The 54,628-nt window shown below is 68.3% G+C and carries 54 protein-coding genes and 2 tRNA genes (2 of these 56 cut by a window edge); 23 read left to right on the top strand and 33 right to left on the bottom strand.

The window, feature by feature from the left end:
* On the top strand, positions 1-799 hold the 3' portion of the coding sequence (locus ACNKFW_RS09820; RefSeq protein ID WP_024842990.1) for a carbohydrate ABC transporter permease. The gene continues 41 nt to the left of window position 1, outside the view; the window shows 799 of its 840 coding nt (coding positions 42-840); its start codon lies beyond the left edge, outside the window; the stop codon is at positions 797-799.
* 25 nt (positions 800-824) lie between these two features.
* Positions 825-1,817 (top strand): ABC transporter ATP-binding protein, encoded by a 993-nt coding sequence (locus tag ACNKFW_RS09815; protein ID WP_418024201.1) that lies wholly within the window; start codon positions 825-827, stop codon positions 1,815-1,817.
* On the opposite strand, the gene ACNKFW_RS09810 is transcribed toward ACNKFW_RS09815, so the two are convergent.
* The 7 genes from ACNKFW_RS09810 to ACNKFW_RS09780 all read right to left on the bottom strand — a co-directional run bounded on the left by ACNKFW_RS09810 (position 1,814) and on the right by ACNKFW_RS09780 (position 12,029).
* The gene (locus ACNKFW_RS09810; RefSeq protein WP_024842988.1) at positions 1,814-2,701 is read right to left on the bottom strand and encodes a cation diffusion facilitator family transporter; all 888 of its coding nucleotides are present in this window, start codon (positions 2,699-2,701) and stop codon (positions 1,814-1,816) included. The two genes, ACNKFW_RS09815 and ACNKFW_RS09810, sit on opposite strands and share 4 nt — an antisense overlap.
* A gap of 116 nt (positions 2,702-2,817) precedes the next feature.
* Positions 2,818-3,075 (bottom strand): hypothetical protein, encoded by a 258-nt coding sequence (locus tag ACNKFW_RS09805; RefSeq protein WP_028709896.1) that lies wholly within the window; start codon positions 3,073-3,075, stop codon positions 2,818-2,820.
* 175 nt (positions 3,076-3,250) lie between these two features.
* The gene (gltB, locus tag ACNKFW_RS09800; protein WP_036747162.1) at positions 3,251-7,783 is read right to left on the bottom strand and encodes a glutamate synthase large subunit; all 4,533 of its coding nucleotides are present in this window, start codon (positions 7,781-7,783) and stop codon (positions 3,251-3,253) included.
* 14 nt (positions 7,784-7,797) lie between these two features.
* Positions 7,798-8,580, bottom strand: a complete 783-nt coding sequence (locus ACNKFW_RS09795) for a hypothetical protein (protein WP_051419469.1) — start codon at positions 8,578-8,580, stop codon at positions 7,798-7,800.
* Between the two features lie 9 nt (positions 8,581-8,589).
* Positions 8,590-10,083 (bottom strand): NAD(P)-dependent oxidoreductase, encoded by a 1,494-nt coding sequence (locus ACNKFW_RS09790; RefSeq protein ID WP_024842984.1) that lies wholly within the window; start codon positions 10,081-10,083, stop codon positions 8,590-8,592.
* Between the two features lie 150 nt (positions 10,084-10,233).
* A complete protein-coding gene (locus ACNKFW_RS09785) occupies positions 10,234-11,040 on the bottom strand; it encodes an undecaprenyl-diphosphate phosphatase (protein WP_024842983.1) in 807 nt (268 codons plus the stop codon).
* Positions 11,037-12,029 carry a complex I NDUFA9 subunit family protein gene (locus tag ACNKFW_RS09780; protein ID WP_418024198.1) on the bottom strand — a complete coding sequence of 331 codons (993 nt, stop codon included), beginning with the start codon at positions 12,027-12,029 and terminating at the stop codon, positions 11,037-11,039. Before ACNKFW_RS09780 ends, ACNKFW_RS09785 begins: the two co-directional genes overlap by 4 nt.
* 574 nt (positions 12,030-12,603) lie before the next feature.
* Here ACNKFW_RS09780 and ACNKFW_RS09775 point away from each other — a divergent pair.
* Positions 12,604-12,688: transfer RNA gene (locus tag ACNKFW_RS09775), tRNA-Leu, on the top strand.
* Positions 12,689-12,895: 207 nt separating this feature from the next.
* Positions 12,896-13,336, top strand: coding sequence for an NUDIX domain-containing protein (locus ACNKFW_RS09770; protein WP_024842981.1), 441 nt, complete (start codon positions 12,896-12,898; stop codon positions 13,334-13,336).
* 8 nt (positions 13,337-13,344) lie between these two features.
* On the opposite strand, the gene ACNKFW_RS09765 is transcribed toward ACNKFW_RS09770, so the two are convergent.
* The gene (locus ACNKFW_RS09765; protein WP_418024196.1) at positions 13,345-14,616 is read right to left on the bottom strand and encodes a PP2C family protein-serine/threonine phosphatase; all 1,272 of its coding nucleotides are present in this window, start codon (positions 14,614-14,616) and stop codon (positions 13,345-13,347) included.
* A 119-nt stretch (positions 14,617-14,735) separates the two neighbouring features.
* On the opposite strand from ACNKFW_RS09765, the gene ACNKFW_RS09760 reads away from it, so the two are divergent.
* Entirely contained in the window at positions 14,736-15,086 is a 351-nt protein-coding gene (locus ACNKFW_RS09760) for an Hpt domain-containing protein (protein ID WP_024842979.1), read from the top strand.
* A 7-nt stretch (positions 15,087-15,093) separates the two neighbouring features.
* Here ACNKFW_RS09760 and ilvA read toward each other — a convergent pair whose 3' ends face one another.
* The 4 genes from ilvA to ACNKFW_RS09740 all read right to left on the bottom strand — a co-directional run bounded on the left by ilvA (position 15,094) and on the right by ACNKFW_RS09740 (position 18,300).
* Positions 15,094-16,332, bottom strand: a complete 1,239-nt coding sequence (gene ilvA, locus ACNKFW_RS09755; protein WP_418024194.1) for a threonine ammonia-lyase IlvA — start codon at positions 16,330-16,332, stop codon at positions 15,094-15,096.
* Between the two features lie 81 nt (positions 16,333-16,413).
* Positions 16,414-16,728 (bottom strand): hypothetical protein, encoded by a 315-nt coding sequence (locus tag ACNKFW_RS09750; RefSeq protein ID WP_418024192.1) that lies wholly within the window; start codon positions 16,726-16,728, stop codon positions 16,414-16,416.
* Between the two features lie 197 nt (positions 16,729-16,925).
* Positions 16,926-17,882, bottom strand: a complete 957-nt coding sequence (locus ACNKFW_RS09745; RefSeq protein WP_147427392.1) for an IS5 family transposase — start codon at positions 17,880-17,882, stop codon at positions 16,926-16,928.
* A gap of 61 nt (positions 17,883-17,943) precedes the next feature.
* The gene (locus ACNKFW_RS09740) at positions 17,944-18,300 is read right to left on the bottom strand and encodes a hypothetical protein (RefSeq protein WP_418024190.1); all 357 of its coding nucleotides are present in this window, start codon (positions 18,298-18,300) and stop codon (positions 17,944-17,946) included.
* Between the two features lie 182 nt (positions 18,301-18,482).
* On the opposite strand from ACNKFW_RS09740, the gene ACNKFW_RS09735 reads away from it, so the two are divergent.
* Positions 18,483-19,709, top strand: a complete 1,227-nt coding sequence (locus ACNKFW_RS09735) for an argininosuccinate synthase (RefSeq protein WP_024842976.1) — start codon at positions 18,483-18,485, stop codon at positions 19,707-19,709.
* Between the two features lie 48 nt (positions 19,710-19,757).
* On the top strand, positions 19,758-20,291 hold the full coding sequence (gene mog / locus ACNKFW_RS09730) for a molybdopterin adenylyltransferase (RefSeq protein WP_418024188.1): 534 nt from the start codon (positions 19,758-19,760) through the stop codon (positions 20,289-20,291).
* Here the strand turns inward: mog and ACNKFW_RS09725 are convergent.
* From ACNKFW_RS09725 to ACNKFW_RS09710, 4 genes are all read right to left on the bottom strand, one after another.
* Entirely contained in the window at positions 20,266-20,880 is a 615-nt protein-coding gene (locus ACNKFW_RS09725) for a nucleoside triphosphate hydrolase (RefSeq protein WP_024842974.1), read from the bottom strand. The genes mog and ACNKFW_RS09725 overlap by 26 nt on opposite strands.
* Positions 20,881-20,941: 61 nt before the next feature.
* On the bottom strand, positions 20,942-21,736 hold the full coding sequence (locus ACNKFW_RS09720; RefSeq protein ID WP_028709901.1) for an ATP-binding cassette domain-containing protein: 795 nt from the start codon (positions 21,734-21,736) through the stop codon (positions 20,942-20,944).
* Positions 21,733-22,806, bottom strand: a complete 1,074-nt coding sequence (locus ACNKFW_RS09715; RefSeq protein WP_024842972.1) for an ABC transporter permease — start codon at positions 22,804-22,806, stop codon at positions 21,733-21,735. Before ACNKFW_RS09715 ends, ACNKFW_RS09720 begins: the two co-directional genes overlap by 4 nt.
* An 88-nt stretch (positions 22,807-22,894) precedes the next feature.
* Entirely contained in the window at positions 22,895-23,914 is a 1,020-nt protein-coding gene (locus ACNKFW_RS09710) for a sugar ABC transporter substrate-binding protein (RefSeq protein ID WP_024842971.1), read from the bottom strand.
* Between the two features lie 121 nt (positions 23,915-24,035).
* Between ACNKFW_RS09710 and ACNKFW_RS09705 the strand changes: the two genes are divergently transcribed.
* From ACNKFW_RS09705 to ACNKFW_RS09695, 3 genes are read left to right on the top strand one after another with little or no spacing between them, the layout of a single operon-like run.
* Entirely contained in the window at positions 24,036-25,217 is a 1,182-nt protein-coding gene (locus ACNKFW_RS09705; protein ID WP_418024185.1) for an ROK family transcriptional regulator, read from the top strand.
* A gap of 28 nt (positions 25,218-25,245) precedes the next feature.
* Complete coding sequence (locus ACNKFW_RS09700) at positions 25,246-26,154, top strand: DnaJ C-terminal domain-containing protein (protein ID WP_418024183.1); 909 nt, start codon at positions 25,246-25,248, stop codon at positions 26,152-26,154.
* A complete protein-coding gene (locus tag ACNKFW_RS09695; RefSeq protein ID WP_024842969.1) occupies positions 26,151-26,498 on the top strand; it encodes a hypothetical protein in 348 nt (115 codons plus the stop codon). The genes ACNKFW_RS09700 and ACNKFW_RS09695 overlap by 4 nt, the downstream gene beginning before the upstream one ends.
* Here ACNKFW_RS09695 and ACNKFW_RS09690 read toward each other — a convergent pair.
* The 3 genes from ACNKFW_RS09690 to ccmI are packed head-to-tail and all read right to left on the bottom strand — an operon-like array spanning position 26,495 to position 28,379.
* Positions 26,495-26,662, bottom strand: a complete 168-nt coding sequence (locus ACNKFW_RS09690) for a DUF1289 domain-containing protein (protein ID WP_024842968.1) — start codon at positions 26,660-26,662, stop codon at positions 26,495-26,497. The two genes, ACNKFW_RS09695 and ACNKFW_RS09690, sit on opposite strands and share 4 nt — an antisense overlap.
* The gene (gene ruvX / locus ACNKFW_RS09685) at positions 26,659-27,135 is read right to left on the bottom strand and encodes a Holliday junction resolvase RuvX (protein WP_418024181.1); all 477 of its coding nucleotides are present in this window, start codon (positions 27,133-27,135) and stop codon (positions 26,659-26,661) included. The genes ACNKFW_RS09690 and ruvX overlap by 4 nt, the downstream gene beginning before the upstream one ends.
* On the bottom strand, positions 27,132-28,379 hold the full coding sequence (gene ccmI, locus ACNKFW_RS09680) for a c-type cytochrome biogenesis protein CcmI (protein WP_418024179.1): 1,248 nt from the start codon (positions 28,377-28,379) through the stop codon (positions 27,132-27,134). Before ccmI ends, ruvX begins: the two co-directional genes overlap by 4 nt.
* A 202-nt stretch (positions 28,380-28,581) precedes the next feature.
* Here ccmI and ACNKFW_RS09675 point away from each other — a divergent pair, with 202 nt between their 5' ends.
* From ACNKFW_RS09675 to ACNKFW_RS09640, 8 genes are all read left to right on the top strand, one after another.
* A complete protein-coding gene (locus ACNKFW_RS09675) occupies positions 28,582-29,853 on the top strand; it encodes a sarcosine oxidase subunit beta family protein (protein ID WP_418024177.1) in 1,272 nt (423 codons plus the stop codon).
* A gap of 157 nt (positions 29,854-30,010) precedes the next feature.
* The gene (locus tag ACNKFW_RS09670) at positions 30,011-30,265 is read left to right on the top strand and encodes a hypothetical protein (RefSeq protein ID WP_024842964.1); all 255 of its coding nucleotides are present in this window, start codon (positions 30,011-30,013) and stop codon (positions 30,263-30,265) included.
* Positions 30,266-30,563: 298 nt separating this feature from the next.
* Positions 30,564-30,941 carry a sarcosine oxidase subunit delta gene (locus ACNKFW_RS09665; RefSeq protein WP_024842963.1) on the top strand — a complete coding sequence of 126 codons (378 nt, stop codon included), beginning with the start codon at positions 30,564-30,566 and terminating at the stop codon, positions 30,939-30,941.
* Positions 30,938-33,868 carry a sarcosine oxidase subunit alpha family protein gene (locus tag ACNKFW_RS09660; protein ID WP_418024175.1) on the top strand — a complete coding sequence of 977 codons (2,931 nt, stop codon included), beginning with the start codon at positions 30,938-30,940 and terminating at the stop codon, positions 33,866-33,868. Before ACNKFW_RS09665 ends, ACNKFW_RS09660 begins: the two co-directional genes overlap by 4 nt.
* A complete protein-coding gene (locus ACNKFW_RS09655) occupies positions 33,861-34,379 on the top strand; it encodes a sarcosine oxidase subunit gamma (RefSeq protein ID WP_418024173.1) in 519 nt (172 codons plus the stop codon). The genes ACNKFW_RS09660 and ACNKFW_RS09655 overlap by 8 nt, the downstream gene beginning before the upstream one ends.
* A gap of 60 nt (positions 34,380-34,439) precedes the next feature.
* Positions 34,440-34,892, top strand: coding sequence for a hypothetical protein (locus ACNKFW_RS09650; protein WP_418024171.1), 453 nt, complete (start codon positions 34,440-34,442; stop codon positions 34,890-34,892).
* A 107-nt stretch (positions 34,893-34,999) separates the two neighbouring features.
* Positions 35,000-35,599 carry a superoxide dismutase gene (locus tag ACNKFW_RS09645; RefSeq protein ID WP_024842959.1) on the top strand — a complete coding sequence of 200 codons (600 nt, stop codon included), beginning with the start codon at positions 35,000-35,002 and terminating at the stop codon, positions 35,597-35,599.
* A 121-nt stretch (positions 35,600-35,720) separates the two neighbouring features.
* Positions 35,721-36,161: a copper chaperone PCu(A)C gene (locus ACNKFW_RS09640; protein ID WP_418024169.1), complete on the top strand. Its 441-nt coding sequence runs from the start codon at positions 35,721-35,723 to the stop codon at positions 36,159-36,161.
* On the opposite strand, the gene ACNKFW_RS09635 is transcribed toward ACNKFW_RS09640, so the two are convergent.
* Entirely contained in the window at positions 36,158-36,799 is a 642-nt protein-coding gene (locus ACNKFW_RS09635) for an arylesterase (protein WP_024842957.1), read from the bottom strand. The two genes, ACNKFW_RS09640 and ACNKFW_RS09635, sit on opposite strands and share 4 nt — an antisense overlap.
* Entirely contained in the window at positions 36,796-39,219 is a 2,424-nt protein-coding gene (locus ACNKFW_RS09630; protein ID WP_024842956.1) for a heavy metal translocating P-type ATPase, read from the bottom strand. The genes ACNKFW_RS09635 and ACNKFW_RS09630 overlap by 4 nt, the downstream gene beginning before the upstream one ends.
* A gap of 428 nt (positions 39,220-39,647) precedes the next feature.
* Between ACNKFW_RS09630 and ACNKFW_RS09625 the strand changes: the two genes are divergently transcribed.
* Together ACNKFW_RS09625 and mnmH are read left to right on the top strand one after the other, a co-directional pair.
* Entirely contained in the window at positions 39,648-40,226 is a 579-nt protein-coding gene (locus ACNKFW_RS09625; protein WP_024842955.1) for a L,D-transpeptidase, read from the top strand.
* Positions 40,227-41,324, top strand: a complete 1,098-nt coding sequence (gene mnmH, locus ACNKFW_RS09620) for a tRNA 2-selenouridine(34) synthase MnmH (protein WP_024842954.1) — start codon at positions 40,227-40,229, stop codon at positions 41,322-41,324.
* 18 nt (positions 41,325-41,342) lie between these two features.
* Here the strand turns inward: mnmH and ACNKFW_RS09615 are convergent, their stop codons facing one another.
* The 9 genes from ACNKFW_RS09615 to ACNKFW_RS09575 all read right to left on the bottom strand — a co-directional run bounded on the left by ACNKFW_RS09615 (position 41,343) and on the right by ACNKFW_RS09575 (position 49,204).
* Positions 41,343-42,146, bottom strand: a complete 804-nt coding sequence (locus ACNKFW_RS09615) for a purine-nucleoside phosphorylase (RefSeq protein ID WP_024842953.1) — start codon at positions 42,144-42,146, stop codon at positions 41,343-41,345.
* Positions 42,130-43,095 carry an ABC transporter permease gene (locus tag ACNKFW_RS09610; protein WP_418024166.1) on the bottom strand — a complete coding sequence of 322 codons (966 nt, stop codon included), beginning with the start codon at positions 43,093-43,095 and terminating at the stop codon, positions 42,130-42,132. The genes ACNKFW_RS09615 and ACNKFW_RS09610 overlap by 17 nt, the downstream gene beginning before the upstream one ends.
* A complete protein-coding gene (locus ACNKFW_RS09605) occupies positions 43,095-44,189 on the bottom strand; it encodes an ABC transporter permease (RefSeq protein WP_418024164.1) in 1,095 nt (364 codons plus the stop codon). Before ACNKFW_RS09605 ends, ACNKFW_RS09610 begins: the two co-directional genes overlap by 1 nt.
* Before the next feature lie 61 nt (positions 44,190-44,250).
* Entirely contained in the window at positions 44,251-45,864 is a 1,614-nt protein-coding gene (locus tag ACNKFW_RS09600) for an ABC transporter ATP-binding protein (RefSeq protein WP_418024162.1), read from the bottom strand.
* The gene (locus ACNKFW_RS09595; protein ID WP_024842949.1) at positions 45,865-46,851 is read right to left on the bottom strand and encodes a BMP family lipoprotein; all 987 of its coding nucleotides are present in this window, start codon (positions 46,849-46,851) and stop codon (positions 45,865-45,867) included.
* Positions 46,852-46,942: 91 nt separating this feature from the next.
* Positions 46,943-47,344 (bottom strand): GNAT family N-acetyltransferase, encoded by a 402-nt coding sequence (locus tag ACNKFW_RS09590; protein ID WP_024842948.1) that lies wholly within the window; start codon positions 47,342-47,344, stop codon positions 46,943-46,945.
* The gene (tsaB, locus tag ACNKFW_RS09585) at positions 47,341-47,934 is read right to left on the bottom strand and encodes a tRNA (adenosine(37)-N6)-threonylcarbamoyltransferase complex dimerization subunit type 1 TsaB (protein ID WP_418024160.1); all 594 of its coding nucleotides are present in this window, start codon (positions 47,932-47,934) and stop codon (positions 47,341-47,343) included. The genes ACNKFW_RS09590 and tsaB overlap by 4 nt, the downstream gene beginning before the upstream one ends.
* Positions 47,927-48,481, bottom strand: coding sequence for a NifU family protein (locus ACNKFW_RS09580; protein ID WP_024842946.1), 555 nt, complete (start codon positions 48,479-48,481; stop codon positions 47,927-47,929). Before ACNKFW_RS09580 ends, tsaB begins: the two co-directional genes overlap by 8 nt.
* Before the next feature lie 267 nt (positions 48,482-48,748).
* Complete coding sequence (locus ACNKFW_RS09575) at positions 48,749-49,204, bottom strand: universal stress protein (protein WP_024842945.1); 456 nt, start codon at positions 49,202-49,204, stop codon at positions 48,749-48,751.
* Positions 49,205-49,343: 139 nt separating this feature from the next.
* Between ACNKFW_RS09575 and ACNKFW_RS09570 the strand changes: the two genes are divergently transcribed.
* Both ACNKFW_RS09570 and ACNKFW_RS09565 read left to right on the top strand, forming a co-directional pair.
* On the top strand, positions 49,344-50,108 hold the full coding sequence (locus ACNKFW_RS09570) for a sugar transferase (RefSeq protein WP_407672825.1): 765 nt from the start codon (positions 49,344-49,346) through the stop codon (positions 50,106-50,108).
* Positions 50,109-50,230: 122 nt separating this feature from the next.
* Positions 50,231-51,169 carry an NAD-dependent epimerase/dehydratase family protein gene (locus ACNKFW_RS09565; RefSeq protein ID WP_024842943.1) on the top strand — a complete coding sequence of 313 codons (939 nt, stop codon included), beginning with the start codon at positions 50,231-50,233 and terminating at the stop codon, positions 51,167-51,169.
* Here the strand turns inward: ACNKFW_RS09565 and truA are convergent.
* The 3 genes from truA to ACNKFW_RS09550 all read right to left on the bottom strand — a co-directional run bounded on the left by truA (position 51,166) and on the right by ACNKFW_RS09550 (position 53,315).
* Complete coding sequence (truA, locus tag ACNKFW_RS09560; protein ID WP_024842942.1) at positions 51,166-51,957, bottom strand: tRNA pseudouridine(38-40) synthase TruA; 792 nt, start codon at positions 51,955-51,957, stop codon at positions 51,166-51,168. The genes ACNKFW_RS09565 and truA overlap by 4 nt on opposite strands.
* Positions 51,958-51,959: 2 nt before the next feature.
* Positions 51,960-52,934, bottom strand: coding sequence for a 5-bromo-4-chloroindolyl phosphate hydrolysis family protein (locus ACNKFW_RS09555; RefSeq protein ID WP_418024157.1), 975 nt, complete (start codon positions 52,932-52,934; stop codon positions 51,960-51,962).
* A gap of 307 nt (positions 52,935-53,241) precedes the next feature.
* Positions 53,242-53,315 (bottom strand) — tRNA-Gly (locus tag ACNKFW_RS09550).
* A gap of 85 nt (positions 53,316-53,400) precedes the next feature.
* On the opposite strand from ACNKFW_RS09550, the gene ACNKFW_RS09545 reads away from it, so the two are divergent.
* Positions 53,401-54,628 carry the 5' portion of a TrkH family potassium uptake protein gene (locus ACNKFW_RS09545; protein ID WP_418024155.1) on the top strand. 221 nt of this gene lie beyond the right edge of the window, so 1,228 of the gene's 1,449 nt are visible here — the first part of the coding sequence; its start codon is at positions 53,401-53,403; the stop codon falls past the right edge of the window.

Genomic DNA, 54,628 nt, shown 5'->3' with positions numbered 1-54,628 from the left:
CCATGCCGTGCTGATCCTTTACACGGTGATCGCGCTGTTCCCGGTCTTCGTCGTGGTCATCAACAGCTTCAAGACCCGCCGGGCGATATTCGCCGATCCGCTGGCCGTGCCGGGGCCGGAAAGCTTCGACCTGGTCGGCTATCGCACGGTGCTGGCGCAGGGGGATTTCGTCCTCTACTTCCAGAACTCGCTGATCGTGACCGTGGCCAGCCTGTTCTTCGTGCTGCTGTTCGGCGCCATGGCAGCCTTTGCCCTGTCGGAATACCGCTTTCGCGGCAATATGCTGATGGGGCTGTATCTGGCGCTGGGGATCATGATCCCGATCCGGCTGGGCACCGTCGCCATATTGCAGATGATGGTGGCCTCGGGGCTGGTCAACACGCTGACGGCGTTGGTGCTGGTCTATACCGCGCAGGGGCTGCCGCTGGCGGTGTTCATCCTGTCCGAGTTCATGCGCGGCGTCTCGGACGATCTGAAGAATGCCGGGCGCATCGACGGGCTGTCGGAATACACCATCTTCTTCCGGCTGGTGCTGCCGCTGGTGCGGCCGGCCATGGCCACCGTCGCCGTCTTCACCATGATCCCGATCTGGAACGACCTGTGGTTCCCGCTGATTCTGGCGCCGAGCGAGGCGACCAAGACCGTCACCCTGGGCAGCCAGGTCTTCATCGGCCAGTTCGTCACCAACTGGAACGCCGTGCTGGCGGCGCTGAGCCTCGCCATCCTGCCGGTGCTGGTGCTTTACCTGATCTTCTCGCGCCAGCTGATCCGCGGCATCACCGCCGGCGCCGTCAAATGATCCGTCTTGCAGCAAGGAGATCCCGATGGGAGCCCTGACCCTTACCCAAGTCACCAAGTCCTTCGGCGCCACCCAGGTCATCAAGGGCGTGGACCTGAATGTCGAGGATGGCGAGTTCTGCGTCTTCGTCGGCCCCTCGGGCTGCGGCAAGTCCACGCTGCTGCGCATGATCGCCGGGCTCGAGGACGTGACCTCGGGCGACGTGGTGATCGACGGCGCGCGCGTCAACGACCTGGCCCCGGCCCGGCGCGAGATCGCCATGGTGTTCCAGAGCTATGCGCTTTACCCGCACCTGACCGTGCGCGACAATATGGGGCTGGCGCTGAAACAGGCCGGCACGCCCCGCGCGCAGATCGAGGCGGCGACCGAGAAGGCGGCCGAGATGCTGGCCCTGACGCCCCTGCTGGAGCGGCGCCCGGCCGAGCTGTCGGGCGGGCAGCGCCAGCGCGTCGCCATTGGCCGCGCCATCGTGCGGCGGCCGAAGCTGTTTTTGTTCGACGAGCCGCTGTCGAACCTCGACGCCGCGCTGCGCGTGCAGACCCGGATCGAGATCGCCCGGCTGCATCGCGAGCTGGGCGCGACGATGATCTATGTCACCCATGACCAGGTCGAGGCGATGACGCTGGCCGACAAGATCGTCGTGCTGCGCGGCGGCGTGGTCGAGCAGGTGGGCCGGCCGATGGACCTTTACAATGATCCCGACAACACCTTCGTCGCCGGCTTCATCGGCAGCCCGCAGATGAATTTCCTGGATGCCGGCAAGCTGGGCCTGCGCTCGCATCGGCTGGGCATCCGTCCCGAGCATCTGACGCCCGGCGGCGGGCAGATCAGCGGCCGCGTCAGCCATGTCGAGAAGCTGGGCGGTGAGACGCTGGTCTATTTTTCCTCGGAGGACCACGGCCTCTTGACCGTGCGGCTGTTCGGCGAGCAGGACTATGCCGTGGACGAGGTGGTGGGCCTGGGCTTCGAGCCGAACCGCGCCTTTCACTTCGATGCCGAGGGAAGGCGGCTGCGCTAGATCACCACGACGCCCGAATGCTTGGCCTTGTGCTCGGGCTCGACATGGATGGTGATCAGCGCGCCGGGCAGCTTGCGCCGGAGCGCCTGTTCGATGCGGTCGCAGATGTCGTGGGCGGCATCGACCGTGGTCTGGCCGTCCACCACCAGGTGGAAGTCGATGAAGGTGCGCGGCCCGGCGTGGCGGGTGCGCAGGTCATGCGCCTCGATGGCGCCGGCTGCGGCGCCCGAGATGGTGGCGCGGATCTCGGCCAGCGTGTCCTCGGACACCGCCTCGTCCATCAGCCCCGAGAGCGAGCTGGCCATGACCTTCCAGCCCGACCACAGGATGTTCAGCGCGACCAGTGCCGCCAGCGCCGGGTCCAGCACCGCCCAGCCGGTGGCGACCGCCAGCGCCACGCCGGCCACCACGCCCACGGACGAGACCACGTCCGACAGCAGGTGCCGCCCGTCCGCGACCAGCGCCGGCGATTTCAACCGCCGGCCGCGGCTGATCAGCAGCCAGCACCACAGCCCGTTGATGAGGCTGGCCAGGCCGTTGACCAGCAACCCCTCGACCGGGGCGTCCAGCATGCGCGGATTCTGGAAACCGTGCCAGGCCTCGCGCAGGATCAGCAACGCGGCAACGATGATCATCACCCCCTCCAGCACGGCGCTGAAGAACTCGGCCTTGTGATGGCCATAGGGATGGCCGCGGTCGGCGGGCTTGGCCGCGACCCGGATCGCGATTAGCGCGGCGACGGCGGTGGCCACGTTCACCGTGCTTTCCAGCGCATCCGACAGCAGCGCGACCGAGCCGGTCAGCCACCAGGCCAGGGCCTTGAGCGCCAGAACGACCAGCCCGACGAGGATGCTGCCAAGGGCGATCTTTTCGGTCGCGGACATGGGCGCTTCCTTTTCCGAATCCGTCGCGCCGGGGTTTTAGCCGGGATGGCGTCCATGGCCAACCGGCCTTGCGGGAAAGTTGCGTGTCGCGGGAAAGGGGTAAGCGAGGGCCCCGGTCAGGCCCGGAAGGATCGCGCGGCGGGATTTCCCGGACGCGGAGAGACCGTCCCGGCATAGAGATCGGAGGATTTTTCCAGCTGGCCGCGCTGGATCTCGTGCGGTTCGGCCGGGATCTTTCTGGCCGCCCATGCCTCGGCGGCGAAAAGGGCGCAGACGCCCGCGCCAAGGAAGCCGAGGGCCGAGACCCACCAGGGCAGGCCCAGGATCACCGTCAGGATTGCGGCACCCAGGCTGGCCGGCACGCTTATGAACATGATCCCCGCCGGCTCCGACAACTGAACAGTGCAGTTCACATACCATGACCGAAGCGCGATTCAACGAAAGTGTTTTCGGCGCATGCGCATTTTGTCGGGGTTGTCGGCGTGCCGGTGGCTGGTCTGGTCCTTGGCGCGGCAAATGAAAAGGGGGCCCGCAGGCCCCCGATCCGTCCTATTCCGCCGGCACCGCCGCCAGATCCTCGACCGGGGCGATGGGATGCTTCAGATGCGGCAGCATCTCCCTGGGGCAGACTTGCAGGAAGTTGGCCTTCTCGTCCTCCCAGTTCTGCAGGATCTCCTCGGCCCGGCGCGAGCGGGTTTCCTGGTAGTGCCGCTCGATCAGGCCCTTGAGCTCCCCTTCCCAATGCGCCTGCGTCACCGGGCACAGGACCAGCGTTTCGGCGTTGATGTAATCGCGCGCCAGGCCCTCGGGGTCGTAGAGATAAGCCATGCCCCCGGTCATGCCGGCGCCGAAGTTCGCGCCGATCCGGCCCAGGATCACGGCGACGCCGCCGGTCATGTATTCGCAGCCGTTGCTGCCGCAGCCCTCGATCACCACCTTGGCGCCCGAATTGCGGACCGCGAAGCGTTCGCCCGCCCGGCCGGCGGCGAACAGATAGCCGTCGGTGGCGCCGTAAAGCACGGTATTGCCGATGATGGTGTTCTCGGCCGCCTTCAGCGGGCTGCCCATGGGCGGGCGCACGACGATGGTGCCGCCCGACAGCCCCTTGCCGACATAGTCGTTGGCATCGCCCGAGACCTCGATCTTCAGCCCCGGCGCCGCAAAGGCGCCCAGAGACTGCCCGGCGCTGCCGGTCAGCCGCACGGTCAGGTGGTCCGGTTGCAGCTTGTTGCGCATGCCGAAGGTCTGCACGATCATCGAGGACGTGCGCGTGCCCACCGTCCGCTGGGTGTTCCTGACCGCATAGGACAGCTGCATCTTCTCGCCATCCGAGAAGAAGCGGCCGGCATCGCGGATGATCTCGGCGTCCAGCGTGTCGGGCACCGCGTTGCGCGGCTTCGAGCGGTCGTAGACGATTTTCTCCGAGCCATCGACGGTGATCAGCAGCGGGTTCAGGTCCAGGTCGTCCAGCGACTTGTCGCCCCGGCTGACCTGGGTCAGCAGGTCGGCGCGGCCGATCACCTCGTCAAGGCTGCGCGCGCCGATGCTGGCCAGGATCTCGCGCACCTCGGTGGCGTAGAAGGTGATCAGGTTCACCACCTTGTCGGCCGAGCCGTTGAACATGGCCCGCAGCTTTTCGTCCTGGGTGCAGACGCCCACCGGACAGGTGTTCGACTGGCACTGGCGCACCATGATGCAGCCCATGGCGATCAGGGCGGCGGTGCCGATGCCGTATTCCTCGGCCCCCATCATCGCCGCCATGACGATGTCGCGCCCGGTGCGCAGCCCGCCGTCGGTGCGCAGCGTCACCCGGTCGCGCAGGCGGTTCATTGCCAGCACCTGATGCGCCTCGGTCAGGCCCATTTCCCAGGGCAGGCCGGCGAACTTGATGGACGTGGCCGGCGAGGCCCCGGTGCCGCCATTGTGCCCCGAGATCAGGATCACGTCGGCCTTGGCCTTGGCCACGCCCGCCGCGATGGTGCCGACGCCCGAGCTTGCCACCAGCTTCACCGTGATCTTGGCGCGCGGGTTGATCTGTTTCAGGTCATAGATCAGCTGCGCCAGATCCTCGATCGAATAGATGTCGTGATGCGGCGGCGGCGAGATCAGCGTCACGCCCTTGGTCGAATGCCGCAGCCGGGCGATCAGGTCCGTCACCTTCATGCCGGGCAGCTGGCCGCCCTCACCGGGCTTGGCGCCCTGGGCGACCTTGATCTCCAGTTCCTCGCAGGCGTTCAGGTATTCCGCGGTGACGCCGAACCGCCCCGAGGCGACCTGCTTGATCTTGGCGCAGGGGTTGTCGCCATTGGGCAGCGGGTGGCTATGCGCCGGATCCTCGCCGCCCTCGCCGCTGTCGGATTTCGCACCGATGCGGTTCATGGCGATGTTCAGCGTCATATGCGCCTCGGGCGACAGCGCGCCCAAGCTCATGCCCGGCGTCACGAAACGCTTGCGGATCGAGGTGATCGATTCCACCTCTTCCAGCGGCACCGGCTTGCCCAGGGGCTTGATGTCCAGCAGGTCGCGGATATGGATCGGCGGGTTCGCCCGCATGGTGGCGGTGAACTGCTTCCACACATCATAGGACGCCTTTTCGCAGGCCAGCTGCAACAGCCGCATGGTATTGGCTTCCCAGGCGTGCTTTTCGCCCGAGCGACGCGCCTTGTAGAAGCCGCCCACCGGCAGCAGGTCGACCAGCGGCGCGCGGAAGCCCTTGGCATGGGCTTCCTCCAGCTTGGCCTGCAGCCCGTGCAGCCCGATGCCCGAGATGCGCGACTGCATGCCGGGGAAGTATTCCGCCACCATGGCGCGGGAAAGCCCCACCGCCTCGAAGTTCAGCCCGCCGCGATAGGAGGACAGGACCGAGATCCCCATCTTGGCCATGATCTTCAGCAGCCCGGCGTCGATGGCCTCGCGATAGCGGGTCATGATGTCGATCAGGTTGCCGTCCAGCAGCCCGCGCTCGATGCGCTCGGCCAGGGTGTCCTGCGCCAGATAGGGGTTCACCGTGGTCGCGCCGCAGCCGATCAGCACCGCGAAATCATGCGGGTCCACGCATTCCGAGGCGCGCACGTTCAGCGAGCAGAAGGTCCGCAGCCCCTTGCGCGTCAGCCAGCTATGCACCGCGCTGGTCGCCAGGATCATCGGCACGCCGACGCGGTTGGCCGAGATGCCCTCGTCGGTCAGGATGATATGGCCGTTGCCGGACCGCACGGCATCCTCGGCCTCGGCGCGGATGCGCGCCAGGGCCTCGGCCAGGGCGTCCGGGCCGCCATTGGCCGGGAAGGTGCAGTCGATCTGCGTCGCCTGGCCCTGGAACATGCGGGTCAGTTCCTCGAACTCGCCATTGGCGAGGAAGGGGCTTTCCAGCATGGTGATCTCGGCATGGGTCGAGCTTTCCTCAAGCACGTTCTTGAGGTTGCCGAAGCGGGTGCGCAGGCTCATCACCCGGCTTTCGCGCAAGCTGTCGATGGGCGGGTTCGTCACCTGGCTGAAGTTCTGCCGGAAGTAATGCGACAGCGGCCGGAACTGGCGCGACAGCACCGCGGGCGGCGTGTCGTCGCCCATCGAGGCCAGCGCCTCCTTGGCGTCCTCGGCCATCGGCACCAGCATCTGCTCGACCAGCTCGACGGTATAGCCGACCGCGATCTGGCGGCGGTGCAGCTCCTCGCCGCTGTGCAGCGCGGTCTCGGGCAGCTTGGCCATCAGTTCCGAGGGCTGCACCACCTTTTCCACCCAATCGCCGAAGGGCTGGCTGGCGGCCAGATGGTCCTTGATCTCGCGGTCGTGGTAAAGCTTGCCCTCGGCCATGTCGACGGCGATCATCTGGCCCGGCCCCAGCGCGCCCTTTTCGCGCACGGCGGTTTCGTTGACCGGGACCATGCCGGCCTCGGACCCGGCGATCAGCAGGTTGTCGCCGGTCACGACATAGCGCAGCGGCCGCAAGCCGTTGCGGTCCAGCCCGCCGCAGACCCAGCGCCCGTCGGTCATGGCCAGCGCGGCGGGACCGTCCCAGGGCTCCATGATCGAGTTGCAATAGGCATACATGTCCGCCCAGGCCTTGGGCATGTCGGTGGTGGCCTTGGACCAGGCTTCCGGCACCAGGATGGTCTTGGTCATCGGCGCATTGCGGCCGGACCGTACCAGCACCTCGAACACCGCGTCCAGCGCCGCCGAGTCGGACGAGCCGCCGGGGATGATCGGCTTGATGTCCTCGGCCATCTCGCCGAAGGTCCGCGAGGCCATGCGGATCTCGTGGCTCTTCATCCAGTTCGAGTTGCCCTTGAGCGTGTTGATCTCGCCGTTATGGGCCAGCATGCGGAAGGGCTGCGCCAGCCACCATTGCGGGAAGGTGTTGGTGGAATAACGCTGGTGATAGATGGCGAAGGCGCTCTCGAAACGCTCGTCCTTGAGGTCGGGATAGAACTCGGCCACCTGTTCGGCCAGCATCATGCCCTTGTAGATGATGCTGCGGCAGGACAGCGTGCAGATATACATGCCGGCGATCTGCGCCGCCACTGCCGCCTTCTCGATGCGGCGGCGGATGATGTAAAGCTCGCGCTCGAACTGCTCGTCGTCGATGTCCTTGTCGCAGCGGATCAGGATCTGCTCGATCTCGGGGCGGGTGGCATTGGCCTTTTCGCCCAGGACCGCGGTGTTCACCGGCACGTGCCGCCAGCCATAGATGTAATGGCCCATGCGCAGCACTTCGGATTCCACGATGGTCCGGCAGCGTTCCTGCGCGGCGAAATCGGTGCGCGGCAGGAAGACCTGGCCCACGGCGATCAGCTTGTCGTGGTCGGGCTCGTGCCCGGTGCGGCGCACCTGGTCGTAGAAGAAGGGCACCGGGATCTGCACATGGATGCCGGCGCCGTCGCCGGTCTTGCCGTCGGCGTCCACGGCGCCACGATGCCAGATCGCCTTCAGCGCGGTGATGCCGCTTTCCACCACCTTGCGGCTGGCCTTGCCGTCGATGCTGACGACCAGGCCGACGCCGCAGGACGAATGCTCGTCCTCGGCACGGTAGAGCGAATGTTCCGCCATCCAGTCGCGGCGGGCCTGTTCCTGCTGTTCCCAGCTCATCTGTTCACAGTCCTTCACGTCCGTGCCTCCTTCACAAGCTGCCACAGGATGTCGGCGCCCTGGCCGCCCACCATCTGCAGGTCGCAATCATATTCCGGCTTGGTCGAGCCGAAGCCGGGCTGCCCCGGAAACGAGAACGTCACCGGGCTGTCGTTGGTCTGGCGCACGGCGCCGGTCCAGTCCTCGGAGGTCTCGACGCCGCCATAGAACCGCCCCTGCGCGCGGCTGATGAATTGCTGGCCATGGCGCCGGATCAGCACCTGGCCGGATTCGCCATAGGTGGTCAGTTCGAACCGGGTGAGTTCCAGCGTCACGCCGTCGATCTGCACCGTTTCGCCGGTCAATTCGTCATGGCCGACATGGCGCAGCCGCTCGCCGTCGTTCGAGCGGGTCCAGAAATCGAAATCGTCCCGCCCTGTCTCCAGCAGGGTCGAGAACGAGGCGTGGTCCTGCGCCTCCTCCTCCAGCACATCGGTCAGGCCGCTGCGCAGGTCGGTGCTTTCCATCCAGCGCGTCTCGCGGTCGATGCGCGACTGGAAGGTCGGGCCTTCGGGGGTGAAATAGGTCACGCGCTGGTCGCCGGGCGCATCCGAGCCGCAGCGGTAATGCTGCGAGACGCTGCAACCGCGGTTCTGCACGGTGATTTCCAGCTTGCAGCCGGAAGGCGGGGTGAAATTGGCCGCCGCGGCGGGCAGGGCAGGAAGCGTCAGCATGGCTGCCGCTCCTGCCGCCAGCACCATGCCGCGCGCCGTCGGCGTGGCGCCGGCTGCGGGGCTGGGGCGTGGTTGTCGTGCCATTGCCGCCCCCTATTCGGCCGCGACGCGGGCGGCGCCGGAAAGATAGCCGGCGATGCTGTCCGCGGCCTCGCGGCCGTCGCGGATCGCCCAGACCACCAGGCTGGCGCCGCGCACGATGTCGCCCACGGCAAAGACGCCGGGCAGACTGGTCTGGTGCGTCTGGTAATCGGCCTTGATCGTGCCCCAGCGCGTCACCTCCAGCCCGTCCACGCCCCAAAGCCGCGGCAGTTCCTCGGGTTCGAAACCCAGCGCCTTGATGACCAGTTCCGCCGGCTCGTCGTAATCGGCGCCTTCGATCAGCTCGGGCGACTGCCGGCCCGAGACATCGGGCTGGCCCAGCCGCATCTTCTGCACGCGCACGGCGCTGATGGTCGGGATTTCGCCCGTATCATCCACGTCGCGTTCCTGCGCGACCATGGCCTCGCCGGTGACATGGCCGGTAAAGGCGCCAGGGGCGGACAACCAGACGAACTCGACGCCCTCCTCCTCGGCGTTCTGCACCTCGCGCTGGCTGCCGGGCATGTTGGCGCGGTCGCGGCGATACAGGCATTTCACCGATTGCGCGCCCTGGCGGATGGCGGTGCGCACGCAATCCATGGCGGTGTCGCCGCCGCCGATGACCACGACGCGCTTGCCCTTGGCGTTCAGCTCGCCATCCTCGTAATCGGGGATCTCGTCGCCCAGATCGACCCGGTTCGAGGCGGTCAGGTAGTCCAGCGCCCGTACCACGCCCTTGGCGGCGGCATTGTCGATGTCCAGGTCGCGGGTCTTGTAGACGCCGGTGGCGATCAGCACCGCGTCATGCTTGCCGCGGATGGCGTCGAAGCTGATGTCCTCGCCGACATTGACGTTCAGCACGAAGTCCACGCCGCCCTGGGCCAGCTGCTCGGTGCGCCGCTCGACCACCTGCTTTTCCAGCTTGAAGCCGGGGATGCCATAGATCATCAGCCCGCCGGCGCGGTCGTGGCGGTCATAGACCGTGACCTGGAAGCCCATGCGGCGCAGCCGGTCGGCGGCGGCCAGCCCGCCCGGCCCCGCGCCGATGATGCCGATGGATTCCGGCCGTTCCTGCATCGGCACGATCGGCGTGATCCAGCCCTGCTCCCAGGCGGTGTCGGTGATGTATTTCTCGATGGCGCCGATGGTGACGGTGCCGTGGCCGGACTGTTCGATGACGCAATTGCCCTCGCACAGCCGGTCCTGCGGGCAGATGCGGCCGCAGATCTCGGGGAAGGTGTTGGTCTCCTGGCTGCGCAGATAGGCTTCCTGCGTGCGCCCCTCGGCGGTCAGGCGCAGCCAGTCGGGGATGTTGTTGTGCAGCGGGCAATGGCTCTGGCAATAGGGCACGCCGCATTGGCTGCAGCGGCTGGCCTGTTCCTTGGCCTTGGCCTCGGCGAACTCGCGATAGATCTCGTGGAAATCTTCCGAGCGGGATGCCGCGTCACGTTTCTCGGGCATCTCGCGCCCGATGGTGACGAATTTGAGCATCTTTTGCGTGGCCATGGCTGCGCGTCCTTCGATGACGAGGGTGGTCCCAGCCTGATAAGTCAGGCCGCCGTCAAAGAAAAGTCAGCAGAGTTGACCTAATTAACGATTCTTCCGTCCGAACCCCTCTTTTTTACGCTGCGGGCGCGAAAAATAGGTCAGCACAGTTTACCATCCTGCCTGCAAAGCCAGCAAAACCACGACCCCGACTGCGATTCGCCACCAGGCGAAGAAGCCATAGCCATAGGTCGAGACATAGTTCAGCAGCCCACGCACCACGACCACGGCAGCCAGGAAGGCGCAGACAAAACCCAATACGATGTTCCCGGTCGCCGCTGCGTCCAGGATGTCGCGGTTCTTGTGGAGATCATAGACGAAAGCGCCCAGCATCGTCGGCATGGACAGGAAAAAGCTGAATTCCGCGGCAGAACGCTTGTCGGCGCCCAGAAGCAGGGCACCGACGATGGTCGCCCCCGAGCGCGAGACGCCGGGAATCATCGCCAGGCACTGGATGAAGCCGATCTTCAGCGCCATGGGCAGCGGGAAATCCTCGGCCGAGAAATGCCGCGGCCGGTTCGCCATCCGGTCCACGAACAGCAGCACCACGCCGCCGATGATCAGCATGGCGGCGATCAGGGCCGGGGTCTCGAACAGCACTTCCTTGATGATGCGATGCGCCAGCACGCCGATCACCACCGCGGGCAGGAAGGCCAGGGCCACCGCCAGGATGAAGCGCCTGGCGCGCGGATCATGCGGTGCGCCGGAAAAGATCCGCCACAGCCGCCCGGCATAGACGCCCAGGATGGCCATGATCGCGCCCAGCTGGATCAGCACCTCGAAGGCGCGGCCGGGGGAATCGAAGCCCAGGAAATGCCCGGCCAGCAGCACATGGCCGGTCGAGGACACGGGAATGAACTCGGTCAGCCCCTCCAGCAGACCAAGGGCGGCGGCAACGAGGGTGTTGTGGTCCATCAGCCGTTGCGCAGGTTCTTCGCCGAGGCGGTGATCGCTTCATATTGCCCCGAGGGCCGGAAGCGCCACAGGTATTGCGCGATGATGGCGGGGGCGGCGGTCGGTTCGATGCCCAGGTCGGCAAAGGTCTTGACCTGTCCCGAGACCCGGTTCGGCCGGCGCAGCAGCCGGGCCTGGTCGCGGGTCATGATGCGGTTGGTCAGCAGCCCGCCGCTGACGGTCTGCACCGTGTCCAGCACCGATCCCATCACCCGGCCCAGCCAATTCGGCAGGCCGATGATGGCGCGGCGCCGGTCGGTGGCAACCAGAACCTGCTGCGCCACCTCGCGCATGGTCAGGACGTCCGGCCCGCCAAGCTCGTAGATGCCCGGCTCGGCCTGTCCCGCGGCGGCCATGGCGGCGGCGCGGGCCACGTCCTCGACATAGACCGGCTGCATCTGGGTGTTCGCGCCCGGCACCAGCAGGATCGGCCCCAGCCGCGTCATCGAGGCGATGCGGTTGTAGAAATGGTCGTCCGGCCCGAACATGACCGAAGGCCGCAGGATCACCGCATCGGGGCGATGCGCCAGCACCGCCGCCTCGCCCCGGCCCTTGGTGGCGGCATAGCGGCTGTCCGAATCCGGATCCGCGCCGATGGCCGAGACATGCACGAAATGCCGGACCCCGGTTTCGGCGGCGATGAGGGCGACGCGGCCCGCGGCCTCCTCGTGGATGGCGTCGAAGGTGTTCCTGCCCTCGCGCACCATGATGCCGACGCAGTTGATGACCGCATCCGCATCGGCCATGCAGGCGGTCACGGAAAGGTCGTCGCGCACGTTGCAGGGCACCGGCTCGACCTGGCCGGGGGCGCCATAGGTGCGCACCACCCCGGCCTCGTTCGGGCGGCGGACGGCGACGCGGATGCGCCAGCCCTGGGCGGCCATGACCCGTGCGATCTGCCGGCCGAGGAATCCAGACCCGCCATAAATGGTGACAAGCTTGGCTGCGGACATGCGGCGCTCCCTTCGTGCGTGCTTGATCGTTCAATACCCAAGCCTTCCGCCAGCGGCAAGCCGTGGCCGCCGGCCTGCGACGATCGGGTCCGCCTTGCCGGCCCGTCCCGGCGTTGGCCGCGCCCTTTCAAGGCCGGGCAACGGCGGCAAATGGGCGAGGGATGAAAAGATCGTCCAGGCCGAGCCCCGGGGGGAGGCGCGGCACCGCCGCCGCGGCCGTTGGTGCCAGGCGTGCGGGGATCGCGGCCACCGGCTTGCGGCCTGCTCGCGGCCGCCTGGGGCGGCGGCATGCGGACGATCTCATGGAGCGCGGCAGGATCAGGCGGGTCCGTGCCGTGCGAAGGGGGCATGCCGGGCCGCGCCGATCCGGCCGAAGGGGCAGGGCTCTACCCGGCCGGGGCGCGGTTTTCCGGCGGCGCCGGCCGATGAAGCACGGCCCGGACACGGCCGGGCCGGCGGCTTCGAAGGCGGCGTGAACGGGGGCGCGAAAAAGATTTGCGGCCGGCGAAGATTTTTGTCGATCCCCCGTTGACACCCCCTGCGGCTGGGCTTAATCACCCGGCTCACGCGACCTGCCCAGGTGGCGGAATTGGTAGACGCGCACGGTTCAGGTCCGTGTGCCGCAAGGCGTGGAGGTTCGAGTCCTCTCCTGGGCACCATGAACAAAAGCCGCGCAAGCCCTTGGGTTTGCGCGGCTTTTGCTTTGCGCGGCAGGGTGCTTTCGGGCAAGGCTTGCCGCCGGTGGCACGGTCGCTTGGGTATTTGGGAAACGGTGAAGCCATGCAGGCGCGGGCGGGGCGCAGCCATGGCCTTCCCGGCCGGGATGGGCACAGGCAGGGCGCCGTGGGGGGAAAGGAAGTGGCCGCATGATACCGCGTTTCGGAACGCCGCCGGGGCGCCGCGCCCATCGCCTGCGTCCGGGGGCCTATGGGCTGCTGATCCGCGACGGCGCGGCGCTGCTGACCTTCCAGCAGGCGCCGGCGCCCGAGTTCCAATTGCCCGGCGGCGGCATCGACCCCGGCGAATCGCCGTTGGCCGCCCTGCATCGCGAGGTGCGCGAGGAGACCGGCTGGAGCATCGGCAATCCGCGCCGCCTCGGCGCCTATCGGCGTTTTTGCCATATGCCGGATTACGGGTTCTGGGCGGAGAAGCTCTGCACCCTCTGGCTGGCCCGCCCGGTGGTGCGGCTGGGCGCTCCTTCCGAGCCGGGGCATGAAGCGCATTGGGTGCCCCTGCGGCAGGTCGCGGAACTGTTGCCCGATCCGGGCTCGCGCGCCCTGGTGCGGGCGGCGTTGCGCCGGATCTGAGCCGGGTCTCAGCCCCAGGGGCCGCCACCGTTCTTCTGCCGCTCGACCAGCACGGCCGAGATGTCGTCGCCGCGCCGGCCGCCGGCGTAATGCGCTGCCGACCAGCAGATCGATTCCAGCAGTGCATCGCCGCGCAGCGTGGCATTGGTGCGCAGGATGGCATTCAGCCCTTCTTCGCCCAGGGGTTCGCCGCGCGCATTCTCGCTTTCCGTGAGGCCGTCCGAGCTGATGAACAGCCGGTCGCCGGGTCCAAGCGCCAATTGCACCTCGTCATACGCGGCATCGGGAAACACCCCCACGGGCAGGCCGCCGCCGCCGATGCGCTCGATGCGGCCGTCGGCGCGTTGCAGCACCGGATGGGGGTGGCCCGCCTGCACCAGGCGCAGCTGGCCGGTCAGGAAATCCAGATCGGCATAGACCATGGTGAAATAGGATTCGGTACGCAATTCCTCGATCATCAGCGTGTTCAGGTGGCGCAGCACCTCGGTCGGCGGGCGGGCGTCGTAAAGGCCCAGGTCGGTGATGCGCAGCGCGATGTTCTGGTCCGTCCCACCGGAAAGCAGCGCCGCCAGCCGCGCGCAAAGCAGTGCCGAGGCGACGCCATGGCCCGCCACGTCCAGCGCGAACAGCCCGACGCGGCGGGCGTTGATCGGAAAGAAGCCGACCAGGTCGCCGCCGATATGGCCGGCCGGGCGCATCAGCAGCGAAAGGTCGAAATCGCCGTAGCGGCCATGGCGTTCCCGCACCAGCCCCTGCTGGAGGCGCTGCGCCTCGCGCAGGTCGCGGTCGATCGCGGCCTGGGTCTCGCGCAGCTGGGCCAGGGTGGCGCTGAGCTGGGTATTGGCGCTGCGCAGGCTTTCCTCCATGCGCAGGATGCGTTCGCTGGCGGAAAGCCGCGCCAGCAGTTCGGCGCCCGAGACCGGCTTGGTCAGGAATTCGTCGGCGCCGGCGCGCAGCCCCTGGGCGATGTCCTTCTTGTCGTTGCGCGAGGTCAGCAGGATGAAATAGCCATAGCGGTCCGACTGCATCTCGCGAAAGCGGCGGCAAAATTCCAGCCCGCTTTGGCCCGGCATCATCCAGTCCGAGATGACGATGTCGGGCCGCCGCTCCAGGCAGATGCGCATCGCCTCGTCGCCGCTGGCCGCCTCGACCACCTGGTAGCCGGCGCGGAGCAGCTGCACCGCCAGGGTCCGCCTTTGTGCCCGGCTGTCGTCGACAAGCAGCACCAGCCGCATGCTGTGCGGTATCGTCGTCGTGGCCTGGGGGTCGAGGATCATCATGCGCCAGGGTCTAGACCACGGGGTCTGAATGTTCCGTTAATCCAGACAATTTTCGCGATTAACACGTTATAGATGAAATTGCTGTTATGAAGGGTGGGTGATTCTTCCGAGGGTTGTCCATGCTGGATTGGAACCGTATCAACGAACTGCGCGGGGAGGTCGGCGATGACGAATTCCAGCTGATCCTGGAACTGTTTCTGGACGAGGTCGAAGGTGTCATCATGCGCCTGTCGCGCCGGGACGTGCTGCAGCTGGAAACCGACCTGCATTTCCTGAAAGGATGCGCCTGGAACCTGGGCTTTGTCGATTTCGGCAATCTTTGCGATGCAGGCGAACGCAAGGCGGCCGGGGGCCGGGCGGCCGAGGTCGATGCCGAATCGCTGCTGGCCAGTTATTCCGCGTCGAAACAGGCGCTGATGCGCCAGCTGGACGCGGCGCTGCGCCCCGACAAGCGGATGCGCCTTGCCTGAGCGCCGGTCAGATCAGGAATTCCGCCAGCACCGGATCGCGGGTGATGTCGCGATAGCCGATCCCCGCCGCTTCCAGCCTGTCGCACAGCCGGGCAAGGTTTTCCGGGGCGGTGGTCTCGATGCCGATCAGGACCGAGCCGAAGTTGCGCGCCGATTTCTTCAGGTATTCGAAGCGGGCGATATCGTCCTCGGGGCCCAGCAATTGCAGGAAATCGCGCAGGGCGCCGGGCCGCTGCGGCATGCGCAGGATGAAATAGCGTTTGAGCCCCGAGAAACGCTGGGCGCGCTCCTTGACCTCGGGCAGGCGCTCGAAGTCGAAATTCCCGCCCGAACAGATGCAGACCACCCGCTTGCCGGCCAGGTCGGGAATGTCGCGCAGCACGTCCACTGCCAGCGCCCCGGCCGGTTCCAGCACGATGCCCTCGATGTTCAGCATTTCGAGCATGGTGGCGCAGATGCGATCTTCGGGCGCGGTATGGACGCGCTCGGCGCCGAAGCCGCGAAGCGCGGCAAAGGGCAGGTCGCCGATCCGCGCCACGGCGGCGCCATCGACGAAATTGTCCACGGCGGGCAGGGTCACGGGGGTGCCCGCCAGCAGCGCCTCGCGCAGGCTGGCGCCACCTTCCGGTTCGGCGAACTCGGCGCGGGTGCCGGGGGCCAGTTCGGCCAGCAACCGGGTGACGCCGGCGGCCAGCCCCCCGCCGCCGACCGGCAGGACGACGACATCCGGCGCGGCATCCAGCTGGTCGAGCAGCTCCAGCCCGACCGTGGCCTGCCCCTCGATGATGTCCGGGTCGTCGAAGGGCGACAGGAAGGTGGCGCCCTGCGCGCGGGCGAAATCCTGCGCCGCGGCCAGCGTCTGGTCGAAATAATCGCCGGTCAGCACGATCTCGATGGCGCCGTTGCCGAAGATGCGGGTCTTGTCGATCTTTTGCCGGGGCGTGGTGACCGGCATGAAGATCGTGCCGCGGGTGCCGAAATGCCGGCAGGCATAGGCCATGCCCTGCGCGTGGTTGCCGGCGCTGGCGCAGACGAAATGCCCCTGCGGCCCGGCGCCGATCTTGCGCATGGCGTTGAAGGCGCCGCGCAGCTTGTAGCTGCGCACCGGCGTCAGGTCTTCGCGTTTCAGCCAGATCTCGGCACCGTATTTCGCCGAGAGGTGATCGTTCTTCTGCAAGGGCGTCGGCTCGAAAAGGTCGCGCAGCGCGATCCCGGCCTGGCGGACAGAGGCGGCAAAGTTTTCCATGACCGGCGCATGGCGCGAAAAACCGCGGTTGGCAAGTGGGGATGGCTTGCCGCCCTGGGCGGCGGCGCCCGGCCGCCCTGGCTAGCGGGTGGCGTCCATCTTGCAGGGCAGGACGACGGGCTGTGCCCTGTCGGGCAGCCAGGCAAGCACCTGGGTATCGGAAAGGAAGGTGACGGAAAGGGGCCGGGACGGCATGGCTGGGAAATCGCATCGGTAGTTTTCCTGCCCATCCAGCGCCCGGACGAGGCTGGGCAGGTCGGGCATGATCGTCAGCGATGACGCAAGCGGCATCGCGATCATCGCGCTGAGCGGCAGGACAAAGGCCATCGACCGCAGGGCAGCGCCTCCACGCCTCGTCAGCATTTGCAGGGTAAGCAACCCCAACTGCAGCAGCATGAGCAGCGCCCCAGCCCCCGCGAAGGTCAGCCACAAAGTCGTGACCGCTGTCAGGGATCGTCTGAACTACCGCTTCGGCTTCGCGGATTTTCGGGCAGAGGCGGTCTGACGAGGGCACGTCGACCGGGTATGCCGACGATTTCCGGGTATCGGCCCGTTCGAAGGGCCGGGATCGGCACCTGTGGGCAGACTCCACCTCATGCCAGCAGCCTTCGTCGGACGAGGAACAGGTTGCCGAGGGCGAACAGGGTGAAGAGCTGAGCACGGTTCTTTGCAAGCCCGCGGTAGCGGGTCTTGAGATACCCGAACTGCTGCTTGATTACCCGGAAGGGATGCTCGACCCGAGCGCGCACCCTGGCGATGACCCGGTTGATGTCCGCGTCGACGGGATGCAGCGCACCGCCCCTTGGCGCCTTGCGCATGACGCCCCAGAACTTGCCCGGCCCGGAGAACGCGGCCTCCCGCGCCGCGCTGACATAGCCCCTGTCCGCCCAGACTGATGTCTCCCCGCCGTGCAGGAGCGCGTCCCAGACCTGGCTGTCATGGACCTTCGCCGTCGTCGTCTCGAGGCTGTGCACGATGCCGCTGTCAGCATCGACGCCCACATGCGCCTTCATGCCGAAGTACCAGGTATTGCCCTTCTTCGTGGATGACATCTCGGGGTCGCGGGCCTTTGCCTCGTTCTTGGTCGACGAGGGCGCGTCGATGATGGTTGCGTCCACCAGTGTCCCGGAGCGCAGCGTGATCCCCTGATCGGCCAAATGGCTGTTCACCTCGGCGAACAGCTGCTCGGTCAGTCGGTGCTTCTCCAGCAGGTGGCGGAAGTTCAGGATCGTGGTCTCGTCGGGGATCCGATCGTCGCCAAGCTCGATGCCCGCGAACTGCCGCATGGCGTCGCTGTCATACAGTATCTCCTCGGCCAGCGGATCGCTCAGGGCGTACCACTGCTGCAGGAAGTAGACCCGCAGCATCGTCTCCAGCGGCATCGGGGGTCGCCCGCCCTTCGGCCCAGCCTTGGGGTAGTGCGGCTCGATCAGTGAAAGGAGGCGGCTCCACGGCACCACAGCCTCCATCTCGGCGAGGAACTTCTCCCGCCGCGTCTGCTTCTTCTTCATCGATTGGCGGAGGCCGGGAAAGGCAGGCTGCTTGGGCATCGGGGCGCATCCTCTGATGTCCCGCCCAGTCTACCTCAAGGCGCGCGAGGCGCGAGGTTTTTCAGACCTTCCTCAGTACGTCCAGGGTCATCGGAAAGGTATCGGGCGCAACGCCGAAGCTTTGTGCCAGGATGCTGCGCGCCTTCATGCGGGCAAGCACGGCCATGCCCAGGGGAATGGCGAGGGCCAGGCCAAGCCTGAGGCCAGGCCATCCTTGCAAGCTGCCCATGATCGCGATGGCCCAGCCCAGCACCGCGATGCCGAAGGCCAATGTCAGCACGGCAAGGGCGACGGGGTCATGCCAGCCGGGCAGCGGTTCGACCAGCAGCGGCGGCAGGAAGAGGAGCGCGGCGATGATCGCGCTGAGCCACCAGCAGTCGCGAAAGACACGCCGCAACAGCGCGCCCGCCTGGTCCATGAAGGCATCGCGCCACTGCCGCAGCCTGCGCCGGCACAGGATGGCGCTGCACCGGGCCCCCCGCCGAAATCCACCCGGTTTGCCGGAAAAGCCCTGTCTGCGCCTGGGCGGCGCCCCGCTCTTGTCGGTCATCGGAAAACATCCTATTGCAACATCAACTCAAAAAACGGGGGCCATATCGCATGTCCGACGCGCCGAAGAAAGTCGTCCTTGCCTATTCGGGCGGGCTCGACACCTCGATCATCCTGAAATGGCTGCAGACCGAATATGGCTGCGAGGTCATCACCTTCACCGCCGACCTGGGCCAGGGCGAGGAACTCGAACCGGCGCGCCAGAAGGCCGAACTGCTGGGCATCAAGCCGGAAAACATTCATATCGTCGACGTGCGCGAGGAGTTCGTGCGCGACTTCGTCTTCCCGATGTTCCGCGCCAATGCGGTCTACGAGGGGCTTTACCTGCTGGGCACCTCGATCGCCCGGCCGCTGATCTCCAAGCACCTGGTGGACATCGCGCATCGCCACGGCGCCGATGCCGTGGCCCATGGCGCCACCGGCAAGGGCAATGACCAGGTCCGGTTCGAACTGTCGGCCTATGCGCTCGATCCCTCGATCAAGGTGATCGCGCCCTGGCGGGAATGGGATCTGACCTCGCGCACCCGGCTGATCGAATTCGCCGAAGAACACCAGATCCCGATCGCCAAGGACAAGCGCGGCGAGGCGCCCTTCTCGGTCGATGCCAACCTGCTGCACACCAGCAGCGAGGGCAAGGCGCTGGAAAATCCCGCCGAGGAAGCACCCGATTACGTCTACCAGCGCACCGTCAGCCCCGAGGACGCGCCCGACCAGCCCGAATATGTCGAGATCGGCTTCGAGCGTGGCGATGCGGTGTCGATCAACGGCGAGGCGCTGTCGCCTGCCACCATCCTGACGGCGCTGAACGAATACGGCCGCAGGCATGGTATCGGCCGGCTCGACTTCGTGGAAAACCGCTTTGTCGGCATGAAGTCGCGCGGCATCTACGAGACTCCCGGCGGCACCATCCTGCTGGAAGCGCATCGCGGCATCGAGCAGATCACGCTGGACAGCGGCGCCGGGCACCTCAAGGATTCGATCATGCCGCGCTATGCCGAGCTGATCTACAACGGCTTCTGGTTCAGCCCCGAGCGCGAGATGCTGCAGGCGCTGATCGACAAGAGCCAGGAACATGTGACCGGTACCGTGCGGCTGAAGCTCTACAAGGGCAGCGTCCACACGGTCGGCCGCTGGTCGGACCATTCGCTCTACAGCGAAAAGCACGTCACCTTCGAGGACGATGCCGGCGCCTATGACCAGAAGGACGCGGCGGGCTTCATCCGGCTCAACGCGCTGCGGCTGAAGCTGGTGGCCAATCGCAACGCCAGGTTCAAGTAGACCCACCGGCCGCGGGCAGCCCCCGCGGCCTTTTTCATGAGGCCCGCCATGTCCCGTCCCGCCCATATCGCCATCGTCACCGTCTCGGACCGTGCCGCCAGCGGCGAGTACGAGGACAAGGGCGGTCCGGGGGCCGAGGCCTGGCTGCGCGCCGCCATCACCTCGCCCATGGACATCACCCGCCGCATCATTCCCGACGGGCGCGAGATCGTCGCGGATTGCCTGCGCGACCTGTCTGACGAACAGGGCGCCGACCTGATCCTGATTACCGGCGGCACCGGCCCGGCGCCGCGCGACCAGACGCCCGAGGCCATGGCCGAGGTGATTGAAAAGGAACTGCCCGGCTTTGGCGAGGAAATGCGCCGCGCCAGCCTGCGCGAGGTGCCGACCGCCATCCTGTCGCGCCAGACCGCGGGCATCCGCGGCGCCACGCTGATGATCACCCTGCCGGGCAAGCCCTCGGCCATTGCCACCTGCCTCGATGCGGTCTTTGCGGCGGTACCCTATTGTCTCGACCTGATCGGCGCGGCTTATGTCGAAACCGATCCTGCCCGCATCAAGGCGTTCCGGCCGAAGACATAGCCGCCGGCCGGACCAGCAGGTCGGCGGGCAGCGATTCGCGCAGTACCAGGTCGGCATTGCCGAGGTCGTTCTCCAGATGCGCCGTCACTTCGGCGGGGGAACGCCCCAGTCCCTGCCAGCGCGCCGTCAGGCGGCGGCGCAGCTCCGGCATCGACACGTCCAGCATGACCGACAGATCCCAAAGCCCGGCCAGTTCGCGCCAGGGCGCGCGGTCCAGCAGCAGGTAATTGCCCTCGACCACCACCAGCCGATCATCCGCTCCGACCCGGCCGGCGCCGGCGATGGCCAGGTCCAGGCCCCGGTCGAAGACCGGATGGATCACCTCGCCCCCGGCCTTGAGCCGCCGCACCAGCGCGACGAACCCCGCCGCGTCGAAGGTCTCGGGCGCGCCCTTGCAGCCGCGCAGCCCGCCCGCCTCCAGCAGGCGGTTGTCCAGGTGGAACCCGTCCATCGGCACCAGGACCGCATCCGCAAGCCCGGCCACCAGCTGCGCGGCCAGGGTGGATTTTCCCGATCCGGGCGCCCCGACGATGGCCACGATGCGCCGTCCCGGGCCCAGCCGCGCCACAAGATCCAGTATTTCTTCCATGCAAAAATATCCTGGGGGGAGTCCGAAGGACGGGGGGCAAAGCCCCCCGCAGCCGTGCCGTTCAGGCCGCCGTCGCCACCTCGTCCGGCACCTTCGCCCCGGTCATGAAGGCCACCGCGTCCGACATGGAATAATCGTCCGGCCGGATCACGCACAGCCGCCGGCCCAGCCGGTGGATATGGATGCGGTCGGCCACCTCGAAGACATGCGGCATGTTGTGGCTGATCAGGATGATCGGGATCCCGCGCGAGCGCACGTCGCGGATCAACTCCAGCACGCGGCGGCTTTCCTTGACGCCAAGTGCCGCCGTCGGTTCGTCCAGGATCACCACCTTGGAGCCGAAGGCGGCCGCCCGCGCCACCGCCACGCCCTGGCGCTGGCCGCCCGACAGCGTCTCCACCGCCTGGTTGATGTTCTGGATCGTCATCAGCCCAAGCTCGGTCAGCTTCTCGCGGGCGAATTTCTCCATCGCCGGGCGGTCGAGTTTGCGGAACCACTGGCCCATGATGCCGGGTTTGCGCAATTCGCGGCCCATGAACATGTTGTCGGCGATGGAGAGGGCAGGGGACATGGCCAGCGTCTGATAGACGCATTCGATGCCATGGCCGCGCGCATCCAGCGGGCTGGCAAAGCGCACCGGCCTGCCCTCCAGCGTGATTTCGCCCTCGTCGGGCTGGACCGCCCCGGACAGCGCCTTGATCAGCGAAGACTTGCCGGCGCCGTTGTCGCCGATGACCGCCAGGATCTCGCCCGGCATCAGGTCGAAGTCGCAATGGTCCAGCGCCGTCACCTTACCATAGCGCTTGACCAGGCCGCGGGCTTTCAGAAGCGGTTCTGCGGAAGTGTTCGCGTTCATGCCGATGCCTTTCTGATCCATTGATCCACCGCCACGGCGAGGATGATGAGCAGGCCGATGAGGAAGAAGGTCCATTGCGGATCGGTGCCGACCATCTTCAGCCCCATCTCGAACACGCCGACGATCAGCGCGCCGAAGAACATGCCGACGATCGAGCCGCGGCCGCCGAACAGGCTGATCCCGCCGATCACCACCGCGGTGATGGACTGGATGTTGCCCAGTTGCCCGGTCGAGGCCGAGGGCGAGACCGAGCCGAAGCGGCCGATCATCACCCAGCCCGCGATGGCGCAGAACAGGCCCGCCAGCGCATAGACCTGGATCAGCACCCGCCTGGTGCGCACCCCGGCCAGCTCCGCCGCCTCCGGGTCGTCGCCGACGGCATAGACATGCCGGCCCCAGGCAGTATGGCGCAGGACGTAGGCCAGGATCGCGACCAGCGCCACCATCAGGAAGACGGCATAGAGGATCTTCACCCCGCCGGGCTGGATGGAATAGCCCCAGAATTGCAGCGCCGGCGCCTCGGCGGCGATGGCCGAGGAGCGGATGGTCTCGTTTGCGGAATAGATGTAGTTCGCCGCCAGGATGATCTGCCAGGTGCCCAGCGTCACGATGAAGGGCGGCAGCTTGATGCGCGCGACCAGCCAGCCGTTGGCAAAACCCATGGCCGTGCCCGCCGCCAGCCCCAGCGCGATGGCCAGCGGCGCCGGGATGCCATAGCGAAAGGTGAACTGCCCCATCAGCACCGAGGAGAACACCGCGATGGCCCCGACCGAAAGGTCGATCCCCGCCGTCAGCACCACCAGCGACTGCGCGCAGCCCAGGATGCCGACGATGGCGATCTGCTGCAGGATGGTGGACAGTGTCACCGCCTTGAAGAAGTTCGGCGACAGCAGCCCGAAGACGATGATCGCCGCGACCAGGACGATCATCGGCACCGCCGAAGGCGTCATGTGCAGCCAGTGCTGCAGGCGCTTCAGGGCGGTTTTCTGTTCGTGGAACTCGGCAACCTTGTCCGAGGCGCCTTGCAGGCCTTCCTCGTAGCTGGTGGCCGTCTTGGTGTCGGATGACATGGACGGTCTCCCCCTTGCAAGACGCCGTGCAGGGCGCCGCTGCTTGTGGTCAGGGCGGGACGATCCCGCCCTGCTGTTCAGTCGGGCCTCAGCCCCAGCAAAGCTCGGCGCCGCGGGCCGAGTCGATGGATTCGACGCCCTCGGCCGGCTTGTCGGTGACCAGCTGCACGCCGGTATCGACGAAATCCTTGCCCTCGGTCGGCGCGGGCTTGGTGCCGTCCTTGGCGAAGGCGGCGATGGCCTCGATGCCGCGCGCCGCCATGTCCAGCGGATATTGCTGCGAGGTGGCGCCGATCACGCCCTCCGCGACGTTCTGCACGCCGGGGCAGCCGCCATCGACCGAGACGATCAGCACGTCGTTCTCGCGCCCGACGGCCTTCAGTGCCTCATAGGCGCCGGCGGCGGCGGGTTCGTTGATGGTATAGACTAGGTTGATGTCGGAATCCTTGGCCAGCAGCGTCTCCATCGCCTTCAGCCCGCCTTCCTCGTTGCCCGAGGTGACCTCGTGGCCGACGATGCGCGGATCGGTCTCGTCGCCCCATTTCTCGGGGTCGCCCAGCTCGACGCCGAAGCCTTGCAGGAAGCCCTGGTCGCGCAGCACGTCGACCGAGGGCTGCGAGATCGCCAGGTCCAGAAGCGCGATCCTGGCCTCGGCCGCCGCATCGCCCATGGTGGCCCTGGCCCATTGGCCGATCAGTTCGCCGGCCTTGAAATTGTCGGTGGCGAAGGTCGCATCCGCCGCGTCGACCGGGTCCAGCGGCGTGTCCAGCGCGATCACCAGCAGCCCGGCATCCCGCGCCGCCTGCACGGAATCGACGATGGCCTTGGTGTCCGAGGCGGTGATCAGGATGCCCTTGGCGCCGTCGGCGATGCAGGCCTCGATGGCCGAGACCTGGCTTTCATGGTCGCCGTCGATGCGGCCGGCATAGGATTTCAGCTCGATCCCCAGTTCGCTGGCCTTGGCCTGGGCGCCTTCCTTCATCTTCACGAAGAAGGGATTGGTGTCGGTCTTGGTGATCAGACAGGCGCTGTCCGCCTGCGCCATGCCGGCGATCAGGGTCAGGGTCGAGCCCGCCAGCGCAGCGCGCAGCAGTTTGGTCTTGGTCATGATGTCCTTCCTCCTCTGGGCGGGTCTGACCGCCGCCTCCTTCCAAAAGGCTGCCGAAGAAACGGGGGCTTGTCAATAAATCAATTTCGTTGATTTAATAGGGGAGAGGGAGGAAGCGACCATGCCGAACACCAATCCGGGGGCGACGCCGCAGGGGGTCCGCAGCCAGAACGAGCGGCTGATCCTGTGGCTGATTCGCCGCAACGGGCCGATGCCGCGCGCCGCGCTGGCCCAGGCCACGGGCCTGTCCGCGCAGGCCGTCACCAACATCACGCGCGAGCTGATCGCCGCCGGCCTGCTGGACGCTGGGGGTGAGCGGCGGCGCGGCAAGGTGGGCCAGCCGTTGCTGCCCTTGGCCTTGGCGCCGGACGGGGCGCTGTTTCTGGGCCTCAAGGTCGGGCGCCGGGTGGCCGAGCTGGTGCTGGTCGATTTCGCCGGCGCGATCCGGCAGATCCGGGTGCTGCCCCATGCCTATCCGCAGCCCGACGCGATTCGCGATTTTGCCATCGCCGGCGTGGCCGAGATCCTCTCGGGCCTGACCGAGGCGCAACATGCGCGTCTGGCGGGCATGGGCATTGCCAGCCCTTTCTACCTGTGGGACTGGGCCGAGGAGATGCAGCCCTGGCGCGGCCGCGACCTGCGCGCCGAACTGGCCGAGGCGCTGGACCTGCCGGTCTGGCTGGAGAATGACGGCTCCTGCGCCTGCGGGGCCGAGATGATGTTCGGCACCGAGGAATTGCCGCAGGATTTCCTGTATTTCTATGTCGCGCATTTCGCCGGCGGCGGCGTGGTGCTGGACGGGCGGCTGCGGCTGGGGCCGTCGCGCAATGCGGGTGCCATGGGCTCCTGTCCGGTGCCGGGTGGCCGGCAGGTGCTGGACGTGGCTTCGATCTCGGTGCTGGAAAGGGCCTTGGGGGACGATCTGCCGCTTGAGGATGCGGCCTGGGATCTGCCGCCCGGTATCGTGCGGGAATGGCTGGACGAATCGGCGCGGGTACTGTCCCATGCGGCGCTGGGGGCGGTGGCCGTGCTGGACCTGCCGCTGGTGGTGATCGACGGTGCCATGCCGGCCGCGCTGCGGGCCGGGCTGGTGCAGGCGACCGCGGCCGGCCTGGCCGGGATGCGCCATCACGGCGTCACCCTGCCCGAGGTGCGCGCCGGAACCCTGGGCCGCCGGGCCCGCACGCTGGGGGCGGCCGCGCTGCCGCTGGGGGCGGGCTTCCTGCCGGGCGGCAGTTTCTCGGTCCCGCGGCCGGGCCGGAACGGGCATGAAACCCGAGGAACGCGCCCCGCGTTCCCGTGACGACAGGTGAAGAAAGGAAGCCGCGGCCATGGCCGACGATCCATACAAGGCGCTGGGGCTGGGCAAGAATGCCAGCCAGGACGACATCAAGCGGGCCTATCGCCGGATCGCCAAGACCGACCACCCGGACCTCAATCCCGACCCCGCCGCGCATGAGCGTTTCAAGGCCGCCTCGACCGCCTATGACCTGCTGAAGGATCCCGAGCAGCGTGCCCGTTTCGACCGCGGCGAGATCGACGCCCAGGGGCAGGAGCGGCCGCAGCGGCATTACTATCGCGAATATGCCGAGCAGGGCGACAACCCCTATCGCCAGCCGCATGGTTTCGACGATCTGTCGGATGTGTTTTCGGACCTGTTCGGTGGTCGTGCCGGCGGCGGGCGGCGCGGCGGCGCGCGCAGCTTCGACATGCGCGGCCCAGACCAGCGATTCACGCTGGAGATCGACTTCATGACCGCGGCGCGCGGCGGCTCGACCCGGATCACCATGCCCGACGGGGCCGTGCTGGAGGTCAGGATCCCCGAGGGCGCGCATGACGGCCAGGTGATCCGGCTGCGCGGCAAGGGCGGCCCCGGCATGGGCAATGGCGAGCCGGGCGATGCGCTTTTGACCCTGATCGTGGCCGAGGATCCCGACTGGAAACGCGACGGCAACGATATCGAGACCACGCTGCCCATCACCATCGACGAGGCCGTGCTGGGCGGCAAGGTCGAGGCGCCGACCATCGACGGCCCGGTGATGCTGACCATTCCGCGCGGTGCCAGTTCCGGCCAGAAGCTGCGGCTGAAGGGCCGCGGCATCAAGGGCGCGGACGGGCGGCGCGGCGACCAGCATGTGGTGCTGAAGATCGTCATGCCGCCCAGAGTCGATGATGAATTGGCGCGCTTCGTGGAGAACTGGCGCCAAAACCATGCCTATGATCCGAGGAGGGGAAGATGACCCAGCGCCATTACACCCTGACCGAGACGCTGGAGGCGGTCGGCGATCTGACGCCCGAGCAGCTGGACCGCTATATCCGTGCCGGCGTGGTCGTGCCGGTGCAATCCGAACAGGGGCCGCTGTTTCGCGAGATCGACCTGGCCCGGCTGAACCTGGTCGTCGACCTGGCCGAGGGCTATCACCTCGACGAGGAGGCATTGGCCCTGGTGCTGTCGCTGGTCGACCAGTTGCACGGGCTCAGGGGCGACATGCGGGCGATTCTGGATGCGGTGGCGCGCGAGCCGGTGGAAACCCGGGTGCGGCTCAAGGCCGCGATCCGCGAGGTGCGGGTGGTGACGCGCTAATCCGCCGGCCGGCGCGCGGGCAGCGCGGCCATGATGGCCAGCCGCTCGGCCTCGGTCATCCGGCCCCAGCGGGTGATCTCGTCGATGCTGCGCAGGCAGCCGGTGCAAAGCCGGCTTGCCGGGTCGATCTGGCAGATGTCGATGCAGGGGGTCGAGGGCTTCATCCGCCGGCCCCCAGAAAGCGCAGCCGGTCCAGCGCGCCTTGCAGGATATAGCCGGCCGCGACCTGGTCGATGACCTCGGCGCGGCGCTTGCGCGAGGTGTCGCCCTCCAGCAGCGCCCGTTCGGCGGCGACGGTCGACAGCCGCTCGTCCCAGAAGGTGATCGGCAGCGGCGTCAGCCGTTCCAGGTTGCGGGCAAAGGCGCGGGTCGATTGCGCCCGCGGCCCCTCGCTGCCGTCCATGTTGCGCGGCAGGCCCAGCACCAGCCCGACCAGCGCCCGCTCGGCCGCCATCTGCAGCAGCGCCTGCGCATCGGCGGTGAATTTCGTGCGCCGGATCACCGTCAGCGGCGAGGCGACGCCGCGCAGCCCGTCGCTGACCGCGACGCCGATGGTCTTGGTGCCCAGGTCTAGCCCGGCCACGGCGCCGGTGCGGGGCAGGGCTTCGGCAAAGCTTTCGATATCCTCGCAGATCATTCCAGGCTGGCCTGTTTCGCCGCCGCCTCGATGACCTCCAGCGCCTGCGCATTGCCGGCGAATTGCCTGCGCGCCTCGGCCAGGATGTCGGCGGCATGGTCCTTTTGCCCGATCACCGGCAGGGACGAGATCAGCCGCGCCCATTCCTCGGGCGTGCCGCCCTGGGTGGCCAGCCGGGTCTCCAGCCCCTTGACCATGCCCTCGACCATCTGCTGACGCTCTTCGGCGGTCATCTCCTCGGCCGCGGCCATGGCGTCGGCATCCGGGCCGGGCATGGCGGGCAGGCTGGGCATGCCCGGCGTGCCAACGGCGGCGGGTTCGGGCGGGGTATAGTCCGGGTGGCCGGCAAACCAGGCCAGATCCTGGATCGAGCCGCGGATCGGCGCGATCCAGGGCGCGTTCTCGGGGCCCTCGGCCAGCAGCCGGGCCCAGACCGGGAAGGCCTGGTCGGGCCGGCCGTTCTGCAGGTGCAGCAGCCCCGCCATGAAGCGCGCCTGCGGATTGCGGGCGTCCCGCGCCAGCGCCTGGGCCACCGCCTCCTCGCCGTCGCGGGTGATGATGCCGCCCGCCGCCTCGATCGTCAGCCCGGCCAGCCGCGCCAGATCCTCGGCGCTGGCCTTGTCGCCGCGCAGCGCGACCAGCCGGCGCTGCGCGTCCTTGGCCGCGACCAGGTTGCCCAGCCGTTCCTCGTGCTCGGCCAGCAGCTCCAGGCCGCGCGGATCGTTGGGGTTCTTCTGCACCGCCTCGCGCAGCCGCTCGATCAGGGCGACATATTCGGCATCGGGCTCGGGGCGGGCGGGCCTGGGGGCCTGCGCCTCGGCATCGGCCTGGCTGGGGCGGCTGTCGTAAAGCGCCTGCGCCTGGGCGATGCGCTGCGCGATGGGGGCGTCGGGGCTGTCGGGCTGGCCCAGGCGCTGATAGGTCAGGAAGGCCCCGCCCAGCAGCGCGGCCAAGAGCGCCAGCGCCGCCCAGCCGCCGGCGCTGCGCCGGGTGCTGCCGGCGCGTTCCAGCGCGCGGTCGGCGGCCAGCACCTTGCGGCCGATCTCGACCCGCAGCCGCTCGGCATCCGCCGCGTCGATCACGCCGCGTTCCAGATCGCGCTCGACCTCGCGCAGCTGGTCGCGATAGATTCGCAGGTCATAGGCGGCGGCGGGCTCGGCCGCCTCGCCCTGCCGGCGCAGAAGCGGCGCGGCGATGGCCAAGGCCACCACCCCTGCCAGCGCGGCGCAGATGATCCAGAACATCGGCTTCCTCTCTTTGGCTGGTCCGGTGATAGCGGTTTTCCGCCGGCCGAGAAAGTCAAAGCCCTGCGACAAATCGCGAAGCGGGCCGCGGGACATCTGCGCCGGGCCGTGACGCAATTCGACAATCGCCCCGTCGCAACCCGGCTTGCCCGAAAACCGCCCCCGCTTCACTCTGCACGGGTCGAGTCGCAAGAGGTTCCCCATGCCCGCATCTGTAAGTTCCAGCACCGGCCGCTATTCGGTCTTTGCCATCGCGCGCGAGGCGATGCGGCTGCATACCGGCTGGAAACGCGCCTGGGCCAGTCCCGAGCCGAAGAAGAAATACCAGGTCGTCATCGTCGGTGCCGGCGGCCATGGCCTTGCCACCGCCTATTACCTGGGCAAGAATTTCGGCATCACCGATGTCGCGGTGATCGAGAAAGGCTGGCTCGGCGGCGGCAATACCGGCCGCAACACCACCATCATCCGCTCGAATTACCTGCAGGATCCGTCGGCGGCGATCTATGACAAGGCACTGAAACTCTACGAGAACCTGTCGCAGGATCTGAACTACAACATCATGTTCAGCCCGCGCGGCCTTCTGATGCTGGCGCAGACCGAGCATGAGGTGCGCGGCTACAAGCGCACCGTCTATGCCAACCAGCTACAGGGCGTGGCGACCGAATGGGTCAGCCCGAAGCGCATCAAGGACATGCTGCCGATCATCAATATCGACGGGCCGCGCTATCCGGTCCTGGGCGGGCTTTACCAGGAGCGCGGCGGCACCGCCCGCCACGACGCCGTGGCCTGGGGCTATGCCCGCGCCTGCTCGGCCATGGGCATGCACATCATCCAGAACTGCGAAGTGACCGGCATCGAGACCGCGAACGGCCAGGTCCGCGCGGTGAACACCGGCAAGGGCCGGATCGAATGCGACAAGCTGGCGCTGATCGCCGCCGGCCACAGCTCGGTCCTGGCCGAGATGGCCGGCTTCCGCCTGCCCATCGAATCGCTGGCGCTCCAGGCGCTGGTTTCCGAGCCGATCAAGCCCTGCTGCGACCTGGTCATCATGGCCAACACCGTCCACGGCTATCTGTCGCAATCCGACAAGGGCGAGATGGTGATCGGCGGCGGCACCGACGGTTTCAACAACTACACCCAGCGCGGCTCCTGGCACCATGTCGAAGAAACCGTGCGCGCGCTGATCGAGACCTTCCCGATGCTGTCGCGGCTCAAGATGCTGCGGCAATGGGGCGGGATCGTGGACATGACCGGCGACCGCTCGCCGATCCTGTCCACCACGCCGGTCGGCAACATCTTCGTCAACTGCGGCTGGGGCACCGGCGGCTTCAAGGCCATCCCCGGCTCGGGCTGGGCGATGGCAGAGTTGCTGGCCAAGGGCCGGCCCGGCCCGCTGGCCGCCGATTTCGGGCTGAACCGTTTCGCCGAGGGCCGCTTCATCGACGAAAGCGTCGCCGCGGGGGTGGCGCATTGATGCGCAGCGCGGGCATGATCCTGCCGGCGCATGCGGTTTTTGGGCCGATTTTTGCCCAAGTGCCGGTTGCGGTGGAAAATTTCGTGCAAGGGTTGGGAAACTGTTTCCCGTCTGGTGAATTGTTGAATCACGTCACCATGACCAAGGAGTTTTCTTCATGGCCGAACAGAACAAGAGCAACCTCTGGCTCATCGTCGGCGTCGTCGTCGTCGTGCTGGTCGTCATCTATTGGTTCGTGTCTTCCGGCACCGAGCCGGCAGCGACCGAGCCGCCCGCCGCGCCGGCCGTCTCGTCCGAGCCCGCACCGGTCGATGACGGCGCCGTCTCGGTCGAGCCGCCGGCCGATGCTGCTCCGGCCGATCCCGCTGTTCCCGAGCCGGCCGAGCCTGCCACCCCGGCTCCGGCCAACTAAGGCGTCCCTCCCGGCGCCTTCGGGCGCCCTCTCTCTCCAGGGCCGGGGGGCGTTGTGCCCCTCGGTTCCTTGCCGTGTCATCTGCGGCGGCCGAACAGGCCGCCCCTCTCATGCGCTGCGCCGCCGCGCCGTGCCCTTGTTCCCGGCCCCCGCCATCCTTGCCAGCCGTGCAGCCCCGCCGGGCATCGCGGGCTGCGGATGCCTTGCCGGGCCCCTGCCTTCCATCGCCGCCTTGCGCGCCCGGCCGACCCTCTGGGCGCCGGCCCGCCTGCGCGCCTTGCCGCCCAAGGAGTGATCCATGCTGACCCTGACCTGTCCCTATTGCGGCGTCGCGGCCGAGGAAACCGAGCTGCAACCCGGCGGCGAGGCGCATCTGAAGCGCTTCGGTCCCGGCTCGTCGGATGCCGAGTTCGAGGCCTATCTTTTCGCCCGCAAGAACCCCAAGGGCGTGCATTTCGAACGCTGGCGCCATGCCTATGGCTGCGGCAAGTGGTTCCTGGCGGCGCGTGACACCGCTACGCTGCAGGTCTTTGGCACCTACAGCGCCCAGACCCCGCATCCCACGCCCGAGATCGTCGCCGCCATCCAGGCTGCGCGTCCCGACTGGCAGCCCGACTGGCCCGAAACCTCCGCCGAAACCCCTGTCGATACCCCCGCCGAAAGCCTGAACGCATGACCCGGACCGGACCCTTCCGCCTGCCGCGCGGCGGCCGCCTGATCGACCGCGCCTATCAACTGCCCTTCCGTTTCGACGGCCGCCAGATGCGCGGGGTCGCGGGCGATACGCTGGCCTCGGCCCTGCTGGCCAACGGCCAGCTGATGATGGGCCGCAGCTTCAAGTATCACCGCCCGCGCGGCCCGATCGCCTCGGGCGCCGAGGAACCGAACGCGCTGCTGGGCCTCGGTCAGGGCGGCCGGTTCGAGCCGAACCAGCGCGCCACCACCACGCCGCTGGTCGGTGGCATGGTCACCGCCAGCCAGAATTGCTGGCCCAGCCTGAACGCCGATATCGGCGCAGTGAACAACTGGCTCTATCGCTTTTTCCCGGCCGGTTTCTATTACAAGACCTTCATGTATCCGCGCGGCTTCTGGAAACATGTGTTCGAGCCGATCATCCGCCGCTCGGCCGGCCTGGGCAAGGCCCCGACCGATCCCGACCCGGACAAGTACGAACAGGCCTATGCCCATGTGGACGTGGTGGTCGTCGGCGGCGGCATCGCCGGGCTGGCCGCGGCCCGCGACGCCGCGCGCCGGGGCAAGTCGGTCTGGCTGGTCGAGCAGGCACCGCATTTCGGCGGCCGCACGCCGACCGACCATGCCGACGGCCAGGCCCGCGTCGATGCGCTGCTGGCGGAATTGCGGGGGATGGAGAACGTCACCCTGCGCCGCTCGACCCAGGCGACCGGGCTTTACGACCACGGTTATCTGCTGGTGCGGGAATCGCTGGCCGATCACGACCCGAACGCGGGCATCCCGCGCCAGCGCCTGTGGCGCATCCGCGCGGGCCATGTGATCGTCGCCACCGGCGCGCTGGAGCGGCCGCTGAGCTTTGCCGGCAATGACGTGCCAGGGGTCATTCTGGCCTCGGCCGTGCGCGATTACATCGACCTTTACGGCGTGGCGCCGGGCCGGCGGATCGTCGTCGTCACCAATAACGACGATGCCTATCGCACCGCGCTGGCGGCGCTGGATGCCGGGCTCGAGGTCGCCGCGGTGATCGACGCGCGCAGTTCGGCCACGGGGGCGCTGCCCGCAGCGGTGCGCGCCCGCGGCCTGCGCGTCCTGACCGGCAGCGCCATTGCCGGCATCAAGGGCGGCCAGGCGGTCGAGGCGGTCAAGATCTGCGCCCATTCCGGCTCGGGCCAGGTCACCGAGACCGTGGATGCCGATTGCGTCGCCATGTCCGGCGGCTGGTCGCCGGTGGTCCACCTGTGGAGCCATTGCGGCGGCAAGCTGAACTGGTCCGACGCGCAGTCGATGTTCGCCCCCGACCCGAACCGCCCGCCGACCGGCGCCGACGGCAAGGCGATGGCCAGCTGCGCGGGTGCAGCGGCGGGCGACCTGCTGGTCCCGGACCTGACCGGCGCGCAGGCGGAATCCGCGACCATGCCGGTCTGGGTCATGCCGGCTCACGCCACGCGCAAGATGAAGTTTAAGATGTGGCTCGACTTCCAGAACGACGTGAAGGTCTCGGATGTCGAACTGGCCGCGCAGGAAGGCTATCACAGCGTCGAGCATACCAAGCGTTACACGACCCTTGGCATGGCGACCGACCAGGGCAAGGTCAGCAACATCAACGGCCTTGCCGTGCTGTCCCATGCGCTGAACCAGCCGATCCCGGCCACGGGCACGACGACCTTCCGCCCGCCCTATACGCCGCTGACCCTGGGCACCATCGCCGGCGAGGCGCGGGGCGAGATCTTCCAGCCCTTGCGCAAGACGCCCATGCATGGCTGGCACGAAAGCCGCGGCGCCTTCTTCGAGCCGGTCGGCCACTGGCGCCGCCCCTATTGCTACCCGAAGGCGGGCGAAAGCCATGGCGACGCGGTGGCGCGCGAGATCCGCGCGGTGCGGGCCTCGGTCGGCACGCTCGACGCCTCGACGCTGGGCAAGATCATCGTCAAGGGCCCGGATGCGGGCAGGTTCCTCGACATGATGTATACCGGCATGATGTCCACGCTGCCGGTGGGCAAGTGCCGCTATGGGCTGATCTGCAACGAGAACGGCTTCCTTGTGGACGACGGCGTGGCCGCGCGGCTCAGCGAGGACACCTGGCTGGTGCACACCACCACCGGCGGCGCCGAGCGCATGCACGGCCATTTCGAGGACTGGCTGCAATGCGAATGGTGGGACTGGAAGGTCTGGACCGCCAACGTCACCGAGCAATGGGCGCAGGTCGCCGTGGTCGGCCCGAAGGCCCGCGTGCTGCTGGAGCGGCTGGGCGGCATGGACCTGTCCCCCGAGGCGCTGCCCTTCATGGGCTGGGCCGAGGGCCAGATCGCCGGCATTCCCGCCCGCGTCTATCGCATCAGCTTTTCGGGCGAACTCAGCTTCGAGGTGGCGGTGCCGGCGAACCGCGGCCTTGAACTGTGGGAAAGGCTGCATGAGGCCGGGCGCGACCTGGACGTTACCCCCTACGGCACCGAGGCGATGCATGTCATGCGCGCCGAAAAGGGCTTCATCATGATCGGCGACGAGACCGACGGCACGGTGATCCCGCAGGATCTGGGCCTGAACTGGGCGATCAGCAAGAAAAAGGCGGATTATATCGGCAAGCGCGCGCAGGAGCGCAGCCACATGACCGATCCCCGGCGCTGGAAGCTGGTGGGGCTGGAAAGCGTCGACGGCCGGGTGCTGCCCGACGGCGTCTATGCGGTGGAAGAGGGCGTGAACGCCAACGGCCAGCGCAAGGTGCAGGGCCGCGTGACCTCGACCTACATGTCGCCGACGCTGGAGCGGCCCATCGCCATGGGCCTGGTGCGGCAGGGGCCGGAACGCATGGGCGAGGTGCTGGAGTTCCCGGTCGCGGGTCAGGAAAGCTACAAGGCGCGGATCTGCGATCCGGTCTTCTACGACAAGGAAGGGAGCCGGGCGAATGGCTGAGGCACTGGCGAAGATCTCTCAGGTGCAGGACTGGGGCATGATCCAGATCCGCGCCGACCTGGCGCGGGCGGGCGAGGCCATCGCCGCGGCGGCCGGGGTGGCGCTGCCCGAACAGGGCCGCATCACCACCGACGGCAGCCGCTCTCTCGGCTGGATGTCGCCGGACGAGCTGCTGCTGGTCCTGCCGTGCGCCGAGGCGGCCGAGGCGCTGGCCGCCCTGCAGGACGCGCTTGCGACTGAACACGCGCTGGTGCTGGATGTCAGCGACATGCGCGCGGTGTTCCGCATCCAGGGCGCCCGCGCGCTGGACGTGCTGGCAAAGCTCTGTCCCGCCGACCTGGCGGCCATGCCCGAGGACGGGCTGCGCCGCACCCGCGCGGCCCAGGTCGCCTGCGGCATCTGGCGCGAGCCGGGCGGCTATGTGCTGATCGGCTTCCGCTCGGTCACCGACTACCTGCGCGGCATCCTGACCGGCGCGGCGGCGCCGGGCACGCAGCTTAGCCCGCGCTAGGACTTGTGGCGGCGGCAGGGCGGCGTATGGATGGGGGGTGAAAGCCACCCGGTTGATTCCATGCGCGCCGCCCTTGTCTTGCCCTGTCTCCTCGCCGGCCTGGTTTCACCGGGCCCCGCCGCCATCGCGCAGGCCTGGGGGCAAGAGCCGCCGGTGGTGATGATGTGCCAGATCCTCGACGAAAGCGGCACCGGCTGGGTGCCCGAGTTCATCATGATGACGCGCCAGACCGCCGGCCCGCGCCAGGGCCGGATCGAGGTCTTCGACCCGATCCTGCAGCGCATCGTCGGCCAGCCGATCGAGGCCAGGATCACCGCCGATGACCGCACCAGCCGCAGCTATGGCTGGGCGCTGGCCGGGGTGCGCAATGCCTCGGGGCAGCGGACCGAGCGGCTGGACTTTCGGCTGACGGTGCAAAAGGCCGATGGCAGCGCGCGGGTGACGGTGACGGCGCTGGGCTATGACAACATCATGACCGGGACCGGGGCCTGCGGCTCTCCTGGCGGGGGATAGGGCAGGAACCCGCGCCGCCTTGAAGGCGTTTAGCGGCCGACAGGGCTTTTCCCCGTTTGGCAGCTGTGCCAGAACAGATTCCGAAACCGTTGGAAAGGAAACCGAAAATGGCCTTCACGCTTCCCGATCTTCCCTATGCTCACGACGCGCTGGCTGCTGGCGGCATGTCCAAGGAGACGCTGGAATACCACCACGACAAGCACCACAAGGCCTATGTCGACAAGCTGAACGAGCTGGTCGCCGGCACCGAATGGGAAGGCAAGAGCCTCGAGGACATCGTCAAGGGCACCTACCAGTCGGGCGCCGTGGCGCAGAACGGCATCTTCAACAATGCCAGCCAGCATTGGAACCACGCCCAGTTCTGGGAAATGATGACCCCGAACCCCGGCGCCATTCCGGGCGAACTGGAAAAGGCCCTGACCGAAGCCTTCGGTTCGGTGGACGAGTTCAAGAAGAAGTTTTCGGAAGCCGGCGTCGGCCAGTTCGGCTCGGGCTGGGCCTGGCTCGTCAAGGACAAGGACGGCAGCCTGAAGGTCACCAAGACCGAGAACGGCGTGAACCCGCTCTGCTTCGGCCAGACCGCGCTGCTGGGCTGCGACGTGTGGGAACACAGCTATTACATCGATTTCCGCAACGCCCGGCCGAAATACCTGGAAAACTTCCTCGACAAGCTGGTGAACTGGGAAAACGTGGCCTCGCGCCTCTGATCCCGGCAAGGCATCGCGTCAAGGCCCGCCCCGTTCGGCGGGCCTTTTCCGTGGCGGGCGGAATCGGGTTGCGGCGCGGCGCATCCGGCGCCAGTCTTCGCCCGATGCGCAAGGAGACGAGATGAAACCGCTGCTGCCCGCCCTTTGCCTGGGCCTGATCCCCCTTGCCGCGCCGGCGCAGGATGCGGGGCTGGTCATCCATGGCGGCTATGCCCGCGCCGCCAATCCCCGTTCCGGCGCCGCCTTCATGGTGATCGAGAATCGCGGCGCCGGGGCCTGCACGCTTTCCTCGGTCGCCTCGGACGCGGCCGAGCGGGTCGAATTGCATACCCATCGCGACGAGGGCGGCGTGATGCGGATGGTCAAGGCGGGTCCGATCCGGATCTCCGCCGGCGCCCGGCACGAACTGGCGCGGGGCGGCGATCACGTGATGCTGATGGGATTGAAGCAGCCGCTTGCGGATGGCGAGGAACTGGCGCTGACGCTGGATTTCGGCCCCTGCGGCACGGTCCGGGCCCGCCTGCCGGTCGACAACAAGCGCATGCCCGGCCACGCGCATTAGCGCCGGGCTTCGGCCCTTTCGATCAGCGCCTCGACCTTGGGGCCCAGCGATTGCACGATCAGCCCGACCCCCTCGGCCGAGGCATGCAGCCCGTCGGGTTGCAGCATGGCCTTATAGCCCTCGTCCGGCAGGTCGAAGAGCGGCTGATACAGGTTCTCCATCAGCAGCGCATCGTGCTGCGCGGCCATGCGCGGCCATATCTCGGCCCAGTCGCGGCGCAAGGGGTCGTCATGGTCGGGCGAGGCGATGCCGACCAGCAGCAGCGGCCGGCCGGTCTTGCCGGCCTGGCCCAGGATCGAATCCAGGTTGTCTGCGACCATGGCGGGGGAAAAGCCCATCAACAGGTCGTTGCCGCCCAACTCGACGATCACCGCATCGGGCTTGTGGCGGGCCAGCGAATAGCCGATCCGCACCCGTCCGCCCGCCGTGGTGTCGCCCGAAAGCCCGCCGTTCAGCACCAGCACGTCATGGCCGCGCGCCCTCAGCCAGTCCTGCAATTGCGGCACCAGCCCGTGCTTGCGCGGCAGGCCGTAGCCTTCGGTCAGGCTGTCGCCGAAGGCCAGGATGCGCAGCGGCGTCGCCGCCGCCATCGGTGCGGCCGCAAGGGCCAGGATCAGGACAAGGGCTTTCAGCATCATGCGGCACGCCTCAATCGCAACGCGTTACTGACCACGAAGACCGAGGACAGCGCCATGGCCCCGGCCCCCAGCATGGGTGACAACTGTGGCCCGCCAAAGGGCACCAGCGCCCCCATGGCCACGGGAATCAGGGCCACATTGTAGCCGAAGGCCCAGAACAGGTTCTGCCGGATATTGCGCATGACGCTGCGTGACAGGCGGATGGCCCGCGCCACGCCCATCGGATCGCCGCCGACCAGCACCACCTCGGCCGATTCGATGGCGACATCGGTGCCGGTGCCGATGGCAATGCCGGTCTCGGCCGCGGCCAGCGCCGGGGCGTCGTTGATGCCGTCGCCGACAAAGACCGTGCCGGGGCCCATCTCGCGGATGGCGGCCAGCTTGCCCTCGGGCAGCACGCCGGCGGTCACGCGGTCGATGCCCAGCTGGCGGCCCACCGCCTCGGCCGTGGCCTGCACGTCGCCCGAGATCATCGCGGTTTGCAGGCCAAGCGCGTGCAGTTCGGCCACGGTCTCGGCCGCCTCGGGGCGGATGGGGTCGGCCAGGGCCATGGCGGCGGCGTGCCGGCCGTCCACGGCCAGATGCACCGGGGTCGCGCCATGCGCCGCCCAGCCCTCGGCCGCGGCGATCAGGGCGGGGGCGGCGGTGATGCCCGCCTCGGCCAGCGCGGCGGCATTGCCGATCAGCAGCGCGTGCCCCTCGACCCGTGCCGAAAGCCCGCGGCCCGCCGCAGCCTGAACCGCCTCGGCCGTGGGCAGCTCCAGCCCCTTGCCGTGCGCGGCGCCGACGATGGCGGCCGCCAGCGGGTGTTCCGAACGCGCCTCGGCCGCGGCGGCAAGACGCAGGGCGTCCAGGGGCGCGATCTCCTCGGCCTCGATGGCGGTCAGGGCGGGCGCGCCTTGCGTCAGCGTGCCGGTCTTGTCGAAGCCGACGATGCGCGCCTCGGCCAGCCTTTGCAGCGCGTCGCCGCGCCGAAACAGCACGCCCAGTTCCGCGCCGCGCCCGGTGCCGACCATGATCGAGACCGGCACCGCCAGCCCCATGGCGCAGGGGCAGGCGATGATCAGGACCGCAATCGCCGCGACCAGCGCCTGCCCCAGCGCGCCGGCAAAGATCATCCACAGCGCGAAGGTCAGGGCCGCCAGCCCGATCACCACCGGCACGAAGACCGCGGTGATGCGGTCCACCAGCGCCTGCACCGGCAGCTTGGTGGCCTGCGCGTCCTCGACCATGCGGATGATGCGGGCCAGCACCGTGTCGCCGCCGGTCGCGGTGACGCGATAGGCCAGCGCCGCGTTGCCGTTCACCGTGCCGCCGGTCACGGGATCACCCGGCTGCTTGGCGACCGGCACCGGCTCGCCGGTCAGCATGGATTCGTCGATGGCGCCGCTGCCCTCGGTCAGCACGCCGTCCACCGCCACCCGCTCGCCGGGGCGCAGATGCACGATGTCGCCGGGATGCAGTTCGGCCACCGGGATTTCGACGATGCGGCCGTCGCGCTCGACATGGGCGCTGTCGGGAGCAAGTTCGATCAGCCGGCGGATGGCGTCGCCGGCCTGGCCCTTGGCGCGGGCTTCCAGCCAGCGGCCCAGCAGGATCAGCGTGACGATGACGGCAGCGGCCTCGAAATAGACATGCACCGAATCCGGCGGCAACAGGCCCGGCGCGAAGGTCGCCACCGTCGAATAGAGCCAGGCCGCCGAGGCGCCGAGCGCGACCAGGCTGTTCATCTCGGGTGCGCGGCGCATCAGCGCGGGGATGCCGATGCGGAAGAACATCCGCCCCGGCCCGGCCAGGACGGCGGTGGTCAGCAGGAACTCCAGCACCCAGAGCGTGCGCTGGCCGATGGCCATGTGCAGCCAATGATGGAAGGCGGGAAAGGCATGGCCGCCCATCTCGGCGACAAAGACCGGCAGGGTCAGCACCAGGGCGACCAGGAAATTGCGCTTCAGCGTGGCCGCATCGCCGCCATGGTCGTGCATGTGATGGCCGGCCTCGGCCTGCACCTGCGCCGGATAGCCCTTGGCGGTCACTGCATCGGCCAGCGCCTGCGGCGCGACGGCGGGGGAATGGCGGATGGTGGCGCTGCCGGTGGCCAGGTTCACCTGCGCCGTGGTCACGCCGGGCAGCGCGGCCAGCGTCTTTTCGACCCGGCCCGAGCACGAGGCGCAGGTCATGCCCTCAATGGCCAGGCGGGTTTGCTGCGGCTCGGCCGGGTAGCCGGCCCGCGCCAGCGCCTCGACGGCGCGGGGCAGGGCCTCGGGCGCGGCCAGGCGGAAATGCGCCCGGCCGGTGGCCAGGTTGACCTGCGGATCACGGACGCCCGGCACGGCGGCCAGCGCCTTTTCGACGCGGCCCACGCAAGAGGCGCAGCTCATGCCCGAGACGGTCAGCTCGGCATCGTTTGGGTGATGTTTCATCGGATTGTCCTGTCAGAATGGCGAAAGAAGGCGCGATTCAGACAGGGTGTGGCGGAGCCTGCGGATGGTGCGGTGCGTGGTGCAGAAGCTGCTGGGGCAGCGGCCCGTCGCCCGGCGCGGGGCGCCAGCGCAGCGGATGGCCATCGCCCGCCAGCATGGGACGGGCCAGGCGCGGACGGGCCGCGACATGGCAGCGGCAACCGCGCCCGCCCCGGCCCCGGCACAAATGCGGGGCGCGCACGGGCGCGCGACGCGGCGGGCGGCGGATGGAGGCACAGGTCGCGCAGGTCATGGCGGGCGGTCCTTTCCCGATGCAAGCTAGGCACGTTTGCCGCGCGTTTCAACCGCGTCACGGCGCTTTGAGTTGATCCCGGCCGCCCGAGCGGTTAGGCGCATGGTCAAGAAACGCAAGGATTCAGGACGGACAGATGAACCGCAGACAGATGCTGATGGCCGCCTTGCCGCTGGTGGCCGTGCCCTCGCTGGCCCTGGCACAGGCCCAGCCCGCGGCGCTGACCACCAAGGCCGAGCCCCGGCGCGATCCCTATGCCCCGACCGAGGTCTCGATCCGCAACGATTTCGAGGTCGGCAGCATCGTCGTGGTCTCGAAGGATTTCTTCCTCTATCACGTCATCGCGCCTGGCCGGGCGGTGCGCTATGGCGTCGCGGTGGGCAAGGCCGAGCTGGTCTGGAAGGGCCGCGCCACCGTCGGGCGCAAGACCGAATGGCCCAGCTGGACCCCCACGCCGGCGATGATCAAGCGCAATCCCGGCCAATATGCCAAATGGGCCGACGGCATGCCGGGCGGCCCGTCCAACCCGCTGGGCGCGCGGGCGCTGTATCTTTACGACGCCAGGGGCAACGACACCTCGATCCGCATCCATGGCACGACCGAGCCGAACTCGATCGGCCGCGCCGTCTCGAACGGCTGCATCCGCATGCGCAACGAGGCGGTGATGGACCTGTTCGAGCAGGTGCCGATCGGAACCCCGGTCTACGTCTACTAAGTGGACATCCGCCTGACATCGCTGTCGGACCCGGTGCTGTCCGGGTTCGATACCGTCATCGACACGCGCTCGCCTTCGGAATATGCCGAGGATCACCTGCCGGGCGCGATCAACCTGCCGGTGCTGTCGGACGAGCAGCGCGCGCAGGTCGGCACGATCTACAAGCAGGTTTCCCCCTTCGATGCCCGCAAGCTGGGCGGCGCCATGGTCGCCGCCAATGCCGCGCGTCATATCGCCGGGCCGCTGGCGGGTTTCGGCGGCGGCTGGCGGCCGCTGGTCTATTGCTGGCGCGGCGGCCAGCGTTCGGGCGCCTTCGCCACCATCCTGTCGCAGATCGGCTGGCGTGTCGGCCGCATCGAGGGCGGCTACAAGGCCTGGCGGGCGCTGGTGGTGGCGCGGGTCACGGCACCCGTGGCCGCGCCGGTGGTGGTGCTGGACGGCAATACTGGCAGCGCCAAGACCGAAATCCTGGCGCGGCTTGCGGCGCGCGGCCACCAGGTCATCGACCTGGAGGGGCTGGCGAACCATCGCGGCAGCCTGTTCGGGGCGCTGCCGGGCGGCCAGCCATCGCAGAAGCTGTTCGAAAGCCGCCTCGCCCTGGCGCTGGAGGCGCTGGACCCCGCGCGGCCGCTGCTGGTCGAGGCCGAAAGCTCGCGCATCGGCGCGCTGAACCTGCCACGCGGCATCTGGCAGGCGATCGCGGCGGCGCCGCGCATCCGTCTGGCCGTGCCGGTCGAGGCCCGCGCCGCCTATACCGAACGCGCCTATGCCGAGACCTGCGCCGATCCCGAGGCCGTGGCGCGGATCGTGGCGCTGTTGCGGCCCTTGCACCCGGCCGAGCGGATCGAGGGCTGGTTGCGCCTGGTCGATGCCGCCGACTGGCGCGGGCTGGCCGAGGGGCTGATGCGCGACCATTACGACCCACGCTATGAGAAGCACCGGGCGCGCCATGACGACGGTCGCGGGCCGGCGGTGGCGCTGGACGGGCTGGACGACCTCGAGGCCGCCGCTTCGGCGGTCGAGGCGGTGCTGGCGGGGCTTGAGCTTGCCGGGCCGGCGCCGGCGGCACGCTCGGCGGCCTCCGGCGGGGATATTTGAACAAGAAAGAAGCCGGGGTCAGGCGCCCTGGCCGAGGAAGCGGCGCAGGATGCGTTCCAGCTTGGCCGCGCCCAGCGGCGCCATGGCCTTGGTATGTTCGTGGCTGATCGATTCGTCCGAGAGGCCGGCGCCCATATTGGTGATGACCGAGACGGCGGCGCAGCGCAGGCCCAGGAAGCGCGCCAGGATCACCTCGGGCACGGTGGACATGCCGACCGCATCGGCGCCCAGGATGCGGGCGGCGCGAATCTCGGCCGGGGTCTCGAAGGAAGGCCCCGAGAACCAGCAATAGACCCCCTCGGGCAGCGCGATCCCATCGGCCTCGGCGGCGGCCCTGAGCCCGGCGCGGAGGCCCGGGTCATGGGCGTCGGTCATCGGCACGAAGCGCGCCTCGCTGGGTTCCCCGATCAGCGGATTGGTGCCGGCGAAGGCGATGTGGTCCGACAGCAGCATCAGGGATCCCGGCGGCATCTCGGCGCGCAGGCTGCCCGCCGCATTGGTCAGGATCAGCTGCCGGGTGCCGAGCGCCTTCAGCACCTCCAGCGGCAGGCGCATGACATCGGCGCGGCCGGATTCGTAGTAATGCGCCCGCCCGCCCAGGACCGCGACCCGCCGCCCCTCCAGCTGTCCGACGACCAGTTGCGGCACATGGCCCGACACCCCGGCATGCGGAAAGCCCGGCAGGTCGGAATAGGGAATCGCCACGCCCTCGACCGCCGCCGCCAGATGCCCGAGCCCCGAGCCGAGGATCAGCCCGTATTCCGGCGGCGCGTCCCCCGCCCGGCTGCGGATCAGATCGGCGAGTTCAGCGTTCCTTGACATAGGGCTCTCCTCCGGCGCGGGGCGGGATGGCGCGGCCGACGAAGCCGGCCAGGATGATGACGGTCAGGATATAGGGCAGGGCGTTCATGAACATCGAGGGCACGGTCACCACCCCCAGGTCGAGATTCGGGAAGCGGTTCGCCACCGCCTCCATCAGCCCGAACAGGAAGGTGGCGAAAAGCGCGCTCCATGGCCGCCACTTGGCGAAGATCAGCGCCGCCAGCGCGATGAAGCCACGCCCGGCGGTCATCTCCTTGACGAAACCGGCCGAGATGCCGGTGGCGAGATAGGCGCCTGCGAGGCCGCAAAGCACCCCGCAGATCATCACGGCGGCAAAGCGCAGCCGGGTGACCGAGACGCCAGCGGTATCGACCGAGGCCGGGTTCTCGCCCACCGCGCGCAGCCGCAACCCGAAGCGGGTGCGATAGAGTACCCACCAGGTCAGCGGCACCATGGCGAAGGCGATATAGACCAGGATGGTGTGGCCCGAGATCAGCTCGGCATAGACCGGCCCGATCACCGGCACCGGGCGCAGGCTGTCGGCGAAGGGCAGGGTGATCTCGCCGAACCGCGCCGCGCCGGAGAGCGAGGGCGTGCGCCCGCCCAGCCCGAAGATCTTCTGCCCCAGAAGCACCGTCAGCCCCGAGGCGAGGAAGTTGATCGCCACGCCCGAGATCAGCTGGTTGCCGCGAAAGCTGATCGAGGCGAGGCCATGCAGCCCGGCCATGGCCGCGGCGCCGGCGATCCCGGCCAGCAGCCCCAGCCAGGCGCTGCCGGTGGCATAGGCGACCGAGGCCGAGGCAAAGGCCGCCATCAGCATCTTGCCTTCCAGCCCGATGTCGAAGACCCCGGCGCGTTCCGAATAAAGCCCGGCCAGGCAGGCCAGCAGCAGGGGCGTCATCAGCCGCACCGCCGAATCGAGGATCTGGATCACCGTCGCGAAATCCATCACGCTCCCTTCCGGCGCAGCGCCGTGAACAGCCGCTCCAGCGGCATGCGCACCATGTTGTCCAGCGCCCCGGTGAACAGGATGACCAGCGCCTGGATGACCACGATCAGCTCGCGCGGGATCGAGGTCCACAGCGCCAGCTCGCCCCCGCCCTGGTAGAGGAAGCCGAAGAGCAGCGCCGCCAGCAGCACGCCGAACGGATGGTTGCGGCCCATCAGCGCCACGGCGATGCCGATGAAGCCGGCGCCCTCGACCGCGTTCAGCATCAGCCGCTCGGCCTCGCCCATGACGTTGTTGATCGCCATCAGCCCGGCCAGCGCCCCCGAGACCAGCATGGCCAGGACCGTGATCCGCACCGGCGAGATGCCGGCGTAAAGCGCCGCCGGTTCGGACTTGCCGAAGGCGCGGATCTCATAGCCCGGCCGCGTATGCCAGATCAGCAGCCAGACCAGCAGGCAGGCGGCGATGGCGACGAAGAAGGTGACATTGGCGGGCGTGTTCCGGCCCCATTCGAAGCCGAGCCCCAGCGCCATGTCCGAAAGCTTCGGCAGATGCGCCGCCGCGGGGAACCGGGCCGAGGCCGGGTCCATGCTGCCCACGGGCCGCAGCAGGTTGACCAGGACATAGTTCAGCAGCGCCGCGGCGATGAAATTGAACATGATGGTGGTGATGACGATATGGCTGCCGCGCCGGGCCTGCAGCCAGGCCGGGATCAGCGCCCAAAGCGCCCCGAACAGCGCCGCCCCGACCGCCGCCGCCGGCAGAGCGAAGGCCCAATGCGGCCAGGGCAGGGCCAGTACCACCAGCGCGACGCCCAGGCCCCCCAGGGCGGCCTGCCCCTCGCCGCCGATGTTGAACAGCCCGGCATGATAGGCGACCATGACCGCCAGGCCGGTGAAGATGAAATTCGTTGTGTAATACAGGGTGAAGCCCCAACCATAGCTGGATCCCAGTGCGCCCTGGACCATCACCTTCAGCGCCTCGACGGGATCTTCACCGATAGCCAGGATCACCAGTGCCGAGATGCCAAAGGCCAGCACCAGAGAAATCAGCGGCGTCAGGATCACATCCGCCCATTTCGGCATTCGCTCCATCAGCCCGCCTCTCCCGGTTTTCTCCGTTTTCCAAATACTCCCGCCGGAGGCATGCGACGGCTCATCCCGCACCGCCGCCGGCATCCGTCGCCGGCGCGGCCGCCGGCGGGATCGCCGCCTCGGGCGGCGTCAGGGCGGGATCGACCCCGGCCATCAGGCAGCCCAGATCTCCGGTCGTCGCCCCTTCGGCCGGGCGCTCGTCCATGACGCGACCGTCGAACATCACCGCGATGCGATCCGACAGCGCCATGATCTCGTCGAGCTCGACCGAGACCAGCAACACCGCCTTGCCGGCATCGCGCAGCGCCAGGATGCGCTTGTGGATGAACTCGATGGCGCCGATATCAACCCCGCGCGTCGGCTGGCCGATCAGCAGCAGGTCCGGGTTGCGCTCGACCTCGCGCGCGACCACGATCTTCTGCTGGTTGCCGCCCGAGAAATTCCGGGCCGTAAGGTCCGGGTCCGGCGGGCGGATGTCGAAACGCTCGATCTTGGCCATGGCATCGGCGCGGATGGCGGCATTGTCCATCAACGGGCCGCGCTGGAACTCGGGCGCGTGGTGATAGCCGAAGGCCGTGTTCTCCCAGGCGGTGAAATCCATGATCAGCCCTTCGGCCTGCCGATCCTCGGGAACATGGCCGATGCCGGCGCGGCGCCGCGCGCGGCCGTCGGCCTCCGGACCGTTCAGCGGCAAGGGCCGGCCATTGAGCCGGATCTCGCCCTGAAGCTTTGCCCCCGCCTCGGGAAAGCCGCCCAGGATCTCCAGCAGTTGCGTCTGGCCGTTGCCGGCCACCCCGGCGATGCCCAGGATCTCGCCTGCCCGGATCTCCAGGTCGATGCCGCGCAGCCGCTCGACGCCCTCGGCATCGACCATGCGCAACCCCCGCACCTCCAGCACCGGCGCGCCCGGCCGGGCGGGTGGCTTTTCCACCCGCAACAGCACCTTGCGGCCCACCATCAGCTCGGCCAGCTCGGTCGGGCTGGTCTCGGCGGTCTTGACCGAGGCCACCATCTCGCCGCGCCGCATGACCGAGACATTGTCGGTGATCTCCATGATCTCGCGCAGCTTGTGGGTGATCAGGATGATGGTCTTGCCCTCGTCCTTGAGCCCGCGCAGGATGCGGAACAGGTGGTCGGCCTCGGCGGGGGTCAGCACGCCGGTCGGCTCGTCCAGGATCAGGATGTCGGCCTGGCGATACAGCGCCTTCAGGATCTCGACCCGCTGCTGGTGGCCGACCGACAGTTCCTCGACCAGCGCATCGGGATCGACCTGCAAGCCGTATTCGGCGGCCAGCCGCTTCAACGTGCCGCGCGCGCGGGTCAGCGAGGGATGCAGGAGCCCGCCGTCCTCGGCGCCCAGGATCACGTTTTCCAGCACGGTGAAGTTCTGCACCAGCTTGAAATGCTGGAACACCATGCCGATGCCGGCGCGGATCGCGGCCTGGCTGTCGGCGATGGCGACGGGCTGGCCGCCGATCTGGATCTCTCCGGTATCGGGGCGGTAGAAACCGTAAAGGATCGACATCAGCGTCGATTTCCCGGCGCCGTTTTCGCCGATGATGCCGTGGATCGTGCCGCGCCGCACGACCAGGTCGATGTCCTTGTTGGCCTGCACCGGCCCGAAAGCCTTGGAAATCCCGCGCAATTCGATCGCCGGGGCGGGCGCGGCCGTCATCTACTGCACCGGGCAGGTATTGTCGGTCATGTAGTCATGCACCTTGATCCCGCCCGATTCGATGGCCTGGGCGGCGGCGTCGACGGCGGTGGCGATCTCGTCCGAGATCAGCGGCTTGTTGTTGTCGTCCATGGCCAGCGACACCCCGCCCGAAGCCAGGTCCATGACCCGGACGCCCGGCTCGACCTCGGTCCCGGCCTTGAAGGCCTCGTAGACGGAAACATCCACGCCCTTGACCATCGAGGTCAGCACCTGGCCCGGATGCAGGTGGTTCTGGTTGCTGTCCACGCCGATCGACAGCACGCCGGCATCCGCCGCCGCCTGCAAGACGCCGATGCCGGTTCCACCCGCCGCGGCATAGACCACGTCCGCCCCCTGCGAGACCTGCGCCTTGAGCAGCTCGCCCCCCTTCACCGGGTCGTTCCAGGCGGCGGGGGTGGTGCCGGTATAGTTGATGATCAGCTTGCCGTCCGGCCGGGTGGCCTTGAAGCCCTGGGCATAGCCGCATTCGAACTTGTGGATCAGCGGGATGTCCATGCCGCCGATGAAGCCCACCGTGCCCGATTTCGACGCCAGCGCCGCCGCGACGCCGGCCAGGTACGAGCCCTGCTCCTCGGTAAAGACCACGGATTGCACGTTGGGCTGCTCGACCACCATGTCGATGATGACGAATTTCGTGTCGGGATAATCCGGCGCGATCTTGGCCAGCACCTCGCCAAAGGCAAAGCCGGTCATCACGATGGGATTGGCGCCCGATTGTGCCAGCCGGCGCAGGGCCTGTTCGCGCTGCGCTTCGGATTGCATCTCCAGTTCCTTGTAGGTGCCCCCGGTCTCGGCCTTCCAGCGTTCGGCGCCGTTATAGGCGGCCTCGTTGAAGGATTTGTCGAACTTGCCGCCCAGATCGAAGATCAGCGCCGGATCGGCCAGGGCTGCGACGGGCAGCAGGGTCAGGCAGGCGCCGGCGAGCAGGGATTTCATCAGGGACATGTCGGACCTCAAGACGGTTTGCGGGCGAGTCGGCCCAGGATGTTCGGATTAGGGCGCATGGGCCGGAATCCGTCAACAATCTTGTCTTGGGTCAGAGGGTGCGCCGCATCAGCACCGCATCCAGGCCGGGCGCGTAGTAATTCCGCCGCTTTCCAAGGGTTTCCCAGCCCGCGCCGGCATAAAGCGCCATGGCGGCCGCATTGTCCGCCGCGACCTCCAGGAAGGCCTCGCGCGCGCCGTGCGCCCGTGACGTGGCGGCGAATTCGGCCAGCAGCGCCGAGGCCAGCCCCTGCCGCCGCGCCTCGGGCGCGACGGCCAGCGTCAGCAGCTCGGCCTCGTCCGCGATGGCGCGGCCCAGCAGGAAGGCTTGCGGCCGGGTCAGCAGGAAATTCGGCGGGCCGGCCAGCAACGCCTGGAACTCGGCCGCCGTCCAGGGCCGCGGATGCGCGGCAAAGCAGCGGCCGTGCAACGCCGCCAGGTCGTCGGGCGTCATGACAGGATCAGCGGGCCGCGGTCGCGCGCCGGCGCGGCATCGGCCGGGCGCAGATAGATCGGCGCCGGGCGCGGCAGGTCCGGCTGGTCGCGGCGGGCGGCGGCGATGCGGGCGATGGCCTCGGCCAGCGGCATCACCGCGGGCAGCGGTGCGGGGCCGGGCGGCAAATCATGCGCGGGGGCCTGTTGCGGCCGGGTGGCCTGCCCGGTGCCGAAATCCTCCCAGATCACCTCGCCCGCACGCGCGGGCAGCGCGACGCGGCAGGGGCGGGGCAGGCCATGTGCGGCGGCCTCGGTCGCGCTGACGCCGATGGCGGGGATGCCCAGCGACAGCGCCAGCCCCCGCGCCGCCGCGACCGAGATGCGGATGCCGGTGAAATTGCCCGGCCCGATGCCGCAGCCGATGACGGACAGGTCGCGCCAGCCCAGGTCCGCCTCGACCAGCAGCTCTTCCAGCAGCGGAAACAGCCGCTCGGCCTGGCCGCGGGCCATGTCTTCCTGGCGCTGGACCAGCAGGCGGTCGCCTTGCAGCAAAGCGGCCGCGCAATGCGCGGCCGATGTGTCGAAGCCCAGCGAAAGCGCCTCAGCCAACGGGCCGCACCTCGGTCACTTCGGGGATGTAGTGGCGAAGCAGGTTCTCGATGCCCATCTTCAGCGTCAGCGTGGACGAGGGGCAGCCGGCGCAGGCGCCCTGCATGTGCAGATAGACCACGCCGCGGTCGAAGCCGTGGAAGGTGATGTCGCCGCCGTCCTGCGCCACGGCCGGGCGCACGCGCGTATCCAGCAGTTCCTTGATCTGGTTGACGATTTCTGCGTCGGGGCCGTCCTGGTCGTTATGGGCGCTGGCGGTCGCGCCCTCGATGGCTGGGGCGCCGGACTGGTAATGCTCCATGATCGCGCCCAGGACCGAGGGCTTCAGATGGTCCCAGACCGCGTCCTCGGCCTTGGTCACGGTCACGAAATCCGAGCCGAGGAAAACCCCGGTCACGCCTGGCACGGCAAAGATGCGGCGCGCCAGCGGGCTGGTCGCGGCGGCCTCGGCTGCGGGAAAATCGGCGGTGCCGCTGCCCAGGACGGTTTCGCCCGGCAGGAACTTCAGCGTCGCGGGGTTCGGGGTGGTTTCGGTCTGGATGAACATGGCGCGGGCTCCTTTGTGGCGGATATGGGGATCGAAGGGCGGACAAGTCAAGTCGGAGGGCCGCACGGCGGGCGGGCGGCCTTGAGCACGCGAAGAAACAGCATGTGCAGAAATCGCCATGGGCATGGCCGAAAGGGCTGCCCGCCAGCGCGGCAGGGACGCGATCTGCACGGTGCCGGGGGTCATTCCGGCCGCGCCGGCGCGGCAACGGTGCCGGGACCAGGCGTCGGCCAGGCGCAGCGACCATCCGCCGCAGCGGGCGGTTCGTCAGGTGATCTGCTCCAGCCGTTCGCGCGAGATGTCGCCGGGCACGATGGTGACGGGGCAGGGCAGGTTTGCCACCTCGCGCGTCAGCCGGGTGACCAGCGGTCCCGGCCCCGCGCTTTCGGTCGAGGCGGCCAGCACCACCACGCCGATCTCGGGATCGTCGTGGATCTGGGCCAGAAGCTCGGCGCCCGGCTCGCCCTCGCGCACCACCAGTTCCGGCTCGATGCCGGGACGGTCGCGCATCCATTTGGCAAAGACCTCGTAATGTGCCTCGATCCGCTCATAGGCTTCGGCGCGCATCACGTCGGCGACGCCCATGCCGTGCTGGATGGCCGTGGTCGGAATGACCGCGAGTACCTGCACCCCGCCGCCGGTCTTGGCCGCGCGCAGGGCGGCATAGCGGATGGCGTTCAGGCATTCGCGGGAATCGTCCAGAACCACCAGAAATTTCCGCATGAATCCGCCCCGGTTGCCCCAGAATGAGCAAAGACTGGCCGAAAGCTGGGGTTTGCGCAAGTGCGGTGCAGTTTATCCCTTGCGCTCATTCAAAATTAACGAGTGCTATGGTAGGGGGAGGATGGTAGCCACAAGCCAAATGCGGGACAGAATTGTGACGATTCACCAGGACTGGGAAAAAGCCGACATTGCGCGGCTCGCCACAGTGGCCCAAGACGAGATGTCGTGGTTCAAGGACCATGTGCATCCCCCCGCCATGACCACCATGCCCCTGTCGAAACGGGTATTCGACATCACCCTGGCGCTGCTGGCCCTGGTGCCGCTGTCCATCGTCATGGCGGCCTTTGCCCTGATCCTGCTGGTCGTGCAGGGACGGCCGATCTTTTACGCGGCGCCGCGGATGGCGGCGCCGGGGCGGACCTTCACCCATCTCAAGTTCCGCACCATGTTGCGGCAAGAGGGCGATTTCGGCGTGACCGGCGCGCACAAGGCTTGGCGCATCACGCCGCTGGGCCATTTCATGCGCCGCACCCGCATCGACGAATTGCCGCAGCTGTTCAACATCCTCAAGGGCGACATGAGCTTCGTCGGGCCGCGCCCGACCATCCGCGAATATGTCGAACGCTATCCCGCGGTCTATGGCCAGGTGCTGAAAAGCCGCCCCGGCGTCACCGGCCTGGCGACGCTGATCTACCACCGCCACGAGGACCGCATCCTGCGCCGCTGCAAGAGCGCCGAGGCGACCGAGGCCGCCTATGCCCGGCGCTGCCTGCCCACCAAGCTCAAGATCGACCTGATCTACCAGAGGAACCGGACGCTGGCGCTGGATCTGTGGATCATCTGGCGCACCGTGCTGATCGTGCTTTACAAGGACGAGCGGCCCCGGCGCCGCGGCCGCAAGTAAGGTCCGCGGCGATTTTTCCGATCTTCGCGGATCCCCCGCCCCCGCCGGGCGTTATGGCGGCATATCCGTCGTAGACCCACAGGATCCTGACGCGACCGGCGCGGAAACGGAAAGGGAAAGGCTTGCAGCGTAAGGCGCTCGTTACCGGAGGGGCAGGGTTCATCGGCAGCCACCTCGTCGACCGGTTGCTCGCCGCCGGAGAGGAGGTCGTCGTCCTCGATGACCTGTCCAGCGGCAGGGCGGACAACCTGCCCCCGCAGGTGCGGCTGGTCCGGGGCGATGTCTGTGACGCCGATCTGCTCGGCAGGCTGCTGGCCGGGGTGGATTGCATCTTTCACCTTGCCGCGCGGGTTTCGGTGCAGCTTTGCATCTCGGACTGGATGGGGGCGCATCGCGTCAACCTGGGCGGCACCATCGCCGTGCTGCATGCGGCGCATCGGGCCGGCAATATCCCGGTCGTCCATGCCTCCTCGGCGGCGATCTACGGCAACCGCGCGGGCGCGACATGCCGCGAAACCGACCTGCCCCTGCCGATCTCGCCCTATGCCGCCGACAAGCTGGCCGCCGAGCATCAGGCCGCCGCCATGGCCGAGGTGCATGGCCTGCCCTCGGTCGGGCTGCGCTTCTTCAATGTCTATGGCCCGCGCCAGGATGCGGCCTCGCCCTATGCCGGGGTGATCTCGAAATTCTGCGCCAACCGGCTGGCGGACCGGCCGCAGGTGATCTTTGGCGATGGGCAGCAGAGCCGGGATTTCATCTGTGTCGCCGACGTGGTCGAGGGTCTGTTGCGTGCTCGCGACCTGGCCGGCCAGGCGCCGGGCGCCCAGGTCTTCAACCTTTGCACCGGGACCGAGACAACGCTGCTGGAGCTGGTGCGCCAGATCGACGCCATTGCCGGGCGGGGAGCCAGCGCCATCGAACACGCGCCGGCGCGCTCCGGAGACATCCGTGCCTCTTGCGGCTGTCCGCAGGCCGCGCGCGACCGGCTGGGCTTCGCCGCCGCCACGGATATGCGATCCGGGCTGGACAGGCTCTGGGACGCGCTGGTCGCGGCCGGCTAGTTCAGCGGGCCCTCGGGAAAGGGCGGGGGCTCATAGCCCACCCCGGTCAGGTAAAGCCCCTGCGACGGGCAGACCGGTCCGCAGGCGGCGCGGTCGCATGCGGCCAGCGCCTCGGCCACGCGGCCGGGCGGCCAGGCGCCGGCGCCGACCCGCTCCAGCGTGCCGACGATCGAGCGCACCTGGTTGTGCAGGAAGGACCGCGCCCGCAGGGTAAAGCGGTATTCGCGGCCCTGCGGGATCCGGGCTTCCTCGATGGTCAGTTGGTCCAGCGTCTTCACCGGGCTTTTCGCCTGGCACATGGTCGAGCGGAAGGTGGTGAAATCGTGCCGGCCCAGCAGATGCGCCGCGCCGGCGCGCATGGCCGCCAGGTCCAGCGGATGCGCCACCTGCCAGGCGCGGCCGCGGTCATGCGTCAGCGGCGCGCGGCGCGAGACCAGCCGGAACAGGTAGCGCCGCTCATGCGCCGAGAATCGGGCGTGGAAGTCGTCCGCCACCCGCGCTGCGGCCAGGATGGCGACGGGGGCGGGTTTCAGGTGCCAGTTCAGCGCCTCGGACAGCCGGAACGGATCCCAGTCGCGCTGCAGGTCGGCATGGGCGACCTGGCCGGTGGCATGGACCCCGGCATCGGTGCGCCCGGCCGCCGCGATCCGCGCCCCGGCCGCGAAGCCGGGGTCGAGACGGCCGAGCGCCGCCTCGACGGCGCCCTGCACGCTGGGCCGGTCGGCCTGGGCCTGCCAGCCGGCGAAGGGGCCGCCGTCATATTCGATCAACAGGGCGAAGCGGGGCATGGCTAGCGGCGCGGCTTTTCCGATTCGTGCGGGATCAGCAGGTCATCAAGCGTCATCGGGCGCTGCAATTCGGCGGGTTCTGCGGGCGCGGGCCGGGGCCTTACGCCTTCGCGTGCCAGCCGGTCGCGCAGCACACTGATCTCGATGTCCAGGTCGGTGCGGCCGCCTTCCAGCAGCCGGGCGCTGCGGGCGGCGAATTCGGTTTCCAGGTCGTCCAGCAGCGTCTCGTAATCCTGGCGCGTGCGCGGGTCGCGGGTCTGGGCGTAGAGATCGGCGAACTTGACCGTCGCGTCGCGCGCGCCCTGCAGGTAGACGCTGAGATAGCGGCGCAGCGCGGCGATGGTTTCGGGATTGTCCTCGACATGGGCGAAAAGCGCGCGCGCGGCGGCGGCGAACATGGCGACGCGGGCCTCGAGCCGGCGGTCGCCGGTGCGCAGGATGGCATCCTGCATGGCCTTCAGATGCGCCTCGCCCTCGGCCAGGATGCGTTGGGCGCGGTCCTGTCGGACGCCGTCGACGCCTTCCATGCCCTTGTCGCGCATCGGGTCGCTGCCGAAGGCGAGCCAGTGCAGCATGGCGCCGGCGACGCCGATCACCCCGGCGCCGGTATCGGCGCCCGGCACCCAGGCGCCGATGGCAAGGCCGAGCCCGGTCAGGATGCCGCCGAAGAGCTTGCGCGGGATCGCCGGGCGGCGGGCGACGCGGCGGGCGTCATAGGCAGCCTCGGCCTGCAAGCCCTGGCGCGTCATCCACATGCCCCAGGCGAGGCTGCCGAAGGCGACGAGATGCAGGGCGAGCCCGGCCGGATCCTGCCAGAAGGCGCTGATGAGGAAAGGGGTCGCCATGATCGTGACCCAGCGGGTGCGCGATTCCAGCGGATGCCGGATCTCGCCCGGCGCGGGGCGGGCGGGTATGCGCGGGCCGGTTCCGTCCGGCCGGGGCTGCGGCGAGAAGCGGCCGCCGAAACGCCTTGCCATCGCCGCCCCCTCAGCCCGCGCCCAGGAAGGCGGCATAGAGCGTCAGGCCCATCAGCAGAAAGAAGGACAGGCGCTGCATGGCTTTGCGGGACATGGGCTTCCTTTCGGCGCGTCGGTCGGTTGGTCGGGCAATCTTGCCCGCAGGATATAGGGCCTTGGGTGCCGGAACGGAAGGGCGCGGCGGCCGGGGGCTCTGCCCCCCGCGCCTCAAGCGCCCCTCGACGGGGCGCATGAGGCGCTCCCCCCGGAGTATTTGCAAAACGGAGAAAGCCGGCCTGGGGCGGCTGGTTGCGGCATGCGGGGAAATTGGAGCGGGTGATGGGAATCGAACCCACGTATTCAGCTTGGAAGGCTGCTGCTCTACCATTGAGCTACACCCGCGTTGCGCCTTTCTATAGGGGCTGGCGCGGGCTCGTGCAAGCGTCGTGCGCTTGACGGTCGCATGCCGGCGGGGCAAGCAGGCGGCATGATCGATATCCGTCCCGTGGCCAATATCGTCGGCAAGGTCGTCGTCACGCTGGGGGCGGCGATGGGGCTGCCCATGCTGGTCGATTGGTGGCATGGCGACCCGCATTGGCTGATCTTCCTGGAATGCGGCATCCTGACCATGCTGGCCGGCGGGCTGGTGGCGCTGTCCACGCGGCAAAAGGACCAGTCGCTGACCATCCAGCAGGTCTTCCTGCTGACCGCGATGCTGTGGCTGGTGGTGCCGGTGGCCGGCGCGCTGCCCTTCATGCTGGGCGCGCCTCAGGCCGGCTTCACCGATGCCTATTTCGAGGCCATGTCGGGCGTCACCACCACCGGCACCACCGCGTTCCCCGATCTCGACAACCTGCCCAAGGGCACGAACCTGTGGCGGGCCTTCCTGAACTGGGCGGGGGGGCTGGGGATCATCGTGGTCGCCATGATCTTCCTGCCGGTGATGAAGGTCGGCGGCATGCAGTTCTTTCGCTCCGAGGGTTTCGACACGCTGGGCAAGATCCTGCCCCGCGCCTTCGACATCGCGCGCGAGATGACCGGGGTCTATATCGCCATGACTGCCAGTTGCATGGTGGTCTATATCCTGCTGGGCATGAAGGGCTTCGATGCGCTGGTGCTGGCGCTGTCCACCTGCTCGACCGGCGGGTTTTCCCATTACGACGCCAGTTTCGCGCCCTTCATCGGGCCGGCGGAATATGCCGCTGCCTTCTTCATGATCCTGGCCTCGATCCCCTTCATCCGCATGGTGCAGCTGATCCGCGGCTCGGCCGAGCCGATCTGGCGCGACATCCAGGTCCGGGCCTATCTGCGCTGGACCTTCTATGCCATCGCGCTGGTGGTGCTTTACCGCCTGCTCTGGCTCAAGGCGAAGAACCCGTTCGACGTGATCCGCGAGACCACGTTCAACGTCGTCTCGACCTTTTCCGGCACGGGCTTTGCTTCGGCCGACGTGACGCAATGGGGGCATTTCCCCTTTGTCATCCTGATCGTGGTCGGGCTGATCGGTGGCTGCACCGGCTCGACCTCGTGCTCGGTCAAGGTGTTCCGCTATCTGGTGCTGTTCCAGGCGGTCAAGGCGCAGCTCAAGCGCATGCAATCGCCGCACCGGGTGTTCCCGCTGCTTTACGGTGGCCGCCCGCTTGAGGAGGACGTGGTCGATTCGGTCATGGCCTTCTTTACCCTGTTCATCCTGTCCTTCGGTCTGCTGATCGTCG

It is taken from the genome of Paracoccus sp. TD-10, assembly GCF_048270675.1.
Classification (GTDB): Bacteria; Pseudomonadota; Alphaproteobacteria; order Rhodobacterales; family Rhodobacteraceae; genus Paracoccus; species Paracoccus pantotrophus.
The sequence above is the reverse complement of the archived record's forward strand: the minus strand, read 5'-3'. Positions and strand labels throughout refer to the sequence as shown.

Excerpts from the sequence above, each read along its gene's own strand:
- ACNKFW_RS09595 (WP_024842949.1), bottom strand. The coding sequence starts at position 46,851 with ATGTCCCTGATGAAATCCCTGCTCGCCGGCGCCTGCCTGACCCTGCTG.
- ACNKFW_RS09645 (WP_024842959.1), top strand. The coding sequence starts at position 35,000 with ATGGCCTTCACGCTTCCCGATCTTCCCTATGCTCACGACGCGCTGGCT.
- ACNKFW_RS09630 (WP_024842956.1), bottom strand. The coding sequence starts at position 39,219 with ATGAAACATCACCCAAACGATGCCGAGCTGACCGTCTCGGGCATGAGC.
- ACNKFW_RS09590 (WP_024842948.1), bottom strand. The coding sequence starts at position 47,344 with ATGACGCCCGACGACCTGGCGGCGTTGCACGGCCGCTGCTTTGCCGCG.
- ACNKFW_RS09575 (WP_024842945.1), bottom strand. The coding sequence starts at position 49,204 with ATGCGGAAATTTCTGGTGGTTCTGGACGATTCCCGCGAATGCCTGAAC.
- ACNKFW_RS09695 (WP_024842969.1), top strand. The coding sequence starts at position 26,151 with ATGACCCAGCGCCATTACACCCTGACCGAGACGCTGGAGGCGGTCGGC.
- ACNKFW_RS09715 (WP_024842972.1), bottom strand. The coding sequence starts at position 22,806 with ATGTCATCCGACACCAAGACGGCCACCAGCTACGAGGAAGGCCTGCAA.
- ACNKFW_RS09660 (WP_418024175.1), top strand. The coding sequence starts at position 30,938 with ATGACCCGGACCGGACCCTTCCGCCTGCCGCGCGGCGGCCGCCTGATC.
- ccmI (WP_418024179.1), bottom strand. The coding sequence starts at position 28,379 with ATGTTCTGGATCATCTGCGCCGCGCTGGCAGGGGTGGTGGCCTTGGCC.
- ACNKFW_RS09815 (WP_418024201.1), top strand. The coding sequence starts at position 825 with ATGGGAGCCCTGACCCTTACCCAAGTCACCAAGTCCTTCGGCGCCACC.
- ACNKFW_RS09615 (WP_024842953.1), bottom strand. The coding sequence starts at position 42,146 with ATGTCAAGGAACGCTGAACTCGCCGATCTGATCCGCAGCCGGGCGGGG.
- ACNKFW_RS09665 (WP_024842963.1), top strand. The coding sequence starts at position 30,564 with ATGCTGACCCTGACCTGTCCCTATTGCGGCGTCGCGGCCGAGGAAACC.
- ACNKFW_RS09670 (WP_024842964.1), top strand. The coding sequence starts at position 30,011 with ATGGCCGAACAGAACAAGAGCAACCTCTGGCTCATCGTCGGCGTCGTC.
- ACNKFW_RS09710 (WP_024842971.1), bottom strand. The coding sequence starts at position 23,914 with ATGACCAAGACCAAACTGCTGCGCGCTGCGCTGGCGGGCTCGACCCTG.
- ACNKFW_RS09720 (WP_028709901.1), bottom strand. The coding sequence starts at position 21,736 with ATGAACGCGAACACTTCCGCAGAACCGCTTCTGAAAGCCCGCGGCCTG.
- ACNKFW_RS09805 (WP_028709896.1), bottom strand. The coding sequence starts at position 3,075 with ATGTTCATAAGCGTGCCGGCCAGCCTGGGTGCCGCAATCCTGACGGTG.
- ACNKFW_RS09600 (WP_418024162.1), bottom strand. The coding sequence starts at position 45,864 with ATGACGGCCGCGCCCGCCCCGGCGATCGAATTGCGCGGGATTTCCAAG.
- ACNKFW_RS09790 (WP_024842984.1), bottom strand. The coding sequence starts at position 10,083 with ATGGCCACGCAAAAGATGCTCAAATTCGTCACCATCGGGCGCGAGATG.
- ACNKFW_RS09725 (WP_024842974.1), bottom strand. The coding sequence starts at position 20,880 with ATGGAAGAAATACTGGATCTTGTGGCGCGGCTGGGCCCGGGACGGCGC.
- ACNKFW_RS09655 (WP_418024173.1), top strand. The coding sequence starts at position 33,861 with ATGGCTGAGGCACTGGCGAAGATCTCTCAGGTGCAGGACTGGGGCATG.
- ACNKFW_RS09675 (WP_418024177.1), top strand. The coding sequence starts at position 28,582 with ATGCCCGCATCTGTAAGTTCCAGCACCGGCCGCTATTCGGTCTTTGCC.
- ACNKFW_RS09555 (WP_418024157.1), bottom strand. The coding sequence starts at position 52,934 with ATGGCAAGGCGTTTCGGCGGCCGCTTCTCGCCGCAGCCCCGGCCGGAC.
- ACNKFW_RS09735 (WP_024842976.1), top strand. The coding sequence starts at position 18,483 with ATGTCCGACGCGCCGAAGAAAGTCGTCCTTGCCTATTCGGGCGGGCTC.
- ACNKFW_RS09605 (WP_418024164.1), bottom strand. The coding sequence starts at position 44,189 with ATGGAGCGAATGCCGAAATGGGCGGATGTGATCCTGACGCCGCTGATT.
- ACNKFW_RS09580 (WP_024842946.1), bottom strand. The coding sequence starts at position 48,481 with ATGTTCATCCAGACCGAAACCACCCCGAACCCCGCGACGCTGAAGTTC.
- ACNKFW_RS09765 (WP_418024196.1), bottom strand. The coding sequence starts at position 14,616 with ATGATGATCCTCGACCCCCAGGCCACGACGACGATACCGCACAGCATG.
- ACNKFW_RS09740 (WP_418024190.1), bottom strand. The coding sequence starts at position 18,300 with ATGGACCAGGCGGGCGCGCTGTTGCGGCGTGTCTTTCGCGACTGCTGG.
- ACNKFW_RS09760 (WP_024842979.1), top strand. The coding sequence starts at position 14,736 with ATGCTGGATTGGAACCGTATCAACGAACTGCGCGGGGAGGTCGGCGAT.
- ACNKFW_RS09745 (WP_147427392.1), bottom strand. The coding sequence starts at position 17,882 with ATGCCCAAGCAGCCTGCCTTTCCCGGCCTCCGCCAATCGATGAAGAAG.
- truA (WP_024842942.1), bottom strand. The coding sequence starts at position 51,957 with ATGCCCCGCTTCGCCCTGTTGATCGAATATGACGGCGGCCCCTTCGCC.
- ACNKFW_RS09640 (WP_418024169.1), top strand. The coding sequence starts at position 35,721 with ATGAAACCGCTGCTGCCCGCCCTTTGCCTGGGCCTGATCCCCCTTGCC.
- mog (WP_418024188.1), top strand. The coding sequence starts at position 19,758 with ATGTCCCGTCCCGCCCATATCGCCATCGTCACCGTCTCGGACCGTGCC.
- ACNKFW_RS09650 (WP_418024171.1), top strand. The coding sequence starts at position 34,440 with ATGCGCGCCGCCCTTGTCTTGCCCTGTCTCCTCGCCGGCCTGGTTTCA.
- ACNKFW_RS09610 (WP_418024166.1), bottom strand. The coding sequence starts at position 43,095 with ATGGATTTCGCGACGGTGATCCAGATCCTCGATTCGGCGGTGCGGCTG.
- ACNKFW_RS09810 (WP_024842988.1), bottom strand. The coding sequence starts at position 2,701 with ATGTCCGCGACCGAAAAGATCGCCCTTGGCAGCATCCTCGTCGGGCTG.
- ACNKFW_RS09700 (WP_418024183.1), top strand. The coding sequence starts at position 25,246 with ATGGCCGACGATCCATACAAGGCGCTGGGGCTGGGCAAGAATGCCAGC.
- ACNKFW_RS09705 (WP_418024185.1), top strand. The coding sequence starts at position 24,036 with ATGCCGAACACCAATCCGGGGGCGACGCCGCAGGGGGTCCGCAGCCAG.
- ACNKFW_RS09625 (WP_024842955.1), top strand. The coding sequence starts at position 39,648 with ATGAACCGCAGACAGATGCTGATGGCCGCCTTGCCGCTGGTGGCCGTG.
- ACNKFW_RS09690 (WP_024842968.1), bottom strand. The coding sequence starts at position 26,662 with ATGAAGCCCTCGACCCCCTGCATCGACATCTGCCAGATCGACCCGGCA.
- ACNKFW_RS09780 (WP_418024198.1), bottom strand. The coding sequence starts at position 12,029 with ATGTCCGCAGCCAAGCTTGTCACCATTTATGGCGGGTCTGGATTCCTC.
- ACNKFW_RS09570 (WP_407672825.1), top strand. The coding sequence starts at position 49,344 with ATGCGGGACAGAATTGTGACGATTCACCAGGACTGGGAAAAAGCCGAC.
- gltB (WP_036747162.1), bottom strand. The coding sequence starts at position 7,783 with ATGAGCTGGGAACAGCAGGAACAGGCCCGCCGCGACTGGATGGCGGAA.
- ACNKFW_RS09635 (WP_024842957.1), bottom strand. The coding sequence starts at position 36,799 with ATGATGCTGAAAGCCCTTGTCCTGATCCTGGCCCTTGCGGCCGCACCG.
- ACNKFW_RS09750 (WP_418024192.1), bottom strand. The coding sequence starts at position 16,728 with ATGCTGCTGCAGTTGGGGTTGCTTACCCTGCAAATGCTGACGAGGCGT.
- ACNKFW_RS09795 (WP_051419469.1), bottom strand. The coding sequence starts at position 8,580 with ATGGCACGACAACCACGCCCCAGCCCCGCAGCCGGCGCCACGCCGACG.
- ruvX (WP_418024181.1), bottom strand. The coding sequence starts at position 27,135 with ATGATCTGCGAGGATATCGAAAGCTTTGCCGAAGCCCTGCCCCGCACC.
- ilvA (WP_418024194.1), bottom strand. The coding sequence starts at position 16,332 with ATGGAAAACTTTGCCGCCTCTGTCCGCCAGGCCGGGATCGCGCTGCGC.
- ACNKFW_RS09770 (WP_024842981.1), top strand. The coding sequence starts at position 12,896 with ATGATACCGCGTTTCGGAACGCCGCCGGGGCGCCGCGCCCATCGCCTG.